Annotated in this window: 51 protein-coding genes and 1 pseudogene (2 of these 52 cut by a window edge); 20 read left to right on the forward strand and 32 right to left on the reverse strand. The window is 68.4% G+C overall.

All coding sequences use genetic code 11. The features are described 5' to 3' along the window. Together BOSE46_RS18775 and BOSE46_RS18780 are read right to left on the reverse strand one after the other, a co-directional pair. Positions 1-150, reverse strand: the start of a protein-coding gene (locus BOSE46_RS18775) for an antibiotic biosynthesis monooxygenase (protein WP_159541678.1). 417 nt of this gene lie to the left of the window's left edge; 150 of the gene's 567 nt are visible here — the first part of the coding sequence; the start codon lies at positions 148-150; the stop codon falls past the left edge of the window. 20 nt (positions 151-170) lie between these two features. Beyond that, positions 171-752, reverse strand: coding sequence for a Fic family protein (locus BOSE46_RS18780; protein ID WP_159541679.1), 582 nt, complete (start codon positions 750-752; stop codon positions 171-173). Between the two features lie 138 nt (positions 753-890). Here BOSE46_RS18780 and BOSE46_RS18785 point away from each other — a divergent pair, with 138 nt between their 5' ends. Continuing rightward, complete coding sequence (locus tag BOSE46_RS18785; protein ID WP_159541680.1) at positions 891-2,798, forward strand: acyl-CoA dehydrogenase; 1,908 nt, start codon at positions 891-893, stop codon at positions 2,796-2,798. Here BOSE46_RS18785 and BOSE46_RS18790 read toward each other — a convergent pair. Continuing rightward, positions 2,773-3,039, reverse strand: a complete 267-nt coding sequence (locus tag BOSE46_RS18790) for a hypothetical protein (RefSeq protein WP_159541681.1) — start codon at positions 3,037-3,039, stop codon at positions 2,773-2,775. The two genes, BOSE46_RS18785 and BOSE46_RS18790, sit on opposite strands and share 26 nt — an antisense overlap. Before the next feature lie 119 nt (positions 3,040-3,158). On the opposite strand from BOSE46_RS18790, the gene BOSE46_RS18795 reads away from it, so the two are divergent. Then, complete coding sequence (locus BOSE46_RS18795; RefSeq protein WP_159541682.1) at positions 3,159-3,962, forward strand: hypothetical protein; 804 nt, start codon at positions 3,159-3,161, stop codon at positions 3,960-3,962. 176 nt (positions 3,963-4,138) lie between these two features. On the opposite strand, the gene BOSE46_RS18800 is transcribed toward BOSE46_RS18795, so the two are convergent. Next, positions 4,139-4,642: a MarR family winged helix-turn-helix transcriptional regulator gene (locus BOSE46_RS18800; protein ID WP_159541683.1), complete on the reverse strand. Its 504-nt coding sequence runs from the start codon at positions 4,640-4,642 to the stop codon at positions 4,139-4,141. A gap of 104 nt (positions 4,643-4,746) precedes the next feature. Here BOSE46_RS18800 and icmF point away from each other — a divergent pair, with 104 nt between their 5' ends. Next, on the forward strand, positions 4,747-7,980 hold the full coding sequence (icmF, locus tag BOSE46_RS18805; RefSeq protein ID WP_159541684.1) for a fused isobutyryl-CoA mutase/GTPase IcmF: 3,234 nt from the start codon (positions 4,747-4,749) through the stop codon (positions 7,978-7,980). A 57-nt stretch (positions 7,981-8,037) separates the two neighbouring features. Further along, positions 8,038-10,164 carry an acyltransferase family protein gene (locus tag BOSE46_RS18810; protein ID WP_159541685.1) on the forward strand — a complete coding sequence of 709 codons (2,127 nt, stop codon included), beginning with the start codon at positions 8,038-8,040 and terminating at the stop codon, positions 10,162-10,164. A gap of 1 nt (position 10,165) precedes the next feature. On the opposite strand, the gene BOSE46_RS18815 is transcribed toward BOSE46_RS18810, so the two are convergent. Both BOSE46_RS18815 and BOSE46_RS18820 read right to left on the reverse strand, forming a co-directional pair. Further along, positions 10,166-10,456: a DUF1330 domain-containing protein gene (locus BOSE46_RS18815; RefSeq protein WP_201299675.1), complete on the reverse strand. Its 291-nt coding sequence runs from the start codon at positions 10,454-10,456 to the stop codon at positions 10,166-10,168. Positions 10,457-10,492: 36 nt separating this feature from the next. Then, positions 10,493-11,635 (reverse strand): acyl-CoA dehydrogenase family protein, encoded by a 1,143-nt coding sequence (locus BOSE46_RS18820; protein ID WP_159541686.1) that lies wholly within the window; start codon positions 11,633-11,635, stop codon positions 10,493-10,495. 230 nt (positions 11,636-11,865) lie between these two features. Between BOSE46_RS18820 and BOSE46_RS18825 the strand changes: the two genes are divergently transcribed. Together BOSE46_RS18825 and BOSE46_RS18830 are read left to right on the forward strand one after the other, a co-directional pair. Continuing rightward, positions 11,866-12,426 (forward strand): hypothetical protein, encoded by a 561-nt coding sequence (locus tag BOSE46_RS18825; RefSeq protein ID WP_159541687.1) that lies wholly within the window; start codon positions 11,866-11,868, stop codon positions 12,424-12,426. A 19-nt stretch (positions 12,427-12,445) separates the two neighbouring features. Further along, on the forward strand, positions 12,446-13,216 hold the full coding sequence (locus tag BOSE46_RS18830; protein WP_159541688.1) for a helical backbone metal receptor: 771 nt from the start codon (positions 12,446-12,448) through the stop codon (positions 13,214-13,216). A gap of 13 nt (positions 13,217-13,229) precedes the next feature. On the opposite strand, the gene BOSE46_RS18835 is transcribed toward BOSE46_RS18830, so the two are convergent. The 4 genes from BOSE46_RS18835 to BOSE46_RS18850 form a co-directional block, all read right to left on the reverse strand. After that, complete coding sequence (locus BOSE46_RS18835; RefSeq protein WP_159541689.1) at positions 13,230-14,591, reverse strand: NAD(P)/FAD-dependent oxidoreductase; 1,362 nt, start codon at positions 14,589-14,591, stop codon at positions 13,230-13,232. Positions 14,592-14,675: 84 nt separating this feature from the next. Next, a complete protein-coding gene (locus BOSE46_RS18840; RefSeq protein ID WP_159541690.1) occupies positions 14,676-15,551 on the reverse strand; it encodes a hypothetical protein in 876 nt (291 codons plus the stop codon). Between the two features lie 34 nt (positions 15,552-15,585). Further along, complete coding sequence (clpB, locus tag BOSE46_RS18845) at positions 15,586-18,174, reverse strand: ATP-dependent chaperone ClpB (protein ID WP_159541691.1); 2,589 nt, start codon at positions 18,172-18,174, stop codon at positions 15,586-15,588. A 143-nt stretch (positions 18,175-18,317) separates the two neighbouring features. Next, on the reverse strand, positions 18,318-18,467 hold the full coding sequence (locus BOSE46_RS18850; protein ID WP_159541692.1) for a hypothetical protein: 150 nt from the start codon (positions 18,465-18,467) through the stop codon (positions 18,318-18,320). 169 nt (positions 18,468-18,636) lie between these two features. Here BOSE46_RS18850 and BOSE46_RS21755 point away from each other — a divergent pair. Both BOSE46_RS21755 and BOSE46_RS21760 read left to right on the forward strand, forming a co-directional pair. Continuing rightward, positions 18,637-19,038 (forward strand): annotated as a pseudogene (locus BOSE46_RS21755) (HoxN/HupN/NixA family nickel/cobalt transporter); the annotation flags it as partial. Between the two features lie 7 nt (positions 19,039-19,045). Beyond that, a complete protein-coding gene (locus BOSE46_RS21760) occupies positions 19,046-19,666 on the forward strand; it encodes a HoxN/HupN/NixA family nickel/cobalt transporter (RefSeq protein WP_371415519.1) in 621 nt (206 codons plus the stop codon). On the opposite strand, the gene BOSE46_RS18860 is transcribed toward BOSE46_RS21760, so the two are convergent. The 4 genes from BOSE46_RS18860 to BOSE46_RS18875 form a co-directional block, all read right to left on the reverse strand. After that, the gene (locus BOSE46_RS18860) at positions 19,660-21,234 is read right to left on the reverse strand and encodes an FAD-dependent oxidoreductase (RefSeq protein ID WP_159541693.1); all 1,575 of its coding nucleotides are present in this window, start codon (positions 21,232-21,234) and stop codon (positions 19,660-19,662) included. The two genes, BOSE46_RS21760 and BOSE46_RS18860, sit on opposite strands and share 7 nt — an antisense overlap. Then, on the reverse strand, positions 21,231-22,103 hold the full coding sequence (locus BOSE46_RS18865; protein WP_159541694.1) for an FAD:protein FMN transferase: 873 nt from the start codon (positions 22,101-22,103) through the stop codon (positions 21,231-21,233). Before BOSE46_RS18865 ends, BOSE46_RS18860 begins: the two co-directional genes overlap by 4 nt. Then, positions 22,090-22,551, reverse strand: a complete 462-nt coding sequence (locus tag BOSE46_RS18870) for an FMN-binding protein (protein WP_159541695.1) — start codon at positions 22,549-22,551, stop codon at positions 22,090-22,092. The genes BOSE46_RS18865 and BOSE46_RS18870 overlap by 14 nt, the downstream gene beginning before the upstream one ends. Before the next feature lie 133 nt (positions 22,552-22,684). Further along, positions 22,685-24,085, reverse strand: coding sequence for an NAD(P)/FAD-dependent oxidoreductase (locus tag BOSE46_RS18875; protein ID WP_159541696.1), 1,401 nt, complete (start codon positions 24,083-24,085; stop codon positions 22,685-22,687). Positions 24,086-24,302: 217 nt separating this feature from the next. Between BOSE46_RS18875 and BOSE46_RS18880 the strand changes: the two genes are divergently transcribed. After that, entirely contained in the window at positions 24,303-25,655 is a 1,353-nt protein-coding gene (locus BOSE46_RS18880) for an FAD-dependent oxidoreductase (RefSeq protein ID WP_159541697.1), read from the forward strand. Positions 25,656-25,659: 4 nt separating this feature from the next. Here BOSE46_RS18880 and BOSE46_RS18885 read toward each other — a convergent pair whose 3' ends face one another. Continuing rightward, positions 25,660-26,316, reverse strand: coding sequence for a TetR/AcrR family transcriptional regulator (locus BOSE46_RS18885; RefSeq protein WP_159541698.1), 657 nt, complete (start codon positions 26,314-26,316; stop codon positions 25,660-25,662). 42 nt (positions 26,317-26,358) lie between these two features. After that, positions 26,359-28,230 carry a right-handed parallel beta-helix repeat-containing protein gene (locus BOSE46_RS18890; protein ID WP_159541699.1) on the reverse strand — a complete coding sequence of 624 codons (1,872 nt, stop codon included), beginning with the start codon at positions 28,228-28,230 and terminating at the stop codon, positions 26,359-26,361. Positions 28,231-28,472: 242 nt separating this feature from the next. On the opposite strand from BOSE46_RS18890, the gene BOSE46_RS18895 reads away from it, so the two are divergent. After that, entirely contained in the window at positions 28,473-29,975 is a 1,503-nt protein-coding gene (locus BOSE46_RS18895) for an MFS transporter (protein ID WP_159541700.1), read from the forward strand. 70 nt (positions 29,976-30,045) lie between these two features. Here BOSE46_RS18895 and BOSE46_RS18900 read toward each other — a convergent pair whose 3' ends face one another. After that, complete coding sequence (locus tag BOSE46_RS18900; RefSeq protein ID WP_159541701.1) at positions 30,046-30,456, reverse strand: hypothetical protein; 411 nt, start codon at positions 30,454-30,456, stop codon at positions 30,046-30,048. A gap of 116 nt (positions 30,457-30,572) precedes the next feature. Here BOSE46_RS18900 and BOSE46_RS18905 point away from each other — a divergent pair, with 116 nt between their 5' ends. Further along, positions 30,573-31,436: a 3-hydroxybutyryl-CoA dehydrogenase gene (locus BOSE46_RS18905; RefSeq protein WP_159541702.1), complete on the forward strand. Its 864-nt coding sequence runs from the start codon at positions 30,573-30,575 to the stop codon at positions 31,434-31,436. 25 nt (positions 31,437-31,461) lie between these two features. Here the strand turns inward: BOSE46_RS18905 and BOSE46_RS18910 are convergent, their stop codons facing one another. The 3 genes from BOSE46_RS18910 to BOSE46_RS18920 are packed head-to-tail and all read right to left on the reverse strand — an operon-like array spanning position 31,462 to position 33,954. Continuing rightward, entirely contained in the window at positions 31,462-31,995 is a 534-nt protein-coding gene (locus tag BOSE46_RS18910) for a hypothetical protein (RefSeq protein WP_201299676.1), read from the reverse strand. Between the two features lie 46 nt (positions 31,996-32,041). Then, entirely contained in the window at positions 32,042-32,638 is a 597-nt protein-coding gene (locus tag BOSE46_RS18915; RefSeq protein ID WP_159541703.1) for a gamma carbonic anhydrase family protein, read from the reverse strand. 2 nt (positions 32,639-32,640) lie between these two features. Continuing rightward, complete coding sequence (locus BOSE46_RS18920; protein ID WP_159541704.1) at positions 32,641-33,954, reverse strand: MFS transporter; 1,314 nt, start codon at positions 33,952-33,954, stop codon at positions 32,641-32,643. A 147-nt stretch (positions 33,955-34,101) separates the two neighbouring features. Here BOSE46_RS18920 and BOSE46_RS18925 point away from each other — a divergent pair, with 147 nt between their 5' ends. Next, the gene (locus BOSE46_RS18925; RefSeq protein WP_159541705.1) at positions 34,102-35,634 is read left to right on the forward strand and encodes an AMP-binding protein; all 1,533 of its coding nucleotides are present in this window, start codon (positions 34,102-34,104) and stop codon (positions 35,632-35,634) included. A gap of 9 nt (positions 35,635-35,643) precedes the next feature. Here the strand turns inward: BOSE46_RS18925 and BOSE46_RS18930 are convergent, their stop codons facing one another. The 3 genes from BOSE46_RS18930 to BOSE46_RS18940 all read right to left on the reverse strand — a co-directional run bounded on the left by BOSE46_RS18930 (position 35,644) and on the right by BOSE46_RS18940 (position 40,977). Beyond that, on the reverse strand, positions 35,644-36,738 hold the full coding sequence (locus BOSE46_RS18930) for an acyl-CoA desaturase (protein ID WP_159541706.1): 1,095 nt from the start codon (positions 36,736-36,738) through the stop codon (positions 35,644-35,646). Positions 36,739-37,042: 304 nt separating this feature from the next. Further along, positions 37,043-40,429, reverse strand: a complete 3,387-nt coding sequence (locus BOSE46_RS18935) for a pyruvate carboxylase (RefSeq protein WP_159541707.1) — start codon at positions 40,427-40,429, stop codon at positions 37,043-37,045. A gap of 119 nt (positions 40,430-40,548) precedes the next feature. Further along, positions 40,549-40,977 (reverse strand): hypothetical protein, encoded by a 429-nt coding sequence (locus BOSE46_RS18940; protein WP_159541708.1) that lies wholly within the window; start codon positions 40,975-40,977, stop codon positions 40,549-40,551. Between the two features lie 197 nt (positions 40,978-41,174). Here BOSE46_RS18940 and BOSE46_RS18945 point away from each other — a divergent pair, with 197 nt between their 5' ends. Then, on the forward strand, positions 41,175-41,999 hold the full coding sequence (locus BOSE46_RS18945) for a serine protein kinase RIO (protein WP_159541709.1): 825 nt from the start codon (positions 41,175-41,177) through the stop codon (positions 41,997-41,999). Positions 42,000-42,040: 41 nt separating this feature from the next. Here the strand turns inward: BOSE46_RS18945 and BOSE46_RS18950 are convergent, their stop codons facing one another. The 4 genes from BOSE46_RS18950 to dnaK are packed head-to-tail and all read right to left on the reverse strand — an operon-like array spanning position 42,041 to position 46,065. Next, complete coding sequence (locus BOSE46_RS18950; RefSeq protein WP_159541710.1) at positions 42,041-42,424, reverse strand: heat shock protein transcriptional repressor HspR; 384 nt, start codon at positions 42,422-42,424, stop codon at positions 42,041-42,043. Then, the gene (gene dnaJ, locus BOSE46_RS18955) at positions 42,424-43,548 is read right to left on the reverse strand and encodes a molecular chaperone DnaJ (RefSeq protein ID WP_159541711.1); all 1,125 of its coding nucleotides are present in this window, start codon (positions 43,546-43,548) and stop codon (positions 42,424-42,426) included. The genes BOSE46_RS18950 and dnaJ overlap by 1 nt, the downstream gene beginning before the upstream one ends. Before the next feature lie 16 nt (positions 43,549-43,564). Then, positions 43,565-44,200, reverse strand: coding sequence for a nucleotide exchange factor GrpE (locus tag BOSE46_RS18960; protein WP_159541712.1), 636 nt, complete (start codon positions 44,198-44,200; stop codon positions 43,565-43,567). Next, positions 44,197-46,065, reverse strand: coding sequence for a molecular chaperone DnaK (dnaK, locus tag BOSE46_RS18965; RefSeq protein ID WP_159541713.1), 1,869 nt, complete (start codon positions 46,063-46,065; stop codon positions 44,197-44,199). Before dnaK ends, BOSE46_RS18960 begins: the two co-directional genes overlap by 4 nt. A 134-nt stretch (positions 46,066-46,199) precedes the next feature. Here dnaK and BOSE46_RS18970 point away from each other — a divergent pair, with 134 nt between their 5' ends. From BOSE46_RS18970 to BOSE46_RS18980, 3 genes are read left to right on the forward strand one after another with little or no spacing between them, the layout of a single operon-like run. Continuing rightward, the gene (locus BOSE46_RS18970) at positions 46,200-46,784 is read left to right on the forward strand and encodes a hypothetical protein (protein ID WP_159541714.1); all 585 of its coding nucleotides are present in this window, start codon (positions 46,200-46,202) and stop codon (positions 46,782-46,784) included. A gap of 46 nt (positions 46,785-46,830) precedes the next feature. Next, on the forward strand, positions 46,831-47,322 hold the full coding sequence (locus BOSE46_RS18975) for a hypothetical protein (protein WP_159541715.1): 492 nt from the start codon (positions 46,831-46,833) through the stop codon (positions 47,320-47,322). 54 nt (positions 47,323-47,376) lie between these two features. Then, a complete protein-coding gene (locus tag BOSE46_RS18980) occupies positions 47,377-48,735 on the forward strand; it encodes a neutral zinc metallopeptidase (RefSeq protein WP_159541716.1) in 1,359 nt (452 codons plus the stop codon). Between the two features lie 18 nt (positions 48,736-48,753). Here BOSE46_RS18980 and BOSE46_RS18985 read toward each other — a convergent pair whose 3' ends face one another. Genes BOSE46_RS18985 through BOSE46_RS19000 form a run of 4 tightly spaced genes read right to left on the reverse strand, consistent with a single transcriptional unit; the run spans position 48,754 to position 52,305 of the window. Further along, complete coding sequence (locus tag BOSE46_RS18985) at positions 48,754-50,226, reverse strand: MFS transporter (protein ID WP_159541717.1); 1,473 nt, start codon at positions 50,224-50,226, stop codon at positions 48,754-48,756. Between the two features lie 29 nt (positions 50,227-50,255). After that, entirely contained in the window at positions 50,256-51,503 is a 1,248-nt protein-coding gene (locus BOSE46_RS18990) for an RNA polymerase sigma factor (protein ID WP_159541718.1), read from the reverse strand. A 60-nt stretch (positions 51,504-51,563) separates the two neighbouring features. Further along, positions 51,564-51,929: a YciI family protein gene (locus BOSE46_RS18995; RefSeq protein WP_159541719.1), complete on the reverse strand. Its 366-nt coding sequence runs from the start codon at positions 51,927-51,929 to the stop codon at positions 51,564-51,566. 1 nt (position 51,930) lies between these two features. Then, complete coding sequence (locus BOSE46_RS19000) at positions 51,931-52,305, reverse strand: YciI family protein (protein ID WP_159541720.1); 375 nt, start codon at positions 52,303-52,305, stop codon at positions 51,931-51,933. 233 nt (positions 52,306-52,538) lie between these two features. Here BOSE46_RS19000 and BOSE46_RS19005 point away from each other — a divergent pair, with 233 nt between their 5' ends. From BOSE46_RS19005 to BOSE46_RS19020, 4 genes are all read left to right on the forward strand, one after another. Further along, a complete protein-coding gene (locus tag BOSE46_RS19005) occupies positions 52,539-53,300 on the forward strand; it encodes a hypothetical protein (protein ID WP_159541721.1) in 762 nt (253 codons plus the stop codon). Positions 53,301-53,437: 137 nt separating this feature from the next. After that, complete coding sequence (locus tag BOSE46_RS19010; protein WP_159541722.1) at positions 53,438-54,202, forward strand: NPCBM/NEW2 domain-containing protein; 765 nt, start codon at positions 53,438-53,440, stop codon at positions 54,200-54,202. A gap of 102 nt (positions 54,203-54,304) precedes the next feature. Next, positions 54,305-54,724, forward strand: coding sequence for a hypothetical protein (locus BOSE46_RS19015; protein ID WP_201299677.1), 420 nt, complete (start codon positions 54,305-54,307; stop codon positions 54,722-54,724). Positions 54,725-54,752: 28 nt separating this feature from the next. Next, a complete protein-coding gene (locus BOSE46_RS19020; protein ID WP_201299678.1) occupies positions 54,753-55,427 on the forward strand; it encodes a TetR/AcrR family transcriptional regulator in 675 nt (224 codons plus the stop codon). Here BOSE46_RS19020 and BOSE46_RS19025 read toward each other — a convergent pair. Then, positions 55,424-55,577 carry the 3' portion of a hypothetical protein gene (locus tag BOSE46_RS19025; protein WP_159541724.1) on the reverse strand. 74 nt of this gene lie beyond the right edge of the window, so 154 of the gene's 228 nt are visible here — the last part of the coding sequence; its start codon lies beyond the right edge, outside the window; it ends in the stop codon at positions 55,424-55,426. The two genes, BOSE46_RS19020 and BOSE46_RS19025, sit on opposite strands and share 4 nt — an antisense overlap.

Genomic DNA, 55,577 nt, shown 5'->3' on the forward strand with positions numbered 1-55,577 from the left:
GGACCCGGGCGACGGCCGCACCCAGCCGGATCCCAGATAGCCGTCGAAGCGCTCCGCCAGCTCGAACCCGGCACGCAGCCACGCAAGCATCTGGTCCTCCTGCGACGGATCGACCTTCCGCGTGATGGAGACGGTGACGGGTCCGGACATGGCCCCAGCCTAGGGCGTCGTCAGAACAAGGCCTGCTGCAGCGAGAGGGGTTGCACCTGCTCGTCGCGGACCAAGATGTCGAAGAAGGACTGGTTGAGGAAAAGGCGGTCGCGCCCTACCTTCACGTCGCGCAACAAACCAGCTTTGACCATCGCTTCCAACCAGGCGACTGCCGTCGGCCGCGAGACCTGACAGCGGGCCATCACGTGGGAGATTCGACAGTACGGCTGCTCGAACATCACTGATAGGAAGTCCGCGTTCGCGCCGGACTTCGCCGCGGATCGCGCAGCCTCCTGGAACTTTGCTTGAAGATCCCGGATTGATTCGATCTTTCGAATTGTCGAGATCGCTGTCTGTCTTACCCCTTCCAGGATGTAAAGGATCCACGCTTCCCAGGCGGCATCCTTCGTGATCTCGAGCAGACGCCGGTAGTACTCATTCTTCGTCTCGATGATGTACCGCGACAGGTACAGGAGCGGCTCGTGCAGGAGTCCTGCCTCCACCAGCATGAGGATGTTGACGATGCGGCCAGTTCTGCCATTGCCATCCTCGAATGGATGAATGGCCTCAAACTGATAGTGCGCAATCGCCATCCGGAACATGTAAAGAAACCCACCCAAAACTTTAAACGTTTGGACCGTACGTCAACAAAGTTCCCATGTGTTCGGGTCGGACCCACCACCAACCCGCGCCGACTCCATCCCGTGCCCACCAGCGGCGACGCGAGTACCTTGTGATCCATGGCTCTCAGCGACGACGTCCGGATCGCCCTCGACGGCAAGTGGCGCCACGTCAGGGAACAGTCCCGCAAGGAGCTGGCCACCTTCGACCTCGCGTACGACCACGACCTGACCCTCGACGAGGCTCGCGCGCGAGTCCTCGAGCAGATGAAGAAGCTGGTCCCGACGGGCATCCCCGCCGCGGGGTTCCGCGTGGAGAGCGGCGGGACCGGCGATCCCGGCATGGCGGTGACCGGCATCGAGATGCTCGCCCAGTTCGACCTGTCGCTCATGGTCAAGGCCGGGGTGCAGTGGGGACTGTTCGGCGGCGCGATCGAGAACCTCGGCACCGAGAAGCACCACAAGAAGTACATCCCCGGACTCATCAACCTCGACATCCTCGGCTGCTTCGCGATGACCGAGACCGGTCACGGCAGCGACGTCCAGAGCCTCGAGACCACCGCGACGTACGACCTGGCGACGCACGAGTTCGTGATCAACTCGCCGACGCCGTCGTCGCGCAAGGACTACATCGGCGGAGCCGCCGCGCACGCCCAGGTCGCGGCGGTGTTCGCCCAGCTCATCACCAAGGGCGAGAACCACGGCGTCCACTGCTTCGTCGTGCCGCTGCGCGATGACCACGGCAACGACCTGCCGGGCATCACCACGTCCGACGACAAGCACAAGGGCGGGCTCGGCGCTGTCGACAACGGCCGCATCGTGTTCGACCACGTACGCGTCCCGCGCGAGAACCTGCTCAACAAGTACGGCCAGGTCGACGAGGGCGGTACCTACTCGTCCTCTATCGAGAGCACCAACGCCCGGTTCTTCACGATGCTCGGGACGCTGATCCGCGGCCGGGTCAGCGTCGGCGGCTCGGCCAGCGCCGCGACCGAGGTCGCGTTGAGCATCGCCGGCCGCTACGCACTCAAGCGCCGCCAGTTCGGGCCCGAGCCGGGCAACGAGATCCTGCTCATGGACTACCGCATGCACCAGCGTCGCCTGCTGCCGCTGATCGCCCGTTCGTACGCCTATCGGTTCGCGCAGAACCAGCTCGTCGCCCGCATGGACAAGGTGCAGAGCGCCGCCGAGCCCCCGCCGCCGCACCAGCAGCGCGAGCTCGAGAGCCGTGCCGCCGGTCTCAAGGCCGCGCAGACCTGGCACGCCACCAAGGCCATCCAGGAGGCCCGCGAGGCCTGCGGCGGTGCCGGCTACCTCGCCGAGAACCGGCTCACCACGCTCAAGGGCGACACCGACGTCTTCACGACGTTCGAGGGCGACAACCACGTGCTGTTCCAGCTCGTCGCCAAGGAGCTGCTCACGTCGTACGCCCAGGAGGTCGGCGGCCTCGACCCCGTCGGCCTCGTACGTTTTGCCGCCGGCACGGTCGCCGACGTCGTCAAGGAGCGCACCGCCGCATCCCAGCTCATCCAGCGGCTCATCGATGCCCGTCCCGGTCGCACCGACGACGACCACGACCTGCTCGATCGCGGCACGCAGCTCAGCCTGTTCGAGGACCGCGAGGAGCACGTCCTCGAGACCGCGGCCAGGCGGCTGCGCCGCGCCAACAGTGGCGACAAGGCCGAGGCGTTCGCGGTGTTCAACGCCGCACAGGACCACGTCATCCGCGCCGGGCGTGTGCACATCGAGCGCGTCGTGCTGGAGGCGTTCACCGCCGGCATCGCGCGCTGCGACAGCGAAGAGGCCCAGGACCTGCTGCGCGACGTCTGCTCGCTCTACGCCCTGACCTCGATCGAGGAGGACCTCGCGTGGTTCATGGGGCACAACCGGCTCGCCGACACACGCGCCAAGACCGTGACCTCACTCGTCAACGAACTGCTCGAGAAGCTGCGCCCCCACACCCTGACCCTGATCGAGGGATTCGGCGTGCCGGAGGCGACGCTCAACGCCGCGATGCTGGTGGACTGAATATCCTTAGCCTCTTGAGCACGACGTAAACGATTGCGGCCACAACGACGTACGCAACCATCACGCCGGCGAACACCCCAATGCCGTCCAGCAGGACCGTGATGCCGCCGTCGTCTGATGTGTCTTTGGCTGGGTCGTAACCTTCGCTCGCGTACGTGATGTTCACGGCCGCGAGCCATGCTGGCCACAGACCGACCAGCACTGCAGTCCAGAAGATCGGCTCTCGTCGGCGACTGCTCATGCTGGATCGTATGGCGCCGCCAGACTTCCTGACAGGAATTTGCGAAACCTTGTTCCCACCGGCTTCTCCCGTGGAAGACTGATCGCGAATCCATCACCATCACCCTTCGGGAGACTCCTGTGCGTACATCCACTCTCACCCGCGGAGGTGCGCTGCTGACCGCAGCCACCCTCGCCCTCAGCCTCGGCGCCGGACCGGCCACCGCCGACTCCAGCCAGACCGAGAAGGCCGCGACCGTCAAGTCGCCCACCGGCGCCACCTCCGCGCCCAGCTTCTCGTTCGGAGCCTCCGCCCGAACCGGCGGCGTCACCGCGCTCGCCAACCCGGGCCAGGCCAACATCATCAGCTTCGACCAGAAGCACGTCGTCCTCTACACGCCGGGAACGTACGTCTACCACGGCAACCCGAAGATCAACTACGAAGGCTCGGGCCTTTACCGGATCCGGACCCGCCTTTACGTCGGAGGCAAGAACCAAGGGTTCTTCGACATGTCGCCGTACGGGATCCAGCTGCCGTCGACCGTGCAGTCGGGCCACTCCCGTCTCGGGCCGAGCAACCTCTACTACTCCGGTTCGCCGACGACGAGCGACACGACGAAAAGCAACTACTTCAACATCCGTCGCTACACCACGTCGACCAACACGTACGGCCTCCTGGTCACGCGCGTCGGCTCGCACATCACGTTCAAGGCGCAGAACTGGAAGATCTTCAAGCCGTCGACCGGCAAGTACGTCGCCATGAACACCATGAAGTTGCAGTACCGCAAGGATGGCCACTGGGTCACGTGGAAGACCATCTCGCTCAACGACAACGGGACGGGTTCGTACTCGACGAAGACGAACACGCATCGTCGTTACCGCCTCGCCTACCCGACGACCGACTCGATCCTCGGCTCGCACACCGAAGCCACCGGCTCGATCTGATCTGAAACGCGAAAGCCCCGTCTCCCAGTGGGAGGCGGGGCTTTTTCGTGCGCTTGGTTGCGGGCCTTGCGGGCTTGGTTGCGTTGCGTCGTCGGCTCACCGGGTTTCGTCATCTGGCGGCTTCGCCGCGATCGCTCAACCTGCCTGAGGCGCTCGCTCGCAGAGCTCGCTCGACCTCAGGCAAAATCCCCTGCGGCGGATCGCAGGTTCTTCAGCAGGCCGTATGTCGTGTCCTGCTGCTCGGCATCGAGACCCTTGATCGCGAAGTCGATCGACATGATCTCCTTCGTCGCCTTGGCCAGCACCGACTCGCCCTCAGGTGTCAGCTCGGCGAACGTCCGCCGGCGGTCCTCGATGTCGGCGACCCGCTTCACCAGGCCCTGCGCCTCGAGCCGGTCCATCGCGTTCGTCACCGACGTGGGGTGCACCATGAGCCGCGCGCCAATCTTGCTCAGCGGCAGGCGACCCGTCGAGCTGAACGACAACAGCACCAGGACCTCGTAGCGGGCGAAGGTGATGCCGTACGGCTTGAGCGCCGCGTCGAGCTCGGCGATGATCAGCTGCTGGACCCGCATGATCGAGGTGGCGAGCCGCATCGAGGTGGCGTCGCCGATGTGCTTCGTCCACAGCTCGGACGCGCGATCTATAGGGTCGAACGGGAGCTTGGGATCGCCGGACATGGGCACCATCGTAGGGGTCTTCCGTCACACCGAGTGGAATTTAGTTGGATGCCCGACTATTTTAAGACCTAGGAATATCGCCGCACCGCTGAGATCGAGGTTGCATGAGCACGCAGGACTTCCACACCCCGGCCCATCCCGTCCGATTCGTGACCGCCTCGGCGCTGTTCGACGGCCACGACGCCTCGATCAACATCATGCGTCGCATACTGCAGTCGCAGGGCGCTGAGGTCATCCACCTCGGCCACAACCGGTCCGTGCAGGAAGTCGTCGACGCCGCGATCGACGAGGACGTGCAGGGCGTCGCGGTCAGCTCCTACCAGGGCGGCCATGTCGAGTACTTCGAGTACCTCGTCGAGTCGCTCCGCGAGCGGGGTGCCGGACACGTCAAGGTGTACGGCGGCGGTGGCGGCGTGATCGTCCCTGAGGAGATCGCGCGACTCCGCAACGCCGGCGTCACGATCTTCTCCCCCGAGGACGGGCAGCGGCTCGGCCTCACCGGCATGATCAACACGATGATCGAGGCATGCGACGTCGACCTCTGGGACGATCGCCAGTCGGCCGCCGACGCCGTCCTGTCCGGCGAGCGGGGTGCCCTCTCCCGCGCCGTCACCGGCGCCGAGCTCGACCGGCTCGATCCCGCGTTCCTCGACTCGATCCGCTCGGCCTCGGCCTCGTCGGGCACCCCGGTGCTCGGCATCACCGGCACGGGAGGATCCGGCAAGTCGTCGCTGTCCGATGAGCTCGTCCGCCGGTTCCGCCTCGACCAGCAGGACAAGCTCCGCATCGGCGTCATCGCCGTCGACCCGACCCGTCGTCGCGGTGGCGGCGCCCTGCTCGGCGACCGCATCCGGATGAACTCGCTCGACGGCGACCGCATCTACTTCCGGTCGCTCGCAACCCGCGGCAGCCACGAGCTGCCCGACTGCCTGCCGATCGTCGTCGACCTGCTCAAGGCCGCCGGCCACGACCTGGTGATCGTCGAGACCCCCGGCATCGGCCAGGGCGACGCCGCGATCGTGCCATATGTCGACAAATCGATGTACGTCATGACGCCCGAGTTCGGCGCCGCCTCGCAGCTCGAGAAGATCGACATGCTCGACTTCGCCGACGTCGTCGCGATCAACAAGTTCGAGCGTCGTGGCGCCAAGGACGCGCTGCGTGACGTCGGCCGCCAGCTCGTCCGCAACCGCGAGGCGTTCGGCTCCAAGCCCGAGGACATGCCGGTGTTCGGCACCTCCGCGGCGACGTTCAACGACGACGGCGTGACCGCGTTGTTCCAGCACCTCGTGTCGATCCTCGCGCCCGAAGGGCTCGCCGTCTCCGAGGGCATCCTGCCCGCCGCCGACGTGAAGTTCTCCAGCGGCATCGACCAGGTTGTCCCGCCCGAGCGCACGCGCTACCTCGCCGAGATCACCGAGGCCGTACGCGCCTATCACGCGACGACCGACGACCTGGTCGCCAAGGCGCGCCGGCTGCAGCGGCTCGAGGCCGTGGCGGCGGAGGACCTTTCGACAGGCTCAAGGGACGAGCTGGCCGAGCTGGTCGACGACGCCCGCAAGCAGCTCCCCCACGAGGTCACCGAGCAGATCGACGGCTGGCCCGCGATCGTCGAGACCTACTCCGGCGACGAGCTCGTCGTCCGCATCCGCGAGACCGACAACCACACCGCGCTGACTCGCGAGTCGTTGTCGGGCACCAAGGTCCGCCGCGTGAGCCTGCCGCGCCACACCGACCACGGCGACCTCGTGACGTACTGGCGCAAGGAGAACCTGCCGGGCCACTTCCCGTTCACCGCTGGCGTGTTCCCGTTCAAGCGTGACGGCGAGGACCCCGCCCGTATGTTCGCCGGTGAGGGCGACCCGTTCCGCACCAACCGCCGCTTCAAGCTGCTGTCGGCCGACGGCGAGGCCACCCGGCTCTCGACCGCGTTCGACTCCGTCACCCTCTACGGCCGCGACCCCGACCTGCGCCCCGACATCTACGGCAAGGTCGGCACGTCCGGGGTCTCGGTCGCGACGCTCGACGACATGAAGGCTCTCTACGACGGGTTCGACCTGGTGGCGCCGTCGACCTCGGTGTCGATGACCATCAACGGCCCCGCGCCGACCGTTCTCGCGTTCTTCCTCAACACAGTGATCGACCAGCAGGTGGCGGAGTTCCGCGCCGAGCACGACCGCGAGCCCGACGCCGAGGAGTACGACGTGCTGCGGTCGTACGCGCTGCAGAATGTACGTGGCACGGTGCAGGCCGACATCCTCAAGGAGGACCAGGGGCAGAACACGTGCCTGTTCTCCACCGAGTTCAGCCTGCGGATGATGGCCGACATCCAGGAGTGGTTCATCGCCAACCAGGTCCGCAACTTCTACTCCGTCAGCATCTCGGGCTATCACATCGCCGAGGCGGGGGCGAACCCCATCAGCCAGCTGGCGTTCACGCTCGCCAACGGTTTCACGTACGTCGAGGCCTACCTCGCGCGCGGCATGGACATCGACGACTTCGCGCCCAACCTGTCGTTCTTCTTCTCCAACGGCATGGACGTCGAGTACTCCGTGCTGGGCCGCGTCGCCCGCCGCATCTGGGCCATCACGATGCGCGACAAGTACGGGGCCAACGAGCGCTCGCAGAAGCTCAAGTACCACGTGCAGACATCCGGCCGGTCCCTGCACGCGCAGGAGATGAGCTTCAACGACATCCGCACGACGCTGCAGGCGCTCATCGCGATCTACGACAACGCCAACAGCCTGCACACCAACGCGTACGACGAGGCCGTCACGACCCCGTCGGAGGAGTCCGTACGCCGCGCGCTGGCCATCCAGCTCGTCATCAACCGCGAGTGGGGCCTCGCGATGAACGAGAACCCGACGCAGGGTGCCTACATCATCGACGAGCTCACCGACCTGCTCGAGGAGGCCGTGCTCGCGGAGTTCGACCGCATCAACGAGCGCGGCGGCGTGCTCGGCGCGATGGAGACCGGCTACCAGCGCGGCCGCATCCAGGACGAGTCGATGCTCTACGAGCAGCGCAAGCACGACGGCTCGCTGCCGATCGTCGGCGTCAACACATTCCGCAACCCGCATGCCGACGAGCTCGAGCCGCCGACCGTCGAGCTGGCGCGGGCGACCGAGGCCGAGAAGTCGTCGCAGCTCGAGCGCGTCCAGACCTTCCACAAGACGCATCGCGACGAGGCCGCCGAGGCGATCGAGCGGCTCAAGCTGGCCGCGATCAACCACGAGAACGTCTTCGCGGTGCTGATGGACGCCGCGCGGGTCTGCTCGCTGCAGCAAGTCACCGAGGCGTTCTTCGAGGTCGGCGGCCAGTACCGCCGCAACGTGTAGCCCTTCGCAGGTCTCCGGCTCGGAGACAACCTTTCGGGCTCGACCCGCATCTCTGGGATGACGACGTCGATCTCGGAGGAGTTCAGCATGACGGTGCTGGCGCAGCAGCGGGTGATTCCCGCGAAGACGCGAACGGCGGCGCCCGTACGCCGCGACGACATCCAGGGACTGCGCGCGATCGCGGTCACGACCGTCGTCGCGTACCACGCCGGCATGCCGTTCGTGCCCGGCGGATTCGTCGGCGTCGACCTGTTCTTCGTGCTGTCGGGGTTCCTGATCACCCAGCTGCTGCTGCACGAGGTCGCCACCACAGGGACCGTCAGCCTGCGCCAGTTCTGGGCGCGCCGGGCCCGGCGCATCCTGCCGCTGTCCGCCCTCGTGCTCGTCACGACGATGCTCGCGGTGCGCGCGTTCATGAGCCCGCTCGACCGCAAGGCGATCGGCACGGACGTCCTGTGGTCGGCCCTGTTCTCGGGCAACTGGCGGTTCGCCCAGCAGCAGACCGACTACCTGGCGAGCGACCGCGACCCGTCGCCGGTACTGCACTACTGGAGCCTCGGCGTCGAGGAGCAGTTCTACTTCGTGTGGCCCGTGCTGCTGATCGTGCTCGCGGTCGTGTGGCGGCTGGCCGGCCGCGGCCGCACGACGTACGCCATCGCGTTCGGCGGCGCGTTCGTCGCGGTGATCGCGGCGTCTCTCGCCCACAGCGTCCACACGACCGCGGCCAACCAGCCGTACGCGTTCTTCGGCACGCCGTCGCGCGCGTGGCAGCTTGCCGCGGGAGCGCTCGTGGCGGTGGCGGTGCCCGCGATCATGCGCCTGCGCAGCCGGATCCGTGCCGTGCTCGGCGCCGCGGCCCTCGTGCTGTTCGCCCTCTGCGTCTGGCTGCTGGACGAGTCCGGCACCGCCGGCCTGGCGTACCCGTCATGGCTCGCCGTCGCGCCGACGCTGGCCGGCGTGCTGCTGGTCGTGTCGGGCACCGGGACGTACGGACGACTCAACCGGCTGCTCTCGATCCGCCCGCTGACGTACGTCGGCGACCTGTCGTTCTCGATCTATCTGTGGCACTGGCCCGTGCTGGTCATCGGCATGGCAGCGCTCGACACCCGCGCGGTGGAGGTGCGCCTCGGCCTGGTCGCTGTCGCCCTCGGGCTCAGCGTCGCGAGCCACCGCCTCGTCGAGAATCCGTTCCGGCGCGCCCGGGTGCTCGCGAGGCGCCCCGGCCTCAGCCTGGCTGTCGGTGCCGCACTCGTGACCGCCGTCGTTGCCGTCGTGGCGTACGCGTCGCACGCCGAGACGATCGACCACGTCATGACCACGCCGGTGACAGGGGACGGGCATCGTCAGGCGCCGGTCTCGCAGCACATCACGCCGTCCCTCGAGGCGGCGGCGAGCGACGCCGGACCGTTCAAGGACATGGGCTGCCACGTGGGGTTCACGCAGACCGCGACACCGTCGTGGGACGGTTGCACGTTCGCCGACAAGGGCGCCCGACAACGGGTCGTGGTGCTCGGTGACTCGATCGGCGGCGCGGTCGCCCCCGCCGTGATCGCGGCCGGCGAGCAGCGCGGCTGGGCGGTGACGGTCTGGGCGAAGAGCCGCTGCCCGATGGCCGACGTCACAAAGTTCGATCCCGAGCTCGGCGGCGCGTACGGCGCGTGCGACGTGTTCCGCGAGGCGGCCCTGCGCCAGATCGAGGAGCGTCGTCCGGACCTCGTCGTGCTGGCGATGAGCCGGCTCTCGACCGGCGAGCTGGCGGTGGACGGCTCCGATCGAGTCACCGAGGGCCGCGAAGCCGTGGTCCTGGCGACCCGCGGCCTGGAGCGTACGATCGACCGGCTCCACGCGGCCGGCATCGGCGTCGTGCTGTCGGACTCGCCCAACCGGGCGCCGTTCTTCCCGACGAGCTGCCTCGCGCAGAAGCGCGACGTCAGTCGGTGCACCTTCCCGGTCGACCGACAGCCTTCGGTCATGGCCGCCGCCGCACGGCTGATGCCCGACGAGGCCGCACTCGTCGATGCCAACGCGACGGCCTGCCCCGGCGACACCTGCCTGCCGGTGGTCGGCGGCGTCGTCGTCTATCGCGACAAGCTCCACTTCACCCAGACCTTCGCCAGGACCCTCGCAGACCGGTTCGCCGCGGGGATCGATGCGGCCATGGCACGTGAAGCGCGGGGCGGCTGAGTCAGCCGACGCCCTCGATGATGCGGATCTCGCGCTCCGCCCCGTCACCCAGCGCTTGGAGAGCCGCCTGGTAGCCGTCGCTGTGATACGCCGCGACCGCCGCATCGACGCTCTCGAACTCGATCAGCGTCGTGCGCTCGGTCGTGCCGGACTCGAACGCGTGCGCCGGGTTGCCCCGGGCGAGGAACGTGCCACCCGCCGCGCGCATCGCCGGGCCGGCGAGCTCGATGTAGGCGGCGAGCCGTTCCTCGTCGTGGACGACGGTGAACGTGTTGATCCAGTAGGCAACCATGATGTGTCCTTCGGTCGTGGTCAGCGGTGGTGGTGGTCAGCGCGCGAGGTCACGGGCGATGACGAGGCGCTGGATCTGGTTGGTGCCCTCGAAGATCTGCATGACCTTGGCCTCGCGCATGTAGCGCTCGACCGGGAAGTCGCGGGTGTAGCCGGCACCGCCGAACACCTGCACAGCGTCGGTGGTGACCTTCATGGCGTTGTCGGTGCAGATGAGCTTGGCGATCGACGCCTGCCGGGAGAACTTCTGCCCTGCGTCCTTCAACCGCGCCGCCGCCAGATAGGTCGCCCGCGCCGACTCCACCGCAGCGGACATGTCGGCGAGCACGAAGCCCAGCCCCTGGTGGTCGATGATCGCCTTGCCGAACGTCTGGCGGTCCTTGGCGTACGCGATCGCGGCGTCCAGGGCACCCTGCGCCAGGCCGGTCGCGACGGCGGCGATGCCCAGGCGTCCGGAGTCCAGGCCCGCAAGGGCGATCGGCAGGCCCTGGCCCTCGTCGCCGAGCCGGCGCTCGGCCGGTATGCGGACGTCGTCGAACAGCATCGTCGCGGTGGTCGAGCCCATCAGGCCCATCTTCTGCTCCGGGTGGTCCGCAGTCAGACCCGGCGTGTCCGCCGGCACCAAGAAGCAGGAGATTCCACGGCCGCCGTCGTCGGACGTACGGGCCATGACCTTGTAGAAGTCGGCCTTGCCGCCGTGCGTCGTCCACGCCTTCGCACCGTTGAGCACGTACGAGTCGCCGTCGCGGACGGCTCGCGTCTTCATCGCCGCCGGGTCCGACCCGGCGTGCGCCTCCGACAGGCAGTACGCCCCGAGCTGCTCACCCGACAACATCTCGGGCAGCCACTGCTTGCGCTGCTCGTCGGTGCCGGCGGTGAACAGGCCGAAGCACGACAACGCGTGCACGCTGACGCCCACGCCAACCGACGCCGACACCGCCGCGATCTCCTCCAGCACCTGCAGGTAGACCTCGTACGGCTGGCCGCCCCCGCCGAACTCCTCGGGATAGGGCAGCGACAGCAGACCGGCCCGGCCCAGCGTCCGGAACACCTCGCGCGGGAACTCACCCGACGCCTCGATCTGCGCGACCTTGGGGGCCAGCTCCTTCGCGACGATGTCACGGGTCAGAGCGATCAGGTCGGAGGCTTCCTCGGACGGCATCAGACGAGTGGCAGGCATGGACTTCCTCGGTCGATCTCGATGGACAGCACCAGACTACGGCGACTCGGCCGACGGGCGGAGGGGCCCGTGCGGGTCCAGCGTCCGGGCATGGCCCGCCCGGAGGACGTGGCCCGCTCAGCGGCTGATCCGAGTGCCGCTGGGTGTGGCGACCGGGAAATCGGGTACCCCTCCCGGGACAACGGCACGCGTCCTTCGTGATGCGCGCCGCTCGAGAGAGGGAGATCGACATGGACGACAACTGGTGGGTATGGGTGCTGGTTGCCCTGGCCGTCATCGCGATCATCGCGATCATTGGCATCACGATGCGCAACCGTGCGCGTCTGAAGGCGGTCCAGCGTGACCGCCACCGTGCCGGAGAGCTGCGCGAGGAGGCCGAGGTCAGCGGCATCGAGGCCAGTCGCCGCGAGGCTGACGCCGCTGCCGCGCGCGCCGAGGCCGAGGAGGCCCGCGTCGCTGCCGAGCAGCTCGCACGTCAGGCGAAGCAGCACGAGCAGGAGGCCGGCCAGGTGCGCGCGGAGGCGGGTGACCGGCTCGCCGAGGCGGACCGGCTCGACCCCGACCTCGACGGCGACGGACGTACGGACCGGGACCTCGTAAGCAACGAGCGCGTGGCCGACGACCGCGTCGGTGGCGACCGGATCGACAACGACCGGCTGGCAGACGACCAGCTCACCGATGACCGCCTTGCAGACAACCGCCTCGCGGGTGACCGGGTCGCGGATGATCGGCTCGGCGACGACCGACCCGCCGGCGAGCACGTACGTGACACCCGCCGGGACGTTCCCTAGCCCTGCCTAGAGTGACGTCATGACAACCGCGGCGGACGATCTCGGCCATCAGGTCGAGGTCGTCCGTCCGGCGCGTCGTGTCGTGTCGCTCGTGCCGTCGCTGACCGAGGCCGTCGCCGCCACCCGGCCCGATGCCTTGGTCGGCGTCACCGACTGGTGCACGCATCCAGCCGATCTCGACGTGCCGCGGGTGCGCGGCACCAAGAACCCGGATCGGGCCGCGATCGCCGCCCTCGAGCCCGACCTCGTGCTGGCCAATCGCGAGGAGAACCGCGAGCTCGACGTCCAGCGGCTCCGCGACGCGGGCATGGCCGTCTGGGTCACGGTCATCGAGACCGTCGATGAGGCGTTCGCGTCGATGGAGCGGATGTTCACCGAAGGCCTCGGCTGGGACTCGCCGGGCTGGCTCGACGAGGCCCGCGCGGTGTGGGCCGACCCCGCACCGGACTCGGGCCGCCGCGTGGCGATCCCGATCTGGCGCGATCCGTGGATGGTGGTCGGCGGCCGTACGTTCACCGGTGACCTCGTCGCGCGCCTCGGCCTCGTCAACGCGTTCGGCGAAGGCGACGAGCGCTATCCCCAGGTCGACCTCGCCGACATCGACTCCCCCGACGTCGACCTGGTCCTGCTGCCCGACGAGCCTTACGTCTTCACGGCCGACGACGGACCCGAGGCCTTCGCGCACACGCCGACCCGGCTCGTGTCGGGGCGGTCACTGACCTGGTACGGGCCGTCGATGCTGACCGCCCGCGCCGAGCTCGAGTCGACGCTCGACCACGGCCCGCCGTAGCGGAGGCACGCCGCTAGGGCTTCTTGGCCGCCGTTGCCTTGCGGGCCGCGGCACGCGAGACCGCCTTGCGGGGCTCCCGGGCGTCGACCGTGACGGGCTTGAGCGCGACGACCGGCGGCGTCTCGCCGACGATCGCGTTGTGGCTGCCCCAGACGAGGTACTTGGCCGTGAGGTTGATCATCGTGGCGAACCGGTTGCGGTTGCCGAGCAGCGTCGCGACGTGCAGGCCGACCCAGATGATCCAGGCCGGGAAGCCCGTCAGCCGCGGCAGGAACTTGATCTCGGCGACGGCGGACGAACGTCCGATCGTCGCCATCGTGCCCTTGTCCTTGTACTTGAACGGCTTGATGGTCTTGCCCTTGAGCTCCGCCTTGATGAACTTGGCGACGTGCTTGCCGCCCTGGATCGCGGGCTGCGCGAGCTGCGGCAGCGGCTCCTCGGGGCTGACCGAGACGTCGCCGATCGCGAAGACGTCCTTCATGCCCTTGACCCGCAGGTGCTCGTCGGTCTCGATGCGGCCGCCGCGACCCTGGGGGACGGACCAGTCCTGGACCGTCGGGTGCGCGGTGATGCCACTGGCCCACACGACGATGCCGGCCGGCAGGAACTCCTGCTCGCCGTTGTGCTCGACGAGCACACCGTCCTCGCGGACCTCCTTGACGGCGGTCTCGAGGCGCAGGTCGACGTCGCGCTTCTCGAGCGACTTCCTGGCGTAGTCGCGCAGCTTGGGGTGGAACGGGCCGAGGACGTGCGGCATCATCTCGATCAGCGTGATGTGGACGCGCTTGCGGTCGAGCTCGGGATAGGTCACCGGCATGTCGTTGTTGCGCAGCTCGGCGAACGCGCCGGCGGTCTCGACGCCGGTGGCGCCACCGCCGACCACGATGATGCGCAGGTCGCGGTCCTGGCCGTTGACCGCGGCATCCTCGAGGGCGGCGAACATCTTGTCGCGCACCGCGAGTGCCTGCGAGCGGCGGTAGAGCGGCATCGCGAGCTCGGCGGCGCCGGGGATGCCGAAGAAGTTGGCGGTCACGCCCACGGCGATGACGAGGTAGTCGTACTTGACCTCGACGCCGCCGTCGAGCTTGAGCGTCTTGCTCTCGTGGTCCATGGACTCGACGAGGCCCTTGAGGAACCGCACGTTGCTCTGCTTGGAGCGGATCGCGCGCAGGAACCAGGTGATGTCGCCGGGGTTGAGGCTGGCGGTCGCGACCTGGTAGAGCAGCGGCTGGAAGGTGTTGTACGTGTGACGGTCGATCAGCGTCACGTCGACGTCGGCGCGCTTGAGCTTGCGGACGGCTGCGATCCCTCCGAATCCGCCCCCGACCACGACGACGTGAGGACGTTTCTGACCGGGAACAGTGCTTTCTGGCATGTCCTCAGTCTATCGAGCGGCCCTACGAGGACGCACATCGCGGGCGGCTGTTGTGACGACTCTCATGTCCGGACAAAATCCAGGTCAGCTGCGTCGGCGCCTGCGCACCAGGAGGACCACGGAAACCGCGATCGCCACCAGGCACAGCGGCATGACGACCCACGACAGCACCGCGAGGTCGCGGTAGGAGTCGCGCACCTCGGCCTCGGTCAGGTGCGCCCAGTTCATGCCCGACTCGAGCTGCTGCTTGACCAGCTCCTCGCGAGCGAACTCGTACATCACGAGGAACACCGCGCAGCCCGCGGCGATGATCGACGAGACGATCAGCACGATGAGCGACAGGATCTTGATCGCGTCGGTCGGCGCCTGCTGGCGCGGCGGAGCGTACGCGTGGGGGTGGGCCGCCCACTGCTGCTGCGCACCGGGCTGCTGGCCCTGCTCCGTGAACGTCGATGGGGGCGCCGACGTGGGCGGCAGCGGCGGAGGCCAGCCGGGGGGCGCGGCCGGCGCGGGCTCGTCCTTGCCACTGAGCAGCGCGAACCACCGGCGTACGTCGGGCGTCCAGACCTGGACCACGAACGCCATCGCCATGAAGCTCAACAGGATCGAGACGAACGAGCCCTGCACGAGGCCCAGCAGCGCCATCGGGGGTGTCGTGATGGTCAGCATGATGCGGCTGACCGCGTGCCCCATCGCGGTGTAGATCGCGAAGACGACCACGGATGCCGCCAGGAGCGCCAGCGTCCCGAGGAAGACCCGGTAGATCGTCTCCGCGTCACCGCGATCGAGCCCCTCGGTGACGAGCGGATCGGTGAAGCGCTTGACCTGCTCCTCGCCGCTCTCGGAGTACCAGCCGGTCAGCACGACGACGGCCTGCACCGCGTGGAACACGCCGATCACGCCGAGGTAGGCGCACGCCCGCGTCAGTCGCGTCGGGCGCTCAGCGCGGTGCTCGGTCATCCACCCATTCCAACATGTCGCCCAAGGAGCGAGGTCAGGCGGCCTTGACCGTGAGCTCGTCGGCGTCCGGCGCACGATCGACCACGACGGTGTCGCCATCGCGCACCTCACCGCTCAGCAGTGATCGCGCCAACCGGTCGCCGATCGCCTGCTGCACGAGCCGTCGCAGGGGTCGCGCTCCGTACGCGGGGTCCCAGCCGGTCAACGCGAGCCACTCGCGCGCGGCCGCCGTGACGTCAAGCGTGATGCGCCGGACCGCGAGGCGCTTGGCAAGCGCCGAGACCTGCAGGTCGACGATGTGCGCGAGCTCGTCGGTGCCGAGGGCGTCGAACGTGACGATCTCGTCGAGCCGGTTGAGGAACTCGGGCTTGAACGACGCCCTGACGACCTCCATGACGGCGGCGCGCTTGGCGTCGTCGTCGAGCGCGGCGTCGCTCAGGAACGACGAGCCGAGGTTGGACGTGAGGATCAAGATCACGTTGCGGAAGTCGACCGTACGTCCTTGGCCGTCGGTCAGCCGGCCGTCGTCGAGCACCTGCAGGAGGATGTCGAACACCTCGGGGTGCGCCTTCTCGACCTCGTCGAGCAGCACGACCGAATACGGACGTCTCCGTACGGCCTCGGTCAGCTGGCCACCCTCGTCGTAGCCGACGTAGCCGGGAGGCGCGCCGACGAGGCGGCTGACCGAGTGCTTCTCGGAGTACTCGCTCATGTCGACCCGGATGATCGCGCGTTCGTCGTCGAACAGGAACTCCGCGAGCGTCTTGGCCAGCTCGGTCTTGCCCACACCGGTGGGACCGAGGAACAGGAACGAGCCGGTCGGCCGGTCAGGATCGCTGATGCCTGCGCGCGAGCGGCGTACGGCATCCGACACCGCGGTGACGGCGGCCTTCTGGCCGATGAGCCGCTTGCCGAGCTCCTCCTCCATGCGCAGGAGCTTGCCGGTCTCGCCCTCGAGCAGGCGGCCGGTGGGGATGCCGGTCCACGCCGCCACGACCTCAGCGACGTCGTCGGCGCCGACCTCCTCGTGCACCATCGCGTCGCCCTCTTGAGCGGCCTCGGCGGCCTGGGCGTCCTCGAGCTGCCGCTCCATCGCAGGGATCTCGCTGTAGATCAGCCGGCTCGCGGTGTCCATGTCGCCCTCGCGCTGGGCGCGCTCGGCCTGGCTGCGGACCTCGTCGATCCGCTCCTTGATCTCGCCGACCGCGTTGAGGGCCTGCTTCTCGCGCTCCCACCTGGTCTCGAGGGCACGCAGTGCCTCCTGCTTGTCGGCCAGCTCGATGCGGAGCTTGGCCAGCCGGTCGCGGCTGGCGTCGTCCTGCTCCTTGTCGAGGTGCAGCTCCTCCATGCGGAGGCGGTCGACGGCCCGCCGGAGCTCGTCGATCTCGATCGGGCTGGAGTCGATCTCCATCCGCAGGCGGCTGCTGGCCTCGTCGATCAGGTCGATCGCCTTGTCGGGCAGCTGGCGCCCGGGGATGTAGCGGTCGGAGAGCGTGGCCGCGGCGACCAGGGCGGCATCGGAGATCGACACCTTGTGGTGCGCCTCGTAGCGCTCCTTGAGTCCACGCAGGATCGCGATCGTGTCCTCCGGGCTCGGCTCGCCGACGAAGACCTGCTGGAAGCGGCGCTCCAGGGCGGGGTCCTTCTCGATGCGCTCGCGATACTCGTCGAGCGTCGTCGCGCCGATCATCCGCAGCTCACCGCGGGCGAGCATCGGCTTGAGCATGTTGCCGGCGTCCATCGAGCTGTCGCCGCCCGCGCCTGCGCCGACCACGGTGTGCAGCTCGTCGATGAACGTGATGACCTGGCCCTCGGACTCCTTGATCTCGGTCAGGACGGCCTTGAGCCGCTCCTCGAACTCACCGCGATACTTCGCGCCGGCGACCATCGAGGCGAGGTCGAGCGAGATGAGGCGTCGGCCGCGCAGCGACTCGGGCACGTCGCCCGCGACGATGCGTTGGGCCAGCCCCTCGACGACGGCGGTCTTGCCGACGCCGGGCTCACCGATCAGCACGGGGTTGTTCTTCGTACGCCGGGACAGCACCTGGACGACGCGCCGGATCTCGCTGTCGCGGCCGATGACGGGGTCGAGCTTGCCCTCGCGCGCGACGGCCGTGAGGTCGACGCCGTACTTCTCGAGCGACTGGTAGGTGTCCTCGGCATCCGCACTCGTCACGCGGGCAGTGCCGCGCACGGCGGCGAACGCGGCCTGCAGCGACTCGGCGGTGGCGCCGGCCTCGGTCAGCACGGCCTTGGCGGACGACTCGACGGTCGCGATGCCGACCGTCAGGTGCTCGGTCGAGACGAAGTCGTCGCCGAGCTGGTCGGCCAGGTCCTGGGCGCGCTGCAGCACCTCGTGGCTGGAGCGCGAGAGGCCGGGATTCTGCACGCTGGCGCCGCTGGCCGAGGGCAGCGACTCGAGCGCGGACTTGAGCCCGGCGCGTACGGCCTGGGCGTCGACGCCGGCGGCCTGGATCAGCGGTGCGGCGGTGCCGCCGTCCTGCGTGAGGAGGGCGGAGAGCAGGTGGGCCGGCTCGACGGCGGGATTGCCCGCGGCGGCGGCCGATGAGATCGCGCTGCCGAGCGCTTGCTGGCTGCGCGTGGTGAACTTCGCAAGGTCCATGGCGATTCTCCTGGGATGGAACGGGTGTCACTCATCTCAACGTCTTCAAAGTTGAGTCCATTCCTATCAACTTCCCCTTCGCTCGCAAGCTCGCTCCCGCGACTCCGTCGCTAGGGACCGGTTTCGTGCCAATCAGGCAGAGATCAGCCGTCGCCGTACGGGAAGTCGGTGTCGGGCTGGCTCGACGTACGCGGATCGCGCACCGGCTCGTCCGCCCCGCGGTCACGTACGCTCGGCGCCTCGCGGTCCTCACCGCGCTCAGGCTCCAGGAACTCCGCCGGCATCTCAGTCATGCCATCTCCTCGCACATCGATAAGTGTGTCCTGCATCACACTAGGTCGGTCGTGGCCTCCCAGCAAGGACGCCTGAGTACCGTGACTGCCAGAGACAGACCGCGGGGGACACATGCCGACCATGACGCTCAGCAGGCTGAGCCGCGCTGAACGTCGGTCGCTCGGCGGCATGACGACCGCCATCGTGCTGCTCCACGTGGTCGGTTGGGGCCTGCTGGCGATCACGACGTCGCAGCACCTGAGTCTCGGCACGGCAGGCGTCTTCGGCCTCGGCCTCGGGATCACGGCCTACACGCTGGGACTGCGGCATGCGTTCGACGCCGACCACATCGCCGCGATCGACAACGTCACCCGCAAGCTCATGACCGAGCGCCGCGATGGTCCCCGGCCCCTGTCAGTGGGCTTCTGGTTCTCCCTGGGCCACTCCAGCGTGGTCGTCGTCCTGTGCCTCCTCCTGGCAGCCGGCATGCGGGCCATTGGGGCACAGGTCGCCGACGACTCGTCGACCCTCCAGGAGGCGACCGGGATCATCGGCACGAGCGTCTCGGGGCTCTTCCTGATCACGATCGGGGTCATCAATGCCGGCGTCCTCATCGGCATCCTGCGGGTCACCCGGGAGATGCGCCGGCGACTTCGACGAGGCCGAGCTCGAGCACCACCTGCACCACCGCGGCCTGCTCAACCGGCTCCTTGCCCGCTTCACCGGGTCGGTCACCAAGCCGGTCCACATGTACCCGGTCGGGCTGCTGTTCGGCCTCGGGTTCGACACCCCCACCGAGGTCTCCCTCCTGGCGCTCGCCGCCGGCGCCGCGACCCTCCAGCTCCCCTGGTACGCCCTGCTGATCCTGCCGATCCTGTTCACGGCCGGCATGTGCGCGTTCGACAGCCTCGACGGCGCCTTCATGGGAATGGCCTACGACTGGGCGTTCCTCAACCCCGCGCGCAAGGTCTTCTACAACGTGACGATGACGGGCCTGTCCGTCGTCGTCGCCTTGGTGATCGGCGGGATCGAGATCGTCGGACTGCTCGGCAGTCGCCTCGGGATCGAGACGGGACCGGTGGCCCGGATCAGCGCGATCGACCTCGACCACGTCGGCTACGCGATCGTCGGGCTCTTCGCCCTGACGTGGGTGGTCGCGGTCGCCGTGTGGCGCCTCGGCCGGATCGAGGAACGCTGGTCCGGGCCGGGCGCTCAGTAGCCGGTGAAGTAGTCCGTCTTGACGCCCTTGCACCGCTTCGCGAGTCCCGCGCGCACGGCATTGACCATCGCCGGCGGACCTGACACGTACGCTTTGCGGCCGGCGAGATCCGGCACCGCCTCGGCGATGAGCTCCGGCGACAGGAACGGCGCCTCGACGTACGACCAGCCGCCGGGCAGCCCGGCCGGCCGGGCCGGGCCGACCAGCACGACGCGAGCGTCCGCGAGCTCCTCGACGAACGGCACCTCGTCGGGCGACGAGACGCCGTAGACCAGCACCGCGTCGCGCGTCGGGTCGTGCCGCAGCTGGCTCAGGAACGGCGTGATGCCGATGCCACCCGCGACGAGCAGCAGCGGCTCCGACGAGTCCGACGGCAGCAGGAAGTCGCCGCCGACGCCGGTCGCGTGCACGGCGTCGCCGGGCTCCAGCGCCAGCAGCGCCTTCTTGAAGCTCGATGAGTTCTCGGGCACCCGCAGCGCGAACGAGACGCGGCCGTCGGCACTCGGCGGCGAGGCGATGCTGAAGGAGCGCCGGCTGCCGCGGCCGTCCACGCCCGCGTGCGGCACGGTCAGCTCGGCGAACTGGCCCGGCGCGAACGACACTGGGCGCTTGGCGCGGAACGTCAGCTCATGGGTCTCCGGCGTCAGCGCGCGGCGCTGCTCGAGCACGAACGTGACACCCAGCCGACGGGCGAACGCGAATGCCAGCAGGTTGCCGATCAGCAGCGACAGCTCCGGCGTGATCGCGAAGGCGCCGAGGTCAGGTGGGCTGTCGGTGAAGAGCAGGATCCAGCTCGGGTAGGCGAACACGACCGCGGTCAGCGCCGCCACGGCCAGCTGCTGGCGCCGGCGTGGCGGCAGGGTCAGCGGCTCGGTCAGCATGAAGGCGGCCAGGAACACGATCGGGTACGAGTAGAACGCCGACTTGAGCACGTCGACGAACGACTGGTCCGTGCTGATGTCCATCAGGCGTACGACGATCAGGACGCCCGCGATGACGATGAAGAGCACGCCGATGTCGAGCCGGCGCGTGCGCCAGAGCACCAGGAACGCGCCGACGACGACGAACGGGAACAGCTTCTCGGTCGCGGCGGTCTGCCAGATCGCGTTGATCGGGCTCTCCCGCCCGACGATGTCCTGCAGGAGCAGCACGAGGAACGCACCCGCTGCAGCGGGGTTGAAGATGTGCCGGCCGCGCCACGCCAGGACGTACTTCGACGCGTTGCCGAGCACGGCGGCGCCGGCGAGCCAGGCGAGGTTCTCGACATCGGTCTCGAGCAGCGGGACGTAGAGGAAGAACAGCAGCAGAGCCGTGATGACGGACGACTCACCGTGCGGGCGAACCCGCCAGATCGCACCGAAGAGCCGGCTGCTCGCGTAGGACGCAACCAGGAGGACCACCAGCGTGACGAGCTGGTCCTTGACCGACAGGCCGTCGATGATCCCGGTGGCCGAGAAGATCACGTAGACCGCGGCCAGCACGGACAGCACGATCGTGATCAGTCGGTACATCGTCACGCGCCCGAGCTGGCGGTCCAGCAGGTCGCGGGGGTCGAGCTTCGTGCTCATGTGAACACCTCTCCAGGAAAGTTGGGGGACCACTCGACCCGGCCGTCAACGTGCATGCGTACGAACTCGTGGTCGAAGCGTGCCATGAGTCGGGCGGGGTCGGTGAGGAAATGTGCGGTTGCGAGTCCGTCGGCGACCAGGCCGGAATCGGCCACGACCCAGGTCGCGACGATGTCGTGGGTCGGCCTGCCGGTACGCCCGTCCAGCACGTGGTGCAGCCCGTCGCCCCACGCGCGGCGGTTGGTCGCCGAGGCGCACAGGGCCTGACCACTGGACAGCTCGGCGACCCCGATGGCCCGGGTCGCATTGCCCGGGTGCTCGAGGGCGACGAGTAGCGGCTCGTCCTGTCGGTGCAGGAGGTCGCCGCTCGCGTCGATCGTGCTGTCGGTGACGCCGTGCGCGGTCAGCACCTCGGCGACGAGGTCGACGAGGTGGCCCTTGCCGGCGGCACCGACGTCGAGCAGCAACGGTTCGTGCGCGACCAGCGTGGGGTACGACCAGTCAAACGACTCCCACGCCGGCACTGCGGCCGGCTCCACAGAGGCCTGCAGGGAGTACGCCTCGTCGTAGCCGAGATCGGCGAGCGTACGCCCGACGAGCGGGGTGACCGCCCCGTCGGTGACGTCATGCAGGTCGACGTACAGGTCGAGCAAGGCGCGGGAGTCCTCGTCGAGGAGCCACGCCCCGCCCTCCACGGCGATCCGGGAGACCACCGAGTCCGGCCGGAACCGCGACCAGACCGCATCGAACTCGTCGATGCGGGCCGTCACCGCGGTGGCCGTCGCCGAGGCGATCGGCGCGGGCGTGTCGATCTGCCACGCGGTGCCGATCGCCTCGAACTGCCAGGCGGCCGGCTCAGGCCTTGGCATCAGCCTTGATGTCGTCGATCGCGGCGTTGAAGCCGGTCGAGGTCAGCGACGATCCGGCGACCTTGGAGACGTTCAGGTCGTCGAGGCTCTTGCCGACGACCTCGTCGGCGATCCCGCTGGCGAACTTGGCCTGGTACTGCTTCGAGGTGCCGTTCTCCGCCTCCGGCGTGACCTCGACCTTGGTGATCTTGTTGTCGGCGAGCGTCAGGTCGACCTTGACCTTGGACTCACCACCGGGATTGGAGTAGCTCGCCTCGGCGTCGTAGTCGCCGTCCTTGTAGGTCGATGCCGCGGTGTCGGACGTGTCGTCGCTGCTGGTCGACGGTGCCGACGAGCTCGACGAATCGGTGGAGGCGTCGTCACTGCCACTGCCGCACGCGGCGGTCAGCAACATGACGGAAGCGGCCGCGGCGGCCGAAAGCATTTTCTTGTGCGCTGGAAGTTTCATCGGTCGGGCTCCTGAGCTCGAGGGTATGGAATCAGCGTGCAATGTGTAGAACGGAACAGAATGGCTGAACGTTCAACGGTATGAACGGGGACTTTTCGAGGGGAGTTCCGCCCTGTGAGCGTTGATAACGAACTCACAGGTTCCGCACAGCCGCCGTCGCCGCGTGAAACCCGCCCATGCCGTGGACCCCACCACCGGGCGGTGTCGAGGCTGAACAGAGGTAGAGGCCCTTGGCGCCCAGCGAGTACGGATTGGCCGAGAAGCGCGGCCGCATGACGAGCTGCCAGGCGTCGTTCGCGCCGCCTCCGATGTCACCACCGAGGTAGTTGGCGTTGTGCGCCTCGAGCTGTGCCGGACCCGAGGACGTCTGTGCCAAGATGCGGTCGCGGAAGCCGGGTGCGAACCGTTCGATCTGTGCCGTGATCGCCTCGGTCGCGTCCCCGGTGTAGCCGTTCGGCACGTGGGCATAGGACCACACGGGGTGGATGTCGCCGGCCGAGCGATCCGGGTCGGCGAGGTACTGCTGGCACAGCAGGACGAACGGCCGGTCGGGCATCCGGCCGGCGTGGACCTGGCGCTCGGCGGCATTGAGCTCCTCGAACGTGCCGGCGAGGTGCAGGGTGCCGGCCTTGCGGGCCCACTCGTTGTCCCACGGGATCCCGCCCTCGACCGCGAAGTCGACCTTGAAGACTCCCGGGCCGGAGCGCCAGCGCTTGAGCGGCCGGCGTACGCGGCGGGGCAGCCGGTCGCCTGCGACGCGCAGCGCAATCTGCGGCGACGTGTCGAAGATGACGATGTCGGCCTGCGGCAGCTCGGTGACCTCGTGCCCGGTCTCGATCCGACCACCGTGCTCGACGATGTCGGCCGCCAGGGCTCGGGCGATCGACGCCGAGCCGCCCTTGGCGACCGGCCAGCCGTACGCGTGGCTGGTCATCCCGAACATCAGGCCGAGCCCGCCGGTCGTCGGCCGGTCGAGTGGATGGATCGCGTGCGCGGCGAGGCCGGCGAACAGGCCTCGCGCCTCGTCCGTCTCCCATCGCCGGGCGATCCACGACGCGGGTTGCAGGGCGCGCAGGCCGAATTTCGCCATGAGGATCGGGTGCTTGGGGACGTGCAGGATCGGCTGGAACAGCTCGCCGATCAGGTCGTCGCTCGACTCGGTCAACGGGGCGTAGAGCTTGCGCCAGGCGTTGCCGTCGACGCCCAGACCTTCGACCGTATGGTCGAGGTCGCGGAACAGCACGCCGGCTCGCCCGCCGTCGAGCGGGTGGACCGCGTCGACCTCGGGCCACAGCCACTCGAGCCCGTGACGCTCCAGGTCGAGGGACTGGAAGAACGGCGATGCGACGGCAGTCGGATGGGTCGCGGAGCAGATGTCGTGCAGGACGCCGGGGACGTTGAGCTCGGCCGAACGGGTACCGCCGCCGATGTCGTCCTCGGCCTCCAGCACCGTCACGTCGATCCCGGCCCGCGCCAGCACGACGGCGGCGGCCAGCCCGTTGGGCCCCGAGCCCACGACGACGGCGGTGGTCATGCCTTCAACGTACTGGTCGGGCAACGATGTGAGCCGCGCCACATCCCATGCGCGCTCTCGCCTGTCGCGCCTACACTTTCAAACATACCTGAACTCAGTTCAGGTGTGACCCACCCCACACTATTGCCGTTCGCATGGCAAGACGCACCTGGCCCCCTTGAACCGCGTCCTTAGCCTTGCCTAAGACAGCGTGGCGATCTTCCCCCAGGAGTTGTGTATGAGCAGGCAATTGCGTGTCGCCGTGATCGGCGCCGGACCGGCGGGCATCTACGCGGCCGACATCCTCACCAAGTCCGAGGTCGACGTCACGATCGACATCCTCGACCGCGATCCCACGCCGTTCGGCCTGATCCGCTACGGCGTCGCGCCGGACCACCCGCGGATCAAGGAGATCATCAAGGCGCTCAAGCGCGTGCTGTCCAACGACGACATCCGCTTCTTCGGCAACGTCGACTACGGCACGGATCTCAAGCTCGACCACCTGCAGCAGTTCTACGACGCGGTCATCTTCGCCACCGGCGCGCGCGCCGATCGCGACCTCGACATCCCCGGCATCGAGCTCAAGGGCTCGTTCGGTGCGGCCGACTTCGTGTCCTGGTACGACGGACACCCCGACGCGCCGCGCGACTGGCCGTTCGACCCGCGCGCCGAGACCGTCGCCGTGCTCGGCGTCGGCAACGTCGGCCTCGACGTCGCTCGTATGCTCGCCAAGACCGCCGACGAGCAGCTCGTCACCGAGATCCCGGACAACGTCCACGCCGGCCTCAAGGCCAATGCCGCCAAGGACATCCACGTGTTCGCCCGCCGCGGACCCGCGCAGGTCAAGTTCACGCCGATGGAGCTGCGCGAGCTCTCGCACTCGCCGAGCATCGACGTCATCGTCCACCCCGAGGGCTTCGAGCTCGACGAGGGATCCATGGACGCGATCCGCGCGTCCAAGTCGGTCAAGCTCGTCGTCGACGTGCTGCAGAACTACCTCGCCAAGGAGCCGACCGGCGCCCCGCACCGCATCCACATCCACTTCTGCCAGAACCCCGTCGAGGTCCTCGGCGACGACGGCCAGGTCGTCGGCCTGCGCACCGAGGTCACCGAGCTCGACGGCACGGGCAACGCCCGCGGCACCGGCGAGTATGTCGACTGGCCCGTGCAGGCGGTCTACCGGGCCGTCGGCTACCGCTCGGAGAACCTGGCCGGCATCCCGTTCGACGACACCCAGGCGATCGTGCCCAACGACGGTGGCCGGGTCATCGACATCGAGGGCGACCCGCTGCCCGGCGCGTACGTCACTGGGTGGATCAAGCGCGGTCCGGTCGGGCTGATCGGCCACACCAAGTCCGACGCCGCCCAGACCATCGAGCTGCTGCTGTCGGATGTCGACCAGCTCGTCGCTCCCGCCGAGCCCGAGCGTGAAGCGGTCGATCGCTACCTCGCGGGTCGCGGCATCGAGTTCACGACGTGGGAGGGCTGGGAGCAGCTCGACGAGCACGAGCTCGCCCTCGGCGAGGCCGCCGGCCGTACGCGCATCAAGGTCGTCCCCCGTGACGACATGGTGCGCATCTCCCGCAGCTAGCAGGTCAGGCCCGGCGACCCTGCAGGTTGCACATCAGGGCGTGCATGGCCTCGTCGGGCGGAGCCACGAGCGGCAGTGGCGTGGCATCGGGACGAGCCCGCAACCCGTCGAGCAGCAGGGCCAGGTAGCGCCGCCAGAGGTCGGGCTGCTCGGGCGTCGCGAGCGACCCCAGCAGCATGAGCTGCATGCCGAGATCCGTAACCTCGACGTCCGGCCGGAGCGCGCCATCGGCCTGCGCTCGCTGTATGAGCCCCTCGACGATCGGTCCGATCCGCTCGCGGCCCACGGTCACGCGACCACTCTCGTTGAGGGTCTTGACCATGACCTCCTTGAGCCCACGATCGGCCACCTGCTTCTCGACCGACTTCTCGAAGAACCACGTCAGGCCGGCCCAGGCATCGGGCATGCCGGCTGCCTCTTCACCGATCGCGACCATCTCGTCGATCCGGGACTCGAACAGCGCCTGCACGAGCTCCGACCGTTCGGGGAACCGGCGATAGACCGTGCCGACGCCGATGCCCGCGCGGCGGGCGATCTCGTCGTAGCCGGCCTCGAGCCCCAGCTCTGCGAAGACCTCCGCAGCGGTCTCGAGGATCAGCTCGCGGTTGCGCGCAGCGTCACGTCGCAGCGGGCGCTCCTGCGTCGCATTACCGGCGGTCATGCACCCATCCTACCGAATCGGAAAGAAATCTCCGCTTCTTCCTCAGCCCCGGACATCGGCGTATGCCGGCTCGAGCCCGGCCGCGTCGATCACGGCCTGCGCGGCGGCCGGCCAGCTGGTGAGCTTGAGCTGGTTGTCGTCGACCGTGTTGGTCTCGTTGGGGCCCTTGGGAGCCTGCTGCTGGACGTCGGTGTCGGCGTAGTTGGATACGACAAGGTTGGACGACGACGTCGACTGGTCCATGTGCTGCAGGTAGAGCCAGCCGTACGGTGCTCGCTCGACCACATTGTCACGCACGGTCCAGTGCGAGGCGCCGGCGTCGAGGTAGAGGGCCCCGTAAGGCTGCGCGTCGCCCGCGACATGATTCGCCGAGATCGTCGAGCCGGGCGAATCGCCCTGCTTGCCGAGGACGTAGATGGCGCCGCCGTCGTAGAGCGACGAGCCGTGCACGTTCTCCACGAGGTTGCCGTCGATGTGGTTGTCGACCATGTCGCTCGCGTTGTTCCAGCCCCAGCCGAGCGAGATGCCCATGAAGGGCAGGTCGGACACCTCGTTGTGCGTGATCCGGGTCTGCTTGACCCATCCGGCGAAGATCCCCACACCGCCGAGGTACTCGGCCGCGACGTTGCGGACCACGTTGTTGGAGACCGTGGCACCGGTGTCGTACACCGAGGGTGACGACCAGGCGACGGCGTCACCGATCGTGATGCCGGTGCTCGACACGTCGGTCACCGCGTTGCCGCGCACGACCGCGCCGGTGCCGGCCGTGAACGACACGCCGCCACCACCGAGATGCCGCAGGGTGTTGCGCTCGAACACGATGTTGCGAGTACGCGTGAAGGCGACCGCGCTCGGGATCATGGCAAGCCCCGAGGGCGTCTCACCGCCGATGACGTTGGACTGGACGTCGATGACACCCGTCGAGCTGGGGGTCCACGTGGCGTACTCGAACGTCAGCCCCGCCACCTGGAGGTCGTGGATCGGCGAAGATGCCGTCCCGGTCGCCGTGAGCAGCGCCGTCGCCTCCGGCATCACGACGTTCGCCGACTGGAGGGTCTCGCCGGCCCGCGGTACGTAGTAGACGGTGTCGGCGGGGTCGTCGAGGTAGAACTGGCCCGGCGCGCCGAGCAGCGCGTAGTTGTTCTGCAGCGCCGTGGGCTTGGAGAGGATCGTGGTGTCGCTGCCCAGGACCGTCGCGGCCTTGTTCCAGCAGGCCGAGTCGACCGTGACCCTGGTCCCGGAGACGCCCGAGACGCCACACATGCTCCACGTCCACGGGGTGGCGGACTGGACCCCGCCGGCGACCGGGTCGTTGCCGCCGCCCGGGAACACAAGCTCGGTGTCGGCCGGGTTGCGCCAACCGCTCATTCCCGCGCGAGTCGACGTGTATCCCGTCGAGGTCTTCGTGAGGCCTCCGAGGATGTCGGCAACGGGCCGCGATGCCAGCGACGCCCGGACACCGTTGACATACAGCTGCCGGGACGTGAACGACCTCGGCACCCGTGCCTGCCAGATGTTCTTGGTGCTGTCGCGGAGGCTCCAACCCGTGATCTGGCGGGCTCCGCTGATCACCGGCTTCACGCCTGCTGCCGCCTCGTAGCGCACGACATAGCCTCGCTGGCCCGAGTCCGTGTCGCGCAACGTGAGCGCGGGATAGGTGCCGGCCGTGAAGCGGATGATCAGGTCCGCGGACATCGACGGAGCCGCAGCGCGCACCTGGGACTGGGCCGTCGACACCGAGCACGGCTGCATGAGCGAGCAGCTGTTGCCATAGCCGTTCGGCGACACCCAGCGCACGACCGGGGCGGCCGAGGCCGGGGGTGCCAGCTGGACGAGGGCCACCGTGGTCACTGCCGCGATGGTCAGGATTATGGCGCGCCGACGTGCGGGCAGGCCGAATCTAAGTTGAATCATGGTTGCTCCCTCAACGCGCGATTCACGTGCTTGTTGACTCCCTCAACTCTTCTGACGATACGGCTGACCGCATCCACAGGTGGAGAAATCGCCGAAATCGCACAAATTGCCCGGCCGGAGTGGACCCCATCCTGCCGCACCCCGCGTGCGGCACGTCACAGGGAACAAATGGAGAGTAGTTTCCACTTATGCTCTACAGTGAAACGGAAGAGACTTTCCACTTCCTCGTATTGGAGCCACCCATGACCGACACCTTGGTCGCCGACCGGCGCCAGGCCGCACCGCCTGACCACGCGGACAACCCGCACCACACCACCCGCTGGCTGATCCTCGGCGTGATCGCCCTGGCCCAGCTCATGGTCGTGCTCGACGCCACGATCGTGAACATCGCGCTGCCCACCGCGCAGGAGTCGCTCGGGTTCTCGAACGACAACCGGCAGTGGATCGTGACCGGGTACGCCCTCGCGTTCGGCTCGCTGCTCCTGCTGGGCGGCCGGCTCAGCGACCTGGTCGGCCGCAAGCCCATGTTCCTCACCGGCCTGGTCGGTTTCGCCGCCGCATCCGCGATCGGTGGCGCCGCGCAGAACTTCGAGATGCTCGTCTCAGCCCGTGTCGCGCAAGGCATCTTCGGCGCGCTCCTGGCCCCCGCAGCGCTCTCACTGCTGACCGTCACGTTCACGGACGCCGCCGAGCGCGCCAAGGCGTTCGCGATCTTCGGTGCGATCTCCGGTGGCGGTGGCGCCATCGGCCTGATGCTCGGCGGAGCCCTCACGGAGTACCTGTCCTGGCGCTGGTGCCTGTACGTCAACGTGCCGATCGCGGTCGTTGCCGTGATCGGCGGGATGCTGATGCTCAAGAAGCAGGCTCGCGAGGAGAACGCGCCCAAGCTCGACATCCCCGGCACGGTCGTGGTCGTCGCCGGCCTGGTCTCGTTCGTCTACGGCCTGGCCAACGCCGAGTCCGACGGCTGGTCGAGCGCGACCACCCTGATCTGCGTCGTCGCCGGCCTGGCCCTGCTCGCGGCGTTCGCCGTGATCGAGAACCGCGTCGAGAACCCGCTCCTGCCGCTGCACATCGTCTGGGATCGCACGCGCGGCGGATCGTTCCTCACCGTCGCGATCATCGGCCTGGGCCTGTTCGCGGTCTTCCTGTTCCTGACCTACTACGTCTCGCTGACCCTCGGCTACTCGCCGCTCAAGACCGGCTTCGCGTTCACCCCGATGATCCTGGGCATCATGGCCACCGCCACCGGGTTCTCCGGTGTCGTCGCCCGGTTCGGGCCGAAGGTCCCGGTGTTCGCCGGCATGATGCTCGCCGCGGTCGGACTGGTGCTGTTCGCCCAGCTGGACCTCACCAGCACGTACGTCGCGAACATCCTGCCCGGCCTCATCATCACCGGTCTGGGTGTCGGACTGGCGATGGCGCCGGCGTTCAGCGCCGCCACCTCGGGCGTCGATGCCGAGCACGCGGGTGTCGCATCCGCGGCGGTCAACACGTTCCAGCAGATCGGTGGCTCGATCGGCACTGCGGTGCTGAGCGCGTTCGCCGCGACCGCGGCGTCGAGCTACCTCGACGGCAAGACACCCACCCCGCAGAACCAGGCACTCGCCGCGATGGACAGCTACACCACTGTGTTCTGGTGGGGCGCCGGGATCTTCGCAGTCGGAGCCGTCATCTGCGGGCTCCTGCTCCGCCCGGGACCGATCACCGTCGACCCCGACGCGGCACCCGTCATGGCGCACTGAGCCTGCGCCGCGCCCTGCCCGCGACCCGTCACGGCCATCGGCCGGGCGGGTCGTGGGCTGTCCAGTCCGATCAGCGTTGGGCCAGCACCTGCACGTGACAGGGTCCGTCAGCGGTTGCGGGAACACCGTTGAGCACAAACCGGGCCGAGCCGCCGGCGGCGACGTTGGGCACCTGCCGGGTCTTGGCCTTCTCCTCGCCGCCGGCCGCCTCGCCGACGTAGACCGTGACCTGGAAGGTCACCTTGGCCTTGGTCTCGTTGGCCACGTAGCCCGAGCTGTTCCACGTGCCCTTGGGGCCCTTGTCGCAGCGGAACTTCGAGAGCGCTTCCGGTGCGGGGGTGCCCGTCGGCGGGGCAACGGTCGGCTTGGTCGTTGCCGTGGTCGGCGCGGCAGTCGTCTTGGTCGCCTTGGCCTGCGGGGCACCCGACCCGCCACCGCAGCCGGCGAGCACCAGGATCAGGGCCACCGCGAGCGTACGCATGGGGTCATCCCATCACGCAACGCCAGCGACGGACCGGAGGCGCGCCCCGCTGTGGAGGCCTTCGCGGCCGGCGCGGCCGACGAGATACTATGACGTCCTACTAACTGAGGAGCACCATGAGCGGGATCGACAGGGTCGGGGTCATCGGCGGAGGGCTGATGGGCTCTGGCATCACCGAGGTCGCCGGCCGGGCCGGACTGGACGTGATCGTGGTCGAGGTCAACGCCGATGCGGCCAAGGCCGCCGCCGGGCGAGTCGAGGGCTCGTTGCGTAGGGCCGAGTCGCGCGGCAAGATCACCGCCGACGAGGTCACCGCCGTGCTGGAACGCATCACGTTCACCGACGACCTCGAGGCCCTGGCCGACCGCGACCTGGTCGTCGAGGCCGCCTCGGAGGACGAGTCCACCAAGCTCGACCTGTTCCGCCGGGTCGGGCAGATCCTGGACAAGGACGATGCGATCCTGGCCTCCAACACGTCCTCGATCCCCATCGTCAAGCTCGGCGCCGTGTCCGGCCGCGCGCATCACGTCATGGGTGTCCACTTCTTCAACCCCGCACCCGTCATGCAGCTCGTCGAGCTCATCCCCTCACTCACCACCTCCGCGGCGACCCTGGACCGGATGCGTTCGTGGGTCACCGAGACCCTCGGCAAGAAGCCGATCGATGCCACCGACCGCGCCGGGTTCATCGTCAACAGCCTGCTCGTGCCCTACCTGCTGTCGGCGATCCGCATGTACGAGGCCGGCTACGCCTCCGCCGAGGACATCGACCGCGGCATGGTGCTGGGCTGCGGCCACCCCATGGGGCCGCTCGCGCTGTCCGACCTCATCGGCCTCGACACCCTCAAGGCCATCGGCGAGTCGATGTACGACGAGTTCAAGGAACCTCTCTACTCCCCGCCGCCGCTGCTCGACCGCATGGTCGACGCCGGCCTCCTCGGCAAGAAGACCCAACAGGGCTTCTACGGCTACGAGAAGTAGTCGCTGGGCGGGCGGGTGGTGGCCTTCAGGCCGCCGGCCCCTTGCTTCGGACGTCCGCGACCGACTGCATCGCCTCGCGGAGCTCGCCGAGCCACTCGTCCTCGTGTTGTCCGACCAGCCTGACGCACCAGGCCAGGGCGTCGGCGCGTGAGCGAGCGACGCCGGCATCGACCAAGGTGTCCAGGACGAGCCGCTGCGGCTGACGCAACCGCGTCATGACCGGCGCTGCCACGTGGGTCCACAGCTCCGCGTACGAGTCCTCGCCCCGGCCAACGGTCACGCCCCAGGAGACCTTGGCCTGGTAGCGGTGCTCCGCCTCGCGCGCGATCTCGATCCGCTTGTCGCGGGTCTCCTCACGAAAGGCCTTGGCACGGCCCGCGCGCGCCTCAGCGCGGATCGCATCGGTCGCACTTTCGTCCTGCTCGACGTCGGGGATGCTCAGCCGGACCGTGATCTCCTCGCGATCGGTGACCACGTGTGCCGGGCTCTGCTGCCAGTCGGCCGGGAGGCGGCCGGTGAACCACCCTGCCACGCGCTCGCGCGCCTCATCGGTAATCATGATTACATCATTACACCGCACGCTCCCGGAGACAAGGATCGGACTGCTAAGGCTCGATCACCCGGTCGTCGCGGTGCGCGCCGAAGAACTCCGCCTGCCGGGTCATGATGTCGCGCATGCCGGCGCCCTTGCCGACGCCATAGACCGTGCCGCCGAAGTCGAGCTCGCGCTGGATCGCCCAGATCTCGTCGTGCCGGTCCGGCGAGAACATCTGCGCCGGATCGCCGACGGCGACCCACCCGATCGGCAGCGACTCCCCCGAGCCGATGTGGGAGTTGACCTGCAGCACGCTGTTGATCCGCATCTCCGAGCCCGTCTCGACGCTCGAGCCCGGGAACAACGATGCGCCGGTGGCGATGAAGACCTCGGTGGCGATCGTCGCACCGTTGACGTGCGCATGCGGCCCGATCAACACGTCGTCGCCGATCGACACCGGGTGGCTCGCCCGCCCACGTACGAGCGCGTGCTCCATGACGACCACCCGCGCACCGATCGACACGCTGCCGTCTTCTGCCGTGACGACTGCCCCGTGCAGGATGCGCGCGTCGGCACCGATCGTGACGTCACCACTGATGACGGCAGTCGGCGCGACGTACGCGGTCGGGTCGATCCGGGGGCTGGCTCCGCGATGCTCGATCAACATGATCAGACGTTATCGCCCGCGCTGGCCGGCTGCGGGACTCCGTTGGCGACCGGCGGGAGGCGCGGCTCGACCCACAGCACCGACACCGCGATCACCACCAGCACCCCGACCAGCAGCATCCCGATCCAGGCAGCACCGAGTCCGCGATCGATCAGGAAGCCGGCGACGGGTGGCCCCGTGACCGAGGCCGCCTGGAAGCCCGCAGAGCTCATGGCGTTGTAGCGGCCACGCAGGTGGTCGGGAGCCAGGTCGTTGACCATCGCGGGAACCGTCGGTTGCAGCAGCGTCTCGCCGAGCGCGAAGACCGAGGCGCAGCCGGCGACGAGCATCGACGCCCCGAGGGTGCCGGGGATCCACGAGGAGGTACCCAGCAGCATCCACGAGACCGCCCACATGAGCGCCATCACCACGACCACGCGCGTACGCCGCCGGCCCTCCATGTGGCGCAGCACGAGCAGCTGCAGCAGCACGATGACCAACGTGTTGGCGGCGAACGCCCAGCCCAGCGCCCGCGTCGACACCTCGCTCACCGCACGTGCGTACGCCGGCATGCCCGCGTTGAGCTGGGCATAGCCGATGAACGCCGCGGCGAACGAGAGCAGGGTCAGCGACAGCACTGCGGGTCGGCGGAACAGAGCGAGATAGCTGATGCCGCCCGCATCGGCGTGCTCGTGCTCGTGCGCCTCCCCACGATGCGGACCCCCGACGTGGCGCAAGGGTCCGAGGAGGAGGACCAGGGCGGGCAGGTAGCTGGCGGCCTCAACGAGATACATGATCTGGAACGTGACCGGCCGTGACACGTCGGCGACGAAACCACCGACGATGCCGCCGACGCCGACGCCGAGGTTGAGCAACGCGAAGTTCATCCCGAAGTAGCGAGGCCGGATGCGGGACGGGACGATCGTCGCCACCATGGACTGGGACGCGGGCCACGCCAGGCCGTACGACGAGCCGACCAGCGCAAGGCCGATGGCCGCGACCGGCACCGTCGTGGCGAACGCCATGATCAGCTGCCCGGTGAACGCCGCCACCAGGGCCGCGACCATGGTCTTGCGCGCGCCGATGCGATCGATGACGACCCCACCAGGGCCGAGCACCACGAACCCGGCCAGGGAGAGCAGCGCCATCAGCAGGCCGACGGTGTCGAGGCTGAAGCCGCGGATCTCGTGCAGGTAGACGACCCAGAACGGCAGGACGAGCCCGGTGCCGATGAACTGGAACGCGACGACCGACAGCAACAGCCGGCCCTCGCGGGGCAGGTCGCTCCAGAAGCTGCTCAGGGGCGGGCGGTCGGGCTTGGCGCCGGCAGTGCTCATGCGTACGCAGGAGGAGGAGTCGTGGGCACGAACCCACTCTTGCCCATACGTCTGACAGGTACGCACAGAGGTCAGTCGGCTCGGGGTGCAACCTCCTCGCAGCGGGGTGCACGATAGACAGGAGCCACGTCACGCCAGGAGGCACTCGTGTTCTACCCGTTGACCGTCATGGACTTCCTCGACCGTGCTGTCACGGTCTATCCCGACCGCATCGCCGTCATCGACGAGCCCGCCCAGCCTGCGGAGTCGTGGGGCGAGATCACGTACGCCGAGCTGGGTCGGCGGGCTCGCGCGCAGGCCGCGTCGCTGGATGAGATGGGCGTGCCGGTCGGCGGCCGGGTCGCGGTGGTGTCGCAGAACTCCGCGCGGTTGCTGACGTCGTTCTTCGGGGTCTCGGGCTGGGGCCGGGTGTTGGTGCCGGTCAACTTCCGGCTCGCAACGGCCGAGATCCGCTACATCGTCGAGCACTCCGGTGCCGAGGTGCTGATGGTCGACCCCGACCTGCGTCACCTGGTCGACGAGGTCGAGTGCAAGCGGACGTTCGTGCTCGGCGAGGACGACGACAAGATCTGGGGATCGACAGCCGACCCGCAGCCATGGGCTGGCGACGAGGGCGCGACCGCGACGATCAACTACACCTCCGGCACGACCGCACGGCCCAAGGGCGTACAGCTCACGCATCGCAACAACTGGCTCAACGCGACGGTCTTCGGGTGGCAGGCGTCGGTCTCGGACCGCGACGTCTACCTGCACACGCTGCCGATGTTCCACGCCAACGGCTGGGGTCACCCGTTCGCGGCGACCGGCATGGGCGCCACCCACGTGGTCATCCGGCAGATCGACGGCACTGAGATCCTCAAGCGCATCGAGCGGCACGGGGTCACGTACCTGTGCGCGGCACCGGCGGTCGTGGCGGCCGCGCTCGACGCCGCGAAGACCTGGGACGGCGAGATCCCCGGCCGTGACCGCGTACGCATCATCGTCGCCGGCGCTCCGCCGCCGACCCGCACGATCGAGCGCGTACGTGAGGAGCTGGGCTGGGAGTTCATCCAGATCTACGGGCTCACCGAGACCGCTCCCCTGCTGACGATGTCACGCATGCGGGCTGAGTGGGACGACCTCGATCCGCACCAGCAGGCGGTCAACCTCGGCCGCGCCGGGGCGCCGGTGGTCGGCGTGCGCATGATGATCGACGACGAGGGCGAGGTTTTGGCGCAGAGCAACCACAACCTCGAGGCGTACTGGGACAACCCCGAGGCCACCGCCGAGGCGCAGGCCGGCAACTGGTTCCACACCGGCGACGGCGGCACGTTCGAGGACGGCTACATCGCGATCGCGGACCGCAAGAAGGACGTCATCATCACCGGCGGCGAGAACGTCTCGTCGATCGAGGTCGAGGACGCCCTGATGTCGCACCCGTCGATCAAGGAGGTCGCGGTCATCGGCATCCCCGACGACAAATGGGGCGAGCTCATCACGGCGCTGGTCGTGCTCGACCCCGACGAGGAGCCCGTCGACCAGGACGGTCTGATCGCGCACTGCCGAGAGCACCTCGCCGGCTACAAGTGCCCCAAGAGGATCGAGTTCCGCGACGAGCTCGCCCGAACGGCGACCGGCAAGCTGCAGAAGTTCAAGCTCCGCCAGCCGTTCTGGGAAGGCCACGACCGCCAGGTCAACTGACCCGGGGCGTCAGGCGCTGGGGGCGCGGAGCTGGGCCGACAGCGGGCAGTCGAACGGATCGCGGGCGCGGAGCCCGACGTTGTTGAGGTAGTCGACCACGATCGCGTACGAGTGGAAGAGCCCGACCTCCATGTAGTCGATGCCTTCGCGCTCACAGTGCGCGCGTACGAGCGGCTGGACCTTCTTGAGGTTGCAGCGCGGCATGTTGGGGAACAGGTGGTGCTCGATCTGGTAGTTGAGCCCGCCCATCGCCCAGTCGACGACCGGGTTGCCGCGGACGTTGCGCGACACCATGACCTGGCGGCGCAGGAAGTCCAGCTTCATCTCCGGCGGGATGATCGGCATGCCCTTGTGGGCCGGTGCGAACGACGCGCCGAGGCAGAACCCGAACACCGCCATCTGGATCGCGAAGAACGAGAGCGCCTTGCCGAGCGGCAGGAACGTCAGCAGGATCGCGACGTACGCCGTGAGGCGTGAGACGACCAGGAACAGCTCGAGACGTCGCCACGGCTGGTTGGACTGCTTGTCGCGGGCGGCGCGGATCGACTCGGCGTGCAGGTTGAGGCCTTCGAGCGTCAGCAACGGGAAGAACAGCCAGCCCTGACGCTTGACGAACCAGCCGGCGAAACCGCTCTGGCGTTGCTCGACGATGCCCGGCGTGAACGCGATCGCGCCCGGACCGATGTCGGGGTCGTAGCCCTCGAGGTTGGGGCCCTTGTGGTGCATGTTGTGCTTGGCCCGCCACCACGCGAAGCTCAGGCCGGCGAACGCCCCGGCGAGGATGCGCGCGGTCCAGGAGTTCCACGCCGCCGAGGTGAACATCTGGCGGTGAGCCGCGTCGTGACCGAGGAACCCGAACTGCGTCACGATGACGCCGAGGGCCGCAGCGAGGATCAGCTGGAACCACGAGTTGCCGAGCCAGAAGAATCCCGCCCAGATCGCGAAGAACGCGCCGACGTGCGCGCCGATCTGCAGCCAGTAGTAGATGTGCGCGCGCTCCAGCAGGCCGGATGCCTTGACGTCCTGCATCAGCTCGGTGAAATGACTGACGTACGTCGAGTCGCGGCTGGTGTCGATCTGGGCTTCTTGGGCTTCTTGCGTCATGTGCGGCCCCTTCCATTGAGGACCGTGCACGCATCATCGAGGCCTACCGCCACAGACTGTCTACGCCTTTCCACTATGGCACGCGTGCGTGCCATCGGCGCCGCGAGAACCTGTGAACTTTGCGAGAACAGCATCGCCGCAGGTCGGAGGGTCGCCGCTCGAGGTTTGGCGGTGACGTACTCGCCCATCCGACCCCCGAAAGGGCGACCAGCTCACCGCTCGACGGTCAGGCAGTCAGCTCAGCACCAGCCCTTCGACGATCCCTGCTCCACTGTCCGGTGCAAAGCCTCACCTCAACGAGCGGTCAAGCAGGGCTCAGGACAAGCAGCAGGTCGCCGCCTTCGGCCTGGCGGGTGTCGCCGATGACGAGGCGAGAGACCGTGCCGGCGTTGGCGGTCGTGATCGAGGCCTCCATCTTCATGGCTTCGATCGTGGCGACGGTCTGCCCGGCCTCGACGGTGTCACCCTCGGCGACGATCGCGTGCACGACTCCTGCGAACGGGACCGCGACGTGCTGCGGGTTGCCGGTGTCGGCCTTCTCGGACGCGGCGACCTTGGAGTCGACCGACCGGTCACGGATCTCGGTGGGTCGCAGCTGCCCGTTGATCGTGCCGAGCACGTTGCGCATGCCGCGCTCGTCGGCGTCACCGATGGCCTCGACGCCGAACAGCAGCAGGTTGCCCTCGGAGACCTCGACCTCGGTCTCGTCACCACCACGCAGGCCGTAGAGGAAGGCGCCGGTCGGTACGGACGACAGGTCGCCGAACTCAGCCTGGGCCTTGTCGAAGTCCTGCGTCGGACCGGGGAACAGCAGCCGGTTGAGCGTGTGCCGGCGGTCGGCGGCGAGGCCGGCGCGGTCGTCGTCCGTGAGCTCGGTGACCTTGGGCTTGACGTTGCGGCCCTCGAGCGCCTTGGTGCGGAACGGCTCGGGCCAGCCACCGGGCGGGTCGCCGAGCTCTCCGGACAGGAAGCCGATGACCGACTCGGGGATGTCGAACGAGGCGGGGTCCTCGGCGAACGCCTTGGGGTCCGCGCCGACCGCGACGAGGTGCAGCGCGAGGTCGCCGACGACCTTGGACGACGGCGTCACCTTGACGACGTTGCCGAGGATGTCGTTGGCCGCGGCGTACATGTCCTCGATCTGCTCGAACTTCTCGCCGAGCCCCAGGGCGATGGCCTGCTGGCGCAGGTTGGACAGCTGGCCGCCCGGGATCTCGTGGCGGTAGACCCGGCCGGTCGGCGCGGGCAGGCCCGACTCGAACGGCGCGTAGAGCCGGCGCGTGGCCTCCCAGTAGGGCTCGAGCGCGTTGACCGCGTCGATGTCGAGGCCGGTCGTACGTTCGGAGTGATTCGTCGCCGCGACGAGCGCCGACATCGGCGGCTGGCTGGTCGTGCCGGCCAGGGCCGCGCTGGCGGCGTCGACCGCGTCGACACCGGCCTCGATCGCGGCGACCAAGGTCGCCAGCTGACCGCCGGGGGTGTCGTGGGTGTGCAGGTGCACCGGCAGGTCGAACCGCTCACGCAATGCGCGCACGAGCGTACGAGCGGCGGGCGCGCGCAGCAGTCCGGCCATGTCCTTGATGGCCAGCACGTGCGCACCGGCGTCGACGATCCTGTCGGCGAGCTCGAGGTAGTAGTCGAGCGTGTAGAGCTTCTCGTCGGGGTTCGACAGGTCGGCGGTGTAGCAGAGGGCGACCTCGGCGACGGCCGTGCCGGTCGCGCGTACGGCCTCGATCGCCGGGCGCATCTGGTCGACGTCGTTGAGCGCGTCGAAGATGCGGAAGATGTCGATGCCGGTCTCGGCGGCCTCCTGCACGAACGCGTCGGTGACCTCGGTGGGGTAGGGCGTGTAGCCGACGGTGTTGCGGCCACGCAGCAGCATCTGCAAGCAGATGTTGGGGGCAGCCTCACGCATCGCGGCGAGGCGGTCCCACGGGTCCTCCTTGAGGAAGCGCAGCGCCACGTCGTACGTCGCGCCGCCCCACGCCTCGATGCTCAACAGCTGCGGAGTCGTACGCGCGACGTACGGCGCGACCGTCACGAGGTCACGCGTGCGTACGCGGGTCGCGAGCAGCGACTGGTGCGCGTCGCGGAACGTCGTGTCGGTGACGCCCACGGTGTCGCGCTGCCGGAGCGCCGCAGCGAACCCCTCGGGTCCGAGCTCCAGGAGGAGCTGGCGCGAGCCGTCAGGCGCCGGGGCGGACAGGTCGACATCGGGCAGCTTGGTGCGCGGGTCGATCGCGGTCGGCGCGGCCCCGTTGGGCTTGTTGACCGTGACGTCGGCGAGCCAGGACAGGATCTTGCCGGCCGGATCGGACGCGCCGTGGGCGAGGAGCAGCTCGGGGTGCCCCTCGATGAACGTCGTCGTGACGTGGCCGGCGCGGAAGTCGGGGTTGGCGAGCAGACCCTTGAGGAACGGGATGTTGGTCGACACACCGCCGACGTGGAACTCGCCGAGAGCCCGCTCGGCCCGCGTCACCGCTGCCTCGAAGTCGCGGCCTCGGCACGTCAGCTTGGACAGCATCGAGTCGAAGTGCGCACTGACGACGGCGCCGGTGAACGTGGTGCCACCGTCGAGGCGTACGCCCGGACCGCCCGGCGAGCGGTAGGACGTGATGGTGCCGGTGTCGGGACGGAAGCCGTTGGCCGGGTCCTCGGTCGTGATGCGGCACTGCAGCGCGAAGCCACGCGCCTTGATCGCCGACTGGTCGGCGAGGTCGAGCTCGGCCAGGCTGTCGCCGGCGGCGATGCGCATCTGCGCCTGCACGAGGTCGACGTTGGTGACCTCCTCGGTCACGGTGTGCTCGACCTGGATGCGCGGGTTCATCTCGATGAACACGTAGCGGCCGTCCGCACCGAGCAGGAACTCGACGGTGCCGGCGCACGAGTAGTTGATCGACTCGGCGAACTTCACCGCGTCGGCGCACATCGCCTTGCGGGTCGCCCGGTCGAGGTTGGGCGCCGGAGCGATCTCGACGACCTTCTGGTGCCGGCGCTGCACCGAGCAGTCGCGCTCCCGGAGGTGCACGACGTGGCCGGCCTGGTCAGCGAGGATCTGGACCTCGATGTGACGCGCGTCGACGACGGCTTCCTCGATGAAGCAGGTGGGATCGCCGAACGCGCCGTCGGCCTCGCGCATCGCCGCCTCGATCGACTCACGCAGCTTGGCCGGATCGTCGACCCGGCGCATGCCGCGCCCACCGCCGCCGGCGACGGCCTTGACGAACAGCGGGTAGTTCAAGGTGTCCGAGGCGGTCATCAGCGCGTCGACGTCGGCCGACGGCTCGACCGAGTTGAGCGTCGGGACACCCGCAGCCTTGGCCGCCGCGATCGCCGACGCCTTGTTGCCGGTCAGCTCCAGGACCTGCCGCGGCGGTCCGATGAAGGTGATGCCGGCGCGCTCGCACGCCTCGGCGAGGTCGGGGTTCTCCGACAGGAAGCCGTAGCCCGGGTAGATCGCGTCGGCCCCGCACTGCACGGCCGCCTCGACGATCGCCTCGGGGTCGAGGTAGGCGCGCACGGGGTGACCGCGCTCGCCGATCTCGTACGCCTCGTCGGCGCGGACCCGGTGCTCCGAGCCCCGGTCCTCGTAGGGGAAGACGGCAACGGTCTGGGCGCCCAGCTCATGGGCAGCACGGATCGCCCTGATGGCGATTTCACCACGGTTGGCGACGAGAATCTTCTGGAACAACGGGACAGTCCTTGCTCGGCGGAAGCGTCGAGGTCAACCTATCGTTCGCATGTTCCGGACACATTGCGAGGGTTCCCTCATGTTTGCAGGACCGACTGTCCCGCAGCGTCCACCGAGCCTCAGTCGGGATTGCGGAACAGGTAGATGCCGACGGTCTTGCCGCTGACCGCGACCCGCTGGCCCGTGCTCACGAACTTGTCGGTCGTCTCCTCGCCGGTGACCTGGTAGACGTACCCGACGTGCTCGAGCCTCCAGCCCAGTGCCTCGATCTCCCCGAGGGTGCCGAGGTGGGACGACGACCGGGTCTCCGTACCGGTTGCCTCGCCGAAGGTCGCCGAGCCGGACGTCATGCCGACGTCGAGCTGCACCTCGTAGAACCGAAGCCCGGCTTGCTTGGCCACCTCGGCCTGTCCGACCGGCCCGGCGATGCGCTTCTGCTCGGCCGCTTCGACGGCCGCCGCCTGCAGCGCCTCCTGCCGGGCGGCTTCGACCCGCTCCCGCTCGGCCTTCTCGGCGGCCTTCTCCTCGTCGGACTTGAACATCCCCATGACCACTCCTCGCTCGACAGGAAATGACACTAGCGACCCGGGCAAGCAGGGATATGCTGACCCGGACGCGTCTCGACCGGAGCGCGATGACGAGAGGAGTGACCATGACCGATCTTGCGATCGACCTTGCCCGCACCTCTCTCATCGAGGTCGCCTGCCACTGACACGCGGCGACCTCCGGTTCTGGAGATCACCACATGTCACACGACGACAGCTTCGCCCCTTTCTACGTCCCCGTCACCGAGCCCGGTGACGACGAGCGTTGGTCCACGTGGCCGGCCACGATGCCGACCGAGCGCGGACCCCACCCCCATCCGGACTGGCTCGTCACGTCGGCCGCCGCGATCGACACCGAGCTCGGCGTCGTCAAGACCGGCAAGGAGGCCGACGTCCACCTGATCCGGCGCGCCGTGCCGGACGATCCGACGCAGTCGGTCCTGCTCGCCGCCAAGCGCTATCGCGGTCCGGGCACCAGCGACTTCCACCGCTCGGCCGACTATCAGGAGGGGCGGCGCGTGCAGAACACACGCGACGCCCGCGCCGTCAGCAAGGGCTCCCGCTACGGACGGGCGGTCTCGGCGAGCCTGTGGGCGTACGCCGAGTTCGAGTCACTGTGCAGGATGTATGAGCTCGGCGCCGCGGTTCCCTATCCCGTCCAGGTCCAGGGCACCGAGATCCTGATGGAGTTCATCGGCCACGACAGCGTCGCCGCGGCGCGTCTCGCCCAGGTGCGCGCGTCACGGGCGACCCTCGCCGACTACTTCGACCAGGTCGTCGAGATCATGCGGACGTTCTCGCGCGCCGGCAACGTCCACGGCGACCTCTCGCCGTACAACCTGCTGGTCCATGCCGATCGCGTCGTCGTGATCGACCTCCCGCAGCTCGTCGACATCGTCAGCAACCCGCACGCGATGTCTCTGCTCGAGCGCGACTGCCGCAACGTCTGCGCGTGGTTCACTCGACGTGGCGTCGAACGCGACGAGGGCACACTGTTCGCCGAGCTGATCGCGGAGGTGTTCTGAGCGACGGTCAGACCCGATGGACGCGCGTGCCGCGTCGAGGTCTAGCGGCGCTTCTTGTGCCAGATCACGACGTGCTGGTCGGCGATCAGGGCCGGCAGGTTCTGCGGGAGCTTGGACTGCGCGAGCTCGGCCTGGAGCTCGGCGACCTTCTCCTGCAGCGCCAGCACCTGGTTCTCGAGCTCGATGACGCGCTTGACGCCCTCGAGGCCGAGGCCCTCCGCGGTGAGCCGCGCGACGGTGCGCAGCAGCTCGATGTCGCGCAACGAGTAGCGGCGCCCACCGCCGCCCGTACGCCCGGGAGCCACGAGGCCCAGCCGGTCGTACGTGCGCAGGGTCTGCGGGTGCAGACCCGACAGCTCGGCCGCCACGCTGATCACGAAGACCTTGGCCTCGGGCCCCGGAGGGCTGAAGGGAGTGGAGCTCATCAGGTCACCGCCTCGAACAGTCCGTCACGTGGCGAGGATGCGCCACGCAGCTCACGCAGGGTCTCGATCGCGGCCTTCTCCTCGTCGGAGAGCTCGGTCGGGACCTGCACCTCGACCGTGACCAGCAGGTCACCGTGGCCGCCGGCCTTCTTGAGGCCGCCCTTGCCGGTGGCCCGGAACGTCCGCCCGTTGGGCGTGCCGGCCGGGATCTTGATGCGTACGGGTGGTCCGTCGAGAGTCGGCACCTGGATCTGCGCGCCTAGTGCGGCCTCGTCGAACGAGACCGGAACCGTGATCGTCAGGTGCTCGCCCTTGCGGCCGAACAGCTGGTGCGGCTCGACGTGCACCACGAGGAACAGGTCGCCGGCCGGACCGCCGGCATCGCCCTTGCCACCCTTGCCCTTGAGCCGGATGCGCTGGCCGTCCTTGACGCCTGCGGGCACCTTGACGTTGAGCGTGCGGCTCGACGGCGCCCGTCCGGAGCCGCGGCAGACGTCGCACGGATGCTCGACGATGAGCCCGCGACCGCGGCACTGGTCGCACGGCTCGGTCATCGCGAACAGGCCGCCTGCGGCACCGGTCTGCATGCCGCTGCCCTGGCACTTGCTGCACACCTTGGGCACCGTGCCGGGACGGGCGCCGGTGCCGTGGCAGTTGGCGCAGGCCTCGTCACTCGTCATCCGCAACGGGAGGGTCGCACCCTCGACGGCCTGCTCGAACGTGATGGTCGCCTCGGTCTCGAGGTCGTCGCCCTTGCGCGGCTGCGGCTGGCGCTGACGGCCACGACCGCGCCCGCCGAACAATCCGCCGAGCAGGTCGCTGACGTCGAAGTCGGGCTGGCCGGGCCCGCCCGGGGGACGGAACCCGGCGTTGCCACCACGGAACTGCCCGAACAGCGTGCGCTGCTCGTCGTACTCCTTGCGCTTGTCCTTCGACGACAGCACGGCGTAGGCCTCGGAGACCTCCTTGAAGCGCTCCTCGGCCGCCTTGTTGCCGGGGTTGGAGTCAGGGTGGTTGTCGCGGGCGAGCTTGCGGTACGCCTTCTTGATCTCGTCCTGCGACGCGTCCTTCTTGACGCCGAGGACCTTGTAGAAGTCCTTGGTCGCCCAGTCACTGGCTGCCATCCCTGCCTCCTAACCTCTACTCGTCGGGCGCTTCGTCCGTGAGGACGTCCTGCTCTGCTTCCTGATCATGCCCGGTCCCTGAGCCTGTCGAAGGGTCTTCAGGTGCCACTGCTGCGGCCGGGTCCACCACGCCGACAGTCGCCGGGCGGAGCACCCGCTCGCCGTGCTTGTAGCCCGTACGCATGACGCTGTGCACCGTCGTCGTCTCGACCTCGGCGGACTCGCCTGCGTGGAACACCGCCTCGTGGTGCGCGGGGTCGAAGGGCTCGCCCTCGGCCCCGAACGCCTGCAGCTTGTGCTTGGCCACGGCCTGCTGCAGCGCGTCGGCGACGGCCTTGAAGCCGCCCTCGAGCTCGCCGTGCTCGTCGGCCCGGGCGATGTCGTCGAGCACCGTCAGCAACGACTGCAGCACCGCGGCCTCACCCTGAGCGCGTACGAGCTCACGGTCGCGGTCGACGCGACGCTTGTAGTTGACGTACTCCGCCTGGAGCCGCTGGAGGTCGGCCGTACGTTCGGCCAGCTGCTCCTCCAGGGTCGGCTCCTTGGACGTTTCCGGCTCGGCCGGGGTTTCGACAGGCTCAACCGGCGTCTCGCCGGCTGAGCTTGTCGAAGCCTCCTGCTCGGGGGCCGAGCCCTCGTCGGGCTGGGTCACTTGGACTCGTCCTTGGACTCACCCTCGGCCGGCTCGTCGTCGACGATCTCGGCCTCGACGACGTCATCGTCGTCATCAGCCGCATCGGCGGTCGGCGCGTCGGTACCGGCGGCCTGCGCCTCGGCAGCTGCCGCGGCGTACATGGCCTCACCCATCTTGGAGCTCGACTCGCCGAGCTTGGTCACGGCCGCCTGGACGGCGTCGCTGTCCTCGCCCTTGAGCGCCTCGTTGAGGGCGTCGAGGTCGGCCTGCACCTCGGTCTTGACCTCGTCGCCGACCTTGTCGCCGTTCTCCGCGAGGAACTTCTCGGTGGAGTGCGCCAGCGACTCGGCCTGGTTGCGGGTCTCGACGGCCTCGCGACGCTTGCGGTCGTCCTCGGCGTACTGCTCGGCGTCCTTGACCATCTTGTCGATGTCGTCCTTGGACAGTGCCGAGCCGCCGGTGATCGTCATCGACTGCTCCTTGCCGGTGCCCCGGTCCTTGGCGGACACGTTGACGATGCCGTTGGCGTCGATGTCGAACGTGACCTCGATCTGCGGCACGCCGCGCGGCGCCGGGGGCAGGCCGGTGAGCTCGAACGTGGCCAGCAGCTGGTTGCCGGCGGCCATCTCGCGCTCGCCCTGGTAGACCTGGATCGCGACGGACGGCTGGTTGTCGTCGGCCGTCGTGAAGACCTCGGACCGCTTGGTCGGGATCGTCGTGTTGCGCTCGATGAGCTTGGTCATGACGCCGCCCTTGGTCTCGATGCCGAGGCTCAGGGGGGTGACGTCGAGCAGGAGCACGTCCTTGACCTCGCCCTTGAGCACGCCGGCCTGGAGGCTCGCGCCGATCGCGACGACCTCATCGGGGTTGACGCCCTTGTTGGGCTCCTTGCCACCGGTCATCTCCTTGACGAGCGCCGAGACGGCAGGCATACGGGTCGAGCCGCCGACCAGGACCACGTGGTCGATCGCGCTGAGCGCGATGCCGGCGTCCTTGATCACGCTGTTGAACGGCGCCTTGGTGCGCTCGAGAAGGTCAGCGGTGATCTTCTCGAACTCCGAACGGGTCAGGGTCTCGTCGAGGAACACGGGGTTCTTCTCGGCGTCGACCGTGATGTAGGGCAGGTTGATCGAGGTCGAGGACGAGCTCGAGAGCTCGATCTTGGCGCGCTCGGCGGCCTCGCGGACGCGCGGCATGGCCATCTTGTCCTTGGTCAGGTCGAGGCCCGTGCTGCTCTTGAACTTCGTGACGATCCAGTCGACGATCTTCTCGTCCCAGTCGTCACCACCGAGGTGGTTGTCACCGCTGGTCGCCTTGACCTCGATGACACCGTCGCCGATCTCGAGCAGCGACACGTCGAACGTTCCGCCGCCGAGGTCGAACACCAGGATCGTCTGGTCGTCGCCCTTGTCGAGGCCGTACGCGAGCGCGGCCGCGGTGGGCTCGTTGATGATGCGGCTGACGTTGAGGCCCGCGATCTCGCCGGCCTCCTTGGTCGCCTGCCGCTGGTGGTCGTTGAAGTACGCCGGCACGGTGATGACCGCGTCGGTGACGGGCTCACCGAGGTAGGCCTCGGCGTCCCGCTTGAGCTTCTGCAGGATGAACGCCGAGATCTGCTGGGGGTTGAACGACTTGCCGTCGATCTCGGTCTTCCAGTCCGTGCCGATGTGACGCTTGACCGAACGGATCGTGCGATCGACGTTGGTCACGCCCTGGCGCTTGGCGACCTCGCCGGCCAGCACCTCGCCGTCCTTGGCGAACGCGACGACCGACGGGGTCGTGCGGGCGCCTTCGGCGTTGGCGATGACGGTGGGCTCGCCGCCTTCGAGTACGGCGACGACCGAGTTGGTCGTGCCGAGGTCAATTCCGACCGCTCTGGCCATGGTGTTTCCTCCTGCTGTTGGGTGCTGTGATGGTTCAAGAATGTGTGTCAACTGACTTGAGTCTGATGTTATCAACTTTGATCAAGGCCGATTCATTCCGGGTCTCGTTGGCGAAATCAGATACGTTTCGGAACATGAGGTCTCCTGTCCGCTCGGCCGCCGTCGCCGCGATGCTGCTCGCGACGCTCGCCGCCTGCTCCGGGAGCGGGTCCGACCAGGGCACCCCCAAGCCCGCGCCGTCCTTGACCAGCGCGACACCGTTGAGCGCCGAGCCGGCCGACGGCGACGACATCTCCAACGACGACTTCAGCTACGCGGTGCCCGAGGGCTGGGCGCAGTCCGAGGAGACCCGCGCGGCCTCGCTGGCCGTGGATGTGAAGGACCAGGACGAGTTCCCCGACCACATGTACGTCATCACGTACGACTCGCTGGTCGGTCTCGAGGGCGCCGACCGCGATGCTGCGGCCGAGGAGCTCCTGGCCGATGACAGTGCGACCCACATCAAGACGCACGACCCGGTGCAGGTCGATGGCGAGTCGGCGGTCCACACCAGCGCCTACGTCGAGCTCAGCGAGCCGAAGTACCGCATCGAGCAGTACGCCGTGGTGCACGACGACAAGGGCTACGTCATCACGTTCTCGTTCAGCCCTGACGTCCCGAGGTCGGAGCGCGACACGATCAGCGAGTCGGTCCTCACGACCTGGAAATGGCAGTCCTGACCCAGCACCTGTGACCGTGCACCGGACGGGGGTCTACTGTGACCGCATGAATGACGCCGAGGACCGCAGCGACGCCTGGGCACGGGCTGCCCACGAGCTGGTCACCGAGACCGCGTCACGCCAGATCTCGCGGGACATCGCCCACCTGGCCGAGATCGAGGTCGACAGCCACGGCATCCACGCGGTGTCGCCGCCGGAGGGCTACCAGGCGCCGCGGTCGGGTGTGATCACGACACACGTGCTCGCGCGGTCGCGCGACGTTCCGGAGGCCACGGTCGAGACCCGGGTCGCCGTCTGGGTCGCCAAGGAGTCCAACGAGCCCGCCGTGCTGCTCACGAGGGTCGGCAGCGACCGGGTCCTCGAGCTCTCGGCGGCCGACCTCGAGCCCGAGCCGAGTGCCCAGGCCCGGAGCCAGGTCAACGACTACGTCGCGGTCGTCATCGCGCACATGGTCTCGTCGCTCAACGCGGCGATGCAGCGCACGTACGGTCATGAGTCCGACGCCCCGGACGTCGCCGAGTACGACCGTAACGCCTGACACGTTTTCACGGTTCGCCGGACAGCCGGAGCGCGCCGCCACTAGGTTTCGGGCATGAATCTCAGACTGTGGACCGCCGTCACGGCGATCGTTCTCCTCGCAGCGTGCGGTGGCGGCAAGTCCGACGCGGACGAGCCCAAGGCCACCAAGCCCGACATCAGCAAGGTCAAGATCGACGGAGATGCGTCCGCACCGGTCAACAAGCTGGCCATCAAGGCCATCGCGGATCTGCAGGCGTACTGGACCGATGAGTTCCCCGATCTCTACGGCAAGAAGTACAAGCCGGTCAAGGGTGGCCTGTTCGCCTCGACGTCGGAGTCGACGGCCGGCCCGAAGTGCGCCAACAGCTACTCCGACGTCCAGGGCAACGCGTTCTACTGCAAGCTCGACGACTCGGTCGCCTGGGACGCCGAGAAGCTGCTGCCGGACCTGCAGAAGAAGTACGGCGACTTCGTCATCCCCGTCGTCCTGGCCCACGAGTGGGGCCACGCGATGCAGCAGCGGTCCGGGTTCTTCAGCGCCAACGAGCTGACCGTCTCGTCTGAGCTCCAGGCCGACTGCTTCGCCGGCGCGTGGTCCAAGCACGCCCAGAAGACCAAGGCGTTCGACTTCACTGCGGCCGACCTCGACACCGCGCTCGCCGGCATCCTGGACCTGCGGGACAACCCGGGAACCGAGGCCACGGACGCCTCGGCGCACGGCAGCGGCTTCGACCGGGTCAGCGCGTTCCAGGACGGCTTCGACGACGGACCCACGAAGTGCAAGTCCTACAAGGACGGCACACCGATCGTCCTGGAGCTGCCGTTCACCAGCGAGGAGGATGCTGCCAGCGGCGGCGACGCGCCCTACGACACGATCGTCAACAAGGTCCCGTACGACATCGAGGACTACTGGACCCAGGTCTTCCCCAAGATCTCCAACGGCAAGGCGTGGACGCCGCTCAAGGGCTACGAGCCGTTCGACCCCGCCAAGGCGCCGACCTGCAACGGCCAGCCCACGACCGACTTCTCGCTGTTCTACTGCGTGCCCGAGGACTACATCGGGTTCGACAACGTGACGACGATGCCCGAGGTCTACCGCCAGGGCGGTGACTACGCGGTCACCACACTGCTGGCCACTCAGTGGGGTCTGGCGGCGCTGGCCCGGCTCGACGACAAGTCGGATGCCAAGGTCTCCACGTTGCGCGGCGACTGCTTCGCCGGTGCCTACAGCGCCAGCGTGATCCTGCACGACCGCAAGGAGACCAGCACGTTCAGCATCTCGCCCGGTGACCTCGACGAGGGCATCAAGGCGTTGCTGGTGTTCCGCGGCGAAGGCGACGTGACCCGCCAGGGTGCTGGCTATGGCCGGGTCGCGGCGTTCCGCGAGGGCGTCATGCAGGGCGTCGCGCCCTGCGTCACCTACAAGGGCTGACGAGCCGCACCGCCGAGGTCAGCTGCTGCTGTCCTCGGCGGTGAGGGGCTTGGCGATGTTCTCGAGCGACTGGCCCTCGGCCTTGACGCCGAGGAAGATCGCGACGACGCCCGCACCGACCATCAGCGCGGCACCGACGAAGTAACCGATCGCGATCTGCGTGATGTCCTTGGACTCGGTCGCGTCGTCGATCAGCCGGCCGAACAGCAGCGGCCCGGCGATGCCGCCGATCGCGGTGCCGACGGCGTAGAAGAACGCGATGCACAGCGCACGCGTCTCCATCGGGAAAACCTCGCTGGCCGTCAGGTACGCCGCACTGGCACCCGCCGATGCGATGAAGAAGATCACCGAGCCGAAGATCGTCAGCGTCGTCGCCGTGAGGTTGTCGAGCGAGAGACCCGCGATCGCCAGCAACGTGCCCGACAGGATGTAGGTGCCCGAGATCATCGGGATGCGGCCGACCTTGTCGAACAGCGGCCCCAGCGTGAGGGCACCGATGAAGTTGCTGAACGCGAACGCCGCGACGTACCAACCGGTCTGCTTGACGTCGAGGAACGTCGAGAGCGTGTCGCCGTACGTGAAGAAGAACGCGTTGTAGAGGAACGCCTGGCCGGCGAACAGCGCGAGGCACAGGACCGTGCGCTTGGGATAGAGCGCGAAGACCGTGTGCGCGATCGTGGTGAACGGGATCGTCCTGCGCTGACGGATCGTGATGGTCTCGTCGACCGGGTCGAGATCGAGGTGGTCCTCCTCCTCGACCGTCCGCTCGATCTCCTTGACGATCCGCTCGCCCTCCTCCTCGCGGCCGTGGATGAACAGCCACCGAGGGCTCTCCGGGACGTTGCGGCGCACCCACAGCACGGCGAAGCCGAGGATCGCGCCGAGGCCGAACGCGAACCGCCAGCCGATCCCCTGGTCGACGACGTTCGGGTCGGTCAGCGGGATCGTCAGCAGGGCGCCGGCCATCGCGCCCATCCAGAACGAGCCGTTGATCGCGATGTCGATGCGACCGCGATACTTCGCCGGGATGAGCTCGTCGATCGCGGAGTTGATCGCTGCGTACTCGCCACCGATGCCGGTGCCCGTGATGAACCGGCAGACGAAGTACCAGATCGGGCTCATGGAGAACGCCGTGAGCACCGTGCCCGCGAGATAGACCAGCAGCGTGATCATGAACAGCTTCTTGCGGCCGAACCGGTCGGTCAGCTGGCCGAAGAACAAGGCGCCGAGGCACGCGCCGGCGACGTAGACCGCGCCGGCCATGCCGATGTCGGAGCTGCTGAGCCCCAGGCCGTTGTCACCGTCCTTGAGGACGTCCGAGAGGTTGCCGACGATCGTGACCTCGAGCCCGTCGAGGATCCACACCGTGCCGAGACCGATGACGATGAGCCAGTGCCACCGTGCCCACGGCAACCGGTCCATCCGGGCGGGGATGTCGGTGGTGATGCGACCGATCTCGGGACTCTTCGACGGCTTCTCGGTGGTGGACATGCTGCCCCGATACCCCTGCAATGCTGCCGTCAATCACCCACGTCCGCGGCCCGCTGCAGCAGCAGGTCGCGTTCGCGCTCGTTCTGCGTCAGGCCGGCGGCCCGCTCGAACTCCGCCCGCGCCTCCGACGTACGACCGAGCTTGGCCAGCAGGTCACCGCGCACGCTGGGCAGCAGGTGATATCCCTCGAGCGCCGGTACGTCCATCAGCTGGTCCGCGAGCGCGAGCCCGGCCGCGGGGCCCTCGGACATCGACAGGGCGACGGCGCGGTTGAGCTCGACGACGGCCGAGCCGGACAGCACGGCGAGCCGTTCGTACAGCTCGGCGATGCGGGCCCAGTCGGTCTCGCCGGCGGTGCGGGCGCGGGCGTGGCACGCGGCGATGCCCGCCTGCAGGACGTACGGTCCGGGCGGGCGGCCGAGCGACTCGGCGCGCTCGAGGGCCGCCAGGCCGCGCCGAATCAGCAGGTGGTCCCAGCGGGAGCGGTCCTGCTCGAGCAACAGGATCGGGACGCCGTCGGCGTCCGTCCGAGCGGCCGTGCGCGACGACTGGATCTCCATCAGCGCGACCAGGCCGTGCACCTCGGGCTCGGCCGGTGCGAGTGTCGCCAGGATCCGCCCGAGTCGTACGGCCTCGTCGCACAGGGCCGGCCGGAGCCAGTCGTCACCGGCGGTCGCGGAGTAGCCCTCGTTGAACAACAGGTAGAGCACGCCCAGCACCGCCGAGAGCCGCGCAGCGCGCTCGTCCTCCGCGGGCTCCTCCATCGGGGCGTCGACCTCGGCGAGTGTCTTCTTGCCGCGCGTGATGCGCGCACCGATCGTCGCCTCGGACGTCAGGAACGAGCGGGCGATCTCCTTGGTCGTCAGACCAGCGAGGAGCCGGAGCGTCAGCGTGATCTGCGCATCGGACGACAGCGCCGGATGGCAGCAGATGAACATCAACCGCAGCACGTCGTCCTCGACGTGGTCGATCGACGACTCGATGCCGGCCACGATGTCCTCCTTCCGCTCCCCGATCTCGCCGTACGCGCGGTCCTGCCGTTCACGACGGCGGAACGTGTCGATGGCCCGGCGCTTCGCCACCGCCATCAGCCAGGCACCCGGATTGTCCGGGACGCCCGACTCCGGCCACTTCGCGAGCGCGGCCTCGAGGGCGTCCTGCGCCAGGTCCTCGGCGAGTCCCACGTCGCGGGTGATGCGTACGAGTGCCGCGACGAGTCGCGTCGACTCGACGCGCCACACCGCCTCGACCGAGCGGTGGAGGTCGTGATCGGCCATGCACCGATCCAACCACCCCGCCCGGTCGTGAGCGCCGCCCCTGCGAAAGGGCGGCCCGGGTCAGTCCTCGGTGAGGCTGCCGACGATCTGGCGCAGCTCGGTGACGACCTCGAGGTCGGGCCAGTGCTCGGCGTGCAGGTCGACGAAACCGCGGGTCCACTCAACGGCGTCCTCGGACGTCGGCGCGTCGATCAGCATGAATCCGCCGACGACCTCCTTGGCCTCCGCGAACGGGCCGTCGGTCAGCAGGACCTGGCCGCCCTGAGAGGTGATGCGGGTCGCGACCGAGGTCGGCGCGAGTCCGGCGTCGGTGATGACCTTGGCGTGCGACTCATCAGCCACGTGGGCGAACATGGCGTCCATCAGGCTGGCGGGAGGCTCATCGCCGGCGTTTTCGTTGACGTGGATCAGCACGAGATAACGCATGTCAGGCCTCCACGTCCGGGGCGCCGAAGACCTGGCGTACGACGCTCGTGCCTTCGAAGCCGGGCCAGGTGTCGAGGTGGATCTGCATGAAGCGCCGCGACCACTCGACGGCCTCCTCGACGGAGCGCAGCTCGTACATGCCGTAGCCGCCGATGACCTCCTTCGCCTCGGTGAACGGTCCGTCGGTGATCGTGAGCTTGCCGCCCGACACGCGGATGTGCGGGCTGGTCTCGATCGGCGCGAGGCCACCCTGGTCGACGGCGACACCCGCGGCGAACGCCTCGGCCCCGAAGGCGCCGATCGCCTCGAACAGCTCAGGCGGCGGTGGGCCCCACGGCTGGGCCGGATCTGACTCGATGTAGCTGAGGAATCGCATGATGTCTCCTTGTGTCGGTGGCGGCCCGTCCGGACCAGCCTTTCACCCGTACGTCGACCGGCGCCGCCGGATTTCGACACGACCTGCGAAAAAGTTTCAGAGCGCCGATGACGGGCGCCCAGCAGCAGGTCTCAACCTGGTCTCACATCGCGCGGAAAGCTGCTCGGCCGCGACCCGGTCGCCATACGTTCAGCGGGTACGTCCACTTCGTGATCACCACAGGGGTCCCCGTCATGCGCAAACTCTTCATCGTCCTGGTCGCGGCTGCCGCGATCGTCCTACCCATGCAGGGCGCCGAGGCGGCCACCGCGTACACGGTCACCGCATCGGTCTCGACCTCCTCGGTCGATCTCGGCAAGAGCTTCGTCCTCTCCGGCACGGTGTCACCGAGCGCGAAGGGCAAGACCGTCAAGATCCAGCGGCAGTACGCCGGTGGCTCGTGGACGACGATCGTGACCAAGACGCTGTCGTCGACGAGCAAGTACTCCGTCAAGATCACGCCGAGCAAGGGAGGGCCGACCAAGTACCGCGCGGTCAAGGCGGCGAGCAGCACGCGGGCCCAGGGCATCAGCTCGAGCCGAACCGTCAAGGTCTACCGCTGGCTCTACCTGACCGGCCTGCCCGGCACCTACACGCCGCCCACCATCTACCGGGGCTACATGTACGTCAAGGGCACCCAGTTCGCGCACTCCTTGTCGATCAAGCAGGGCGAGTACGCCGATTGGAACCTCGCCGGCAAGGGCTGCAACCGGCTCAAGGTCTACATCGGGATCGACGACGACTCGGTCAGTGGAACGACGGGCACCTCCTACATCACCAACGGAGGCCTCGACGTCCTCAACGCCGAGAACACCCTGGAGAAGAACCAGAGCGCGCGCTACGTCCTGGTCTCGCTCGCGACCACCACGATCAGGTTCCTGCCAGGCCTCAACTCGTCGGACCTCTCCACGGCATGGATGGGCTACGGCAGCCCGCAGGTGCACTGCGCCGCCTGACGGTGACGTAGGAGACATCACCGCGGGGCTTGTCTCACGTTGGTCTCACATCGCCCCGAAACAGTGCCCCCGGGCGCCGCTGCGGCCCTACGTTGACGGCGTACGTCCATCGTCGCGATCACCACAGGGGCCCCGTCATGCGCAAGCTCTTCATCGTCCTGGTCGCGGCTGCCGCGATCCTCGTACCCATGCAGGGCGCCGAGGCGGCCAGCGCCTACTCCGTAACAGCCTCGGTCTCGATCTCCTCGATCGACCTCGGCAAGTCCTTCGTGCTCTCCGGCACGGTCTCGCCGAGCGCGAAGGGCAAGACCGTCAAGATCCAGCGACAGTACGCCGGCGGTTCGTGGACGACGCTCGTGACCAAGACGCTGTCGTCGACGAGCAAGTACTCCGTCACGATCAAGCCCAGCAAGGCCGGCACGACCAAGTACCGCGTCATCAAGGCCGCGAGCAGCACGCGGGCCCAGGGCATCAGCTCGAACCGCACCGTCACGGTCTACCGCTGGCGCAACCTGGCCGGCCTGGCCTACACGTCTTCGACGCAGTCGGTGGTCTTCCAGGGCGACCTGTACGTCAAGGGCACCTATTTCGCGAACTCGTTCTCCATCAGGCAGGGCGAGTACGTCGACTGGGACCTGTCCGGCAAGGCCTGCAACCGGCTCAAGACCTACATCGGGATCGACGACGACGCGATCTCGGGCACGACTGGCACGGCCTACATCACCTACAGCGACCTCGAGCTGCTCAACACCGAGGCGAACCTGGCCGAGGGGCAGAGCGCGAGGTACGTGCTGATTCCCCTCGGGTCCGACGGGGTCCGGTTCGTGCCCACCGTGGTCTCGCCGTCGCCCAGCCAGGGGTGGCTGGGATACGGCAGCCCGCAGGTGCACTGCGCCTCCTGAGGGAGCGCCGGTGGGGGTGACCCATCGCATATTGAACATGTTCAGAAATGTGGCTACTGTCTGAAGTGTCATAGTTGAACACGTTCAAAAGATGGAGCTGTCATGAACTGGACCGTCGGCGCGTACGTCGCCTACCTCCTCATCGCCGTGCCGATCACGGTGTGGGTCGCCACGACACTGGCCCACAACGGCCGCGTCTTCCTGCTCGACGTCTTCGGGAGCAACCGCGAGCTCGCGGACGCGATCAACCGGCTGCTGGTCGTCGGCTTCTACCTGCTCAACCTGGGCTTCGTGATGCTCTACCTGCGCGGCGGCGGCGAGGTGGCCGACCTGACCGGCCTCTTCGAGACGCTCAGCGTCAAGATCGGCATCGTCATGCTGGTGCTCGGCGTGATCCATTTCGTCAACGTCATGGTGTTCTCGTCGATGCGTCGCCGAGGCCGCACCGATGCGGCCCGCGCCCAGTACGCGCAGCAGGCCACGCAGCCCTACATGGGCTACCCGCCCGCACCCCAGCACTGAGCCGGGCCGGGCGGATAGATTGGCCATCGTGACCGACACCGCGCCGCGCTCGAGCAAGGCCGAGCAGACCAGGCAGTCGATCATCGACGCGGCGATGGGGCTGTTCAGGTCGGGCGGCTACGACCAAGCCACGATGCGGGCGATCGCCGACGAGGCCGGGGTGTCGGTGGGCAACGCCTACTACTACTTCTCGTCCAAGGAACACCTGATCCAGGCGTACTACGACCAGATCCAGGCCGCGCACGCCGAGGCCGCCGAGGCGCCGCTCTCCAGCGAGGGTGACTTCACGGGTCGGCTGCGCGGCGTGCTGCTCGCCTGGGTCGATGTCGCCGAGCCGTACCACGAGTTCGCCGGCAAGTTCTTCAAGAATGCGGCCGAGCCCAGCAGCCCGCTGTCCCCGTTCAGCGAGGACTCGACGGCCGCCCGAGAGGCAGCCATCGAGCTGCACGGCCGGGTCCTCGACGGCTCCGACCTCAAGCTCAACAAGGCGTTGCGTGAAGAGCTGCCCGAGCTGCTCTGGCTGCTGCAGATGGGCATCGTGCTGTTCTGGGTGCACGACACCAGCGACGGTCAGCAGCGCACCCGCGACCTCGTCGACCAGGCCGTGCCGATCATCGACCGGATGCTGCGACTGACCCGGCTGCCGGGCGTACGCGGTGTCGTCGACGACATCGTGGGCCTGATCCACCTGATCCGGCCCTAGGACGGGTCGGCGGCCTCGATCAGCTTGGCGACGACGGCCAGCACCAGGGCGATGACGCAGCACAGCATCGTGATCGAGAACCCGATGACGAAGGTCTCGTGCGCTCCGCCGGCGGAGCCGAGGAAGCGCGCCACCAGGGCGGCAACGGCC

Origin of the sequence: Aeromicrobium sp. 9AM (assembly GCF_902506105.1) — a bacterium.
In the GTDB taxonomy this organism is placed as follows: domain Bacteria; phylum Actinomycetota; class Actinomycetes; order Propionibacteriales; family Nocardioidaceae; genus Aeromicrobium.

What these genes read in the sequence shown, in the direction of transcription:
- BOSE46_RS18780 (WP_159541679.1), bottom strand. Translation starts at nt 752, where the DNA reads ATGTTCCGGATGGCGATTGCGCACTATCAGTTTGAGGCCATTCATCCA.
- BOSE46_RS18785 (WP_159541680.1), top strand. Translation starts at nt 891, where the DNA reads ATGGCTCTCAGCGACGACGTCCGGATCGCCCTCGACGGCAAGTGGCGC.
- BOSE46_RS18790 (WP_159541681.1), bottom strand. Translation starts at nt 3,039, where the DNA reads ATGAGCAGTCGCCGACGAGAGCCGATCTTCTGGACTGCAGTGCTGGTC.
- BOSE46_RS18800 (WP_159541683.1), bottom strand. Translation starts at nt 4,642, where the DNA reads ATGTCCGGCGATCCCAAGCTCCCGTTCGACCCTATAGATCGCGCGTCC.
- icmF (WP_159541684.1), top strand. Translation starts at nt 4,747, where the DNA reads ATGAGCACGCAGGACTTCCACACCCCGGCCCATCCCGTCCGATTCGTG.
- BOSE46_RS18810 (WP_159541685.1), top strand. Translation starts at nt 8,038, where the DNA reads ATGACGACGTCGATCTCGGAGGAGTTCAGCATGACGGTGCTGGCGCAG.
- BOSE46_RS18815 (WP_201299675.1), bottom strand. Translation starts at nt 10,456, where the DNA reads ATGGTTGCCTACTGGATCAACACGTTCACCGTCGTCCACGACGAGGAA.
- BOSE46_RS18820 (WP_159541686.1), bottom strand. Translation starts at nt 11,635, where the DNA reads ATGCCTGCCACTCGTCTGATGCCGTCCGAGGAAGCCTCCGACCTGATC.
- BOSE46_RS18825 (WP_159541687.1), top strand. Translation starts at nt 11,866, where the DNA reads ATGGACGACAACTGGTGGGTATGGGTGCTGGTTGCCCTGGCCGTCATC.
- BOSE46_RS18830 (WP_159541688.1), top strand. Translation starts at nt 12,446, where the DNA reads ATGACAACCGCGGCGGACGATCTCGGCCATCAGGTCGAGGTCGTCCGT.
- BOSE46_RS18835 (WP_159541689.1), bottom strand. Translation starts at nt 14,591, where the DNA reads ATGCCAGAAAGCACTGTTCCCGGTCAGAAACGTCCTCACGTCGTCGTG.
- BOSE46_RS18840 (WP_159541690.1), bottom strand. Translation starts at nt 15,551, where the DNA reads ATGACCGAGCACCGCGCTGAGCGCCCGACGCGACTGACGCGGGCGTGC.
- clpB (WP_159541691.1), bottom strand. Translation starts at nt 18,174, where the DNA reads ATGGACCTTGCGAAGTTCACCACGCGCAGCCAGCAAGCGCTCGGCAGC.
- BOSE46_RS18850 (WP_159541692.1), bottom strand. Translation starts at nt 18,467, where the DNA reads ATGACTGAGATGCCGGCGGAGTTCCTGGAGCCTGAGCGCGGTGAGGAC.
- BOSE46_RS21760 (WP_371415519.1), top strand. Translation starts at nt 19,046, where the DNA reads ATGCCGGCGTCCTCATCGGCATCCTGCGGGTCACCCGGGAGATGCGCC.
- BOSE46_RS18860 (WP_159541693.1), bottom strand. Translation starts at nt 21,234, where the DNA reads ATGAGCACGAAGCTCGACCCCCGCGACCTGCTGGACCGCCAGCTCGGG.
- BOSE46_RS18865 (WP_159541694.1), bottom strand. Translation starts at nt 22,103, where the DNA reads ATGCCAAGGCCTGAGCCGGCCGCCTGGCAGTTCGAGGCGATCGGCACC.
- BOSE46_RS18870 (WP_159541695.1), bottom strand. Translation starts at nt 22,551, where the DNA reads ATGAAACTTCCAGCGCACAAGAAAATGCTTTCGGCCGCCGCGGCCGCT.
- BOSE46_RS18875 (WP_159541696.1), bottom strand. Translation starts at nt 24,085, where the DNA reads ATGACCACCGCCGTCGTCGTGGGCTCGGGGCCCAACGGGCTGGCCGCC.
- BOSE46_RS18880 (WP_159541697.1), top strand. Translation starts at nt 24,303, where the DNA reads ATGAGCAGGCAATTGCGTGTCGCCGTGATCGGCGCCGGACCGGCGGGC.
- BOSE46_RS18885 (WP_159541698.1), bottom strand. Translation starts at nt 26,316, where the DNA reads ATGACCGCCGGTAATGCGACGCAGGAGCGCCCGCTGCGACGTGACGCT.
- BOSE46_RS18890 (WP_159541699.1), bottom strand. Translation starts at nt 28,230, where the DNA reads ATGATTCAACTTAGATTCGGCCTGCCCGCACGTCGGCGCGCCATAATC.
- BOSE46_RS18895 (WP_159541700.1), top strand. Translation starts at nt 28,473, where the DNA reads ATGACCGACACCTTGGTCGCCGACCGGCGCCAGGCCGCACCGCCTGAC.
- BOSE46_RS18900 (WP_159541701.1), bottom strand. Translation starts at nt 30,456, where the DNA reads ATGCGTACGCTCGCGGTGGCCCTGATCCTGGTGCTCGCCGGCTGCGGT.
- BOSE46_RS18905 (WP_159541702.1), top strand. Translation starts at nt 30,573, where the DNA reads ATGAGCGGGATCGACAGGGTCGGGGTCATCGGCGGAGGGCTGATGGGC.
- BOSE46_RS18910 (WP_201299676.1), bottom strand. Translation starts at nt 31,995, where the DNA reads ATGATTACCGATGAGGCGCGCGAGCGCGTGGCAGGGTGGTTCACCGGC.
- BOSE46_RS18915 (WP_159541703.1), bottom strand. Translation starts at nt 32,638, where the DNA reads ATGTTGATCGAGCATCGCGGAGCCAGCCCCCGGATCGACCCGACCGCG.
- BOSE46_RS18920 (WP_159541704.1), bottom strand. Translation starts at nt 33,954, where the DNA reads ATGAGCACTGCCGGCGCCAAGCCCGACCGCCCGCCCCTGAGCAGCTTC.
- BOSE46_RS18930 (WP_159541706.1), bottom strand. Translation starts at nt 36,738, where the DNA reads ATGACGCAAGAAGCCCAAGAAGCCCAGATCGACACCAGCCGCGACTCG.
- BOSE46_RS18940 (WP_159541708.1), bottom strand. Translation starts at nt 40,977, where the DNA reads ATGGGGATGTTCAAGTCCGACGAGGAGAAGGCCGCCGAGAAGGCCGAG.
- BOSE46_RS18945 (WP_159541709.1), top strand. Translation starts at nt 41,175, where the DNA reads ATGTCACACGACGACAGCTTCGCCCCTTTCTACGTCCCCGTCACCGAG.
- BOSE46_RS18950 (WP_159541710.1), bottom strand. Translation starts at nt 42,424, where the DNA reads ATGAGCTCCACTCCCTTCAGCCCTCCGGGGCCCGAGGCCAAGGTCTTC.
- dnaJ (WP_159541711.1), bottom strand. Translation starts at nt 43,548, where the DNA reads ATGGCAGCCAGTGACTGGGCGACCAAGGACTTCTACAAGGTCCTCGGC.
- dnaK (WP_159541713.1), bottom strand. Translation starts at nt 46,065, where the DNA reads ATGGCCAGAGCGGTCGGAATTGACCTCGGCACGACCAACTCGGTCGTC.
- BOSE46_RS18970 (WP_159541714.1), top strand. Translation starts at nt 46,200, where the DNA reads ATGAGGTCTCCTGTCCGCTCGGCCGCCGTCGCCGCGATGCTGCTCGCG.
- BOSE46_RS18975 (WP_159541715.1), top strand. Translation starts at nt 46,831, where the DNA reads ATGAATGACGCCGAGGACCGCAGCGACGCCTGGGCACGGGCTGCCCAC.
- BOSE46_RS18980 (WP_159541716.1), top strand. Translation starts at nt 47,377, where the DNA reads ATGAATCTCAGACTGTGGACCGCCGTCACGGCGATCGTTCTCCTCGCA.
- BOSE46_RS18985 (WP_159541717.1), bottom strand. Translation starts at nt 50,226, where the DNA reads ATGTCCACCACCGAGAAGCCGTCGAAGAGTCCCGAGATCGGTCGCATC.
- BOSE46_RS18990 (WP_159541718.1), bottom strand. Translation starts at nt 51,503, where the DNA reads ATGGCCGATCACGACCTCCACCGCTCGGTCGAGGCGGTGTGGCGCGTC.
- BOSE46_RS18995 (WP_159541719.1), bottom strand. Translation starts at nt 51,929, where the DNA reads ATGCGTTATCTCGTGCTGATCCACGTCAACGAAAACGCCGGCGATGAG.
- BOSE46_RS19000 (WP_159541720.1), bottom strand. Translation starts at nt 52,305, where the DNA reads ATGCGATTCCTCAGCTACATCGAGTCAGATCCGGCCCAGCCGTGGGGC.
- BOSE46_RS19005 (WP_159541721.1), top strand. Translation starts at nt 52,539, where the DNA reads ATGCGCAAACTCTTCATCGTCCTGGTCGCGGCTGCCGCGATCGTCCTA.
- BOSE46_RS19010 (WP_159541722.1), top strand. Translation starts at nt 53,438, where the DNA reads ATGCGCAAGCTCTTCATCGTCCTGGTCGCGGCTGCCGCGATCCTCGTA.
- BOSE46_RS19015 (WP_201299677.1), top strand. Translation starts at nt 54,305, where the DNA reads ATGAACTGGACCGTCGGCGCGTACGTCGCCTACCTCCTCATCGCCGTG.